Genomic DNA, 41244 nt, shown 5'->3' with positions numbered 1-41244 from the left:
GCCACTTTCAAAACGTTTCAGTTTGGTCAAGCTCAAGGCGGGAGAAAATTTCAACCACAGGAATACATTTAGTATTTCGAGGATTGAAATTTGAGCCCAACGCAGAGATCGGCCAAAATGGGGCGTTTTGAAACTGGCTCATTAGAATAGCTTTACCACTTAAGCAACTGTACAGTTTTTCCCAACCACCTCTGTGGGCAGGGTGGATCGCTTACAATCAAATAAAAACCAACTTTTTTTCCTCATTCTGGGCCTTAACAAGTTTAAGTGTTTGTTCGGACAATCTGATTTTTCTGGCACGGGGGAATTTTTCGGGCATAAGCTTTGGCCTTAAATAGAATGCTTCCGGATCATTAAAAACCATACTACTCAGGGGAACCGGAAACATCTCGCTTTCCATGAATACAGGATTCGGCCTGAAATATGCCTCAGGTTTTTCAGGATCTATCTCAAATGTACGGGGGGGTCTGTGGAAATCATAGTGATTTGCTGATATATGGTCATTTTTAAGGTCCCATGCAAGATGGATTAACATGGAATACCCCCATTTACCTTTATCTTTAAGCTCCATACGGTTTCTTGCTTCTAAAATGGCCACAAGATTATTATTGAGATCATACCGCTCTCTTCTCAATTCCCGATGGGCATACATATCGACCCAAAGGATCAATCTGCTGTGCTCGGGTGCAAAGAAATCACAGTTTGCAGTTGCCTCTATAACATAACATTGTACGCCCCCGTTTTCCGTGTAAGCCGGATAATCATTTCCCATGATTTTAAGACTTCCTGTGTCTTTTTTTATTGCCTGTCCATCCCAATTCCGGATATTGATATCCTTGCGGGCATTCGGGAATCTTACAATATCGTTATTATATAAGATATCAGTACCCAAAAACTTCCATGTATAATACCATGGGATCATCATCGTATCCCCAAAGGTAAAGTCTCTTTCAAAGTACTGATCGCAATACCTTGACTCTCCTTCCGTAACCAGTTTTTTTACTCCGGGATAATAACGCCACTTATCCGAATACTTCTCATGTGTCTTTCCACACCTGTAAACATTTTGCAGGAACTTGGTATATCGGTACAGCGCAGGCTTATGATATCTATCAAGTACCCACATATAAACTTTATTTTCCGGCCAGCTATACAGATAATCTTCAAGTGTATCAGGAGAAAGAGCAGACCAGACCTCTCTTTGACCGGTATAAAAATTCAATCCGCCCCTGTTGTTGATCATCATCCCGCCCATAGGCCCTTCATGTGTCCACCACGGAAAATGCTGACCGACGGTCATCATATAAGCAATTTCCGTGGCCGTGTATGGAGGCGCCAACTTCGCCGCTACATATGCGTATTGACTATGCCTTGGCGTCTTCTCCCATGGAGTTAAATCCATGTTGAATGTTTCTATGTCTTTTTTGGAAAGCTGGCACACGTCTTTCCAGGTGGCATTTCCATTAGCTTCCGGGCAAAGCTCTTCCACATCCCACAAAGACAAGCCAAATGCCGGAAGTGCTTTAAAGAAAACTGATGGAGCTATACCACAGGCGATTGCTGTCCTGATGCTTTTCTTTATGAACTTTCTTCTTGTAATTGATTGTCCACAGGCTTTTTCTTTCATAAGACTGTCTCCTCAGAAAATATTTCTTTTCGTGTTGTCTGATTGGAGCACTAAAATACATAATTCATTTCAAATCTGGCGTTGTCCCACTTGTTAAACTGGCCATATATGTCATTTTGACCGCCATGGTAATCTGTGTAAAGAATTTTAGCCTCCAGATTATCCGAAAACTTCCATGTTATGACGAACTGGTTCTTCATCCCCTGCCAACCATTAAGAGGTCCCCCTGTATAGATAAAAAGGAAATAGGAAGTAATCAAGCGGTCCTCAAGTGACCGCCAGAATTTATTAACAAAGAACACATGGCCCAAAGACCACCTGTTGACACCAAGACTTTCACGCCATCCTGAATAGTAACTCATCATCGGCTGGTAAAAACACCATACCCTTCCCGGTAAAAAAATATCGAATTTCATTGCACCGCTTATTAAATCCGTATTGGTCAAGCCTTTACCTTCTTTGAGGATTCCGTTATAAGGATCCCACTTGTTAAAATCCGTGAAATACTGGTCTGTCTTAAAAACGACCTCAGCCCGATAAGTAAAAGGTATCCGCTGAAAAAATGGAACCCCTTTTATTACATATCCAACATCAATGGCTGAACCTACAAAATGCGCCCTGGTATATTCAGGATCATAAAATGCCTGACCGAGATTATCCTGCCTGATGAAATTTGTTGCGTTGGGAGAAAAGCCGTACATATAGCCCAAACTCCATGTGGCCTGCCCCACCTTGGTATCTAATCTGGCAGCCCACTGATGATTTTTAAACGCCATGCCAGGCTCATCGGCAGAACCCCGATAGCGAGGATCTCTTTCCGGATCAGATCTCAAGGGTGACCACCAGGGAGAACCCGGAAAAGGATTCTTTGTCGGCTCGTAATCCGGTATCCACAGAAACTGTATGCTGCTTTCCCGGAAGCTGTATGTGATATTTGTCATCCAGAGCGGTATTCTCAGTTTGTTATATTGTGAAGCTCTGGTTTCCAGAGAGTCCTTACCATCAAGGTTATTGATGAAGTCCATCCACCTGCCTTCCATTTTTCCCCAGACTACCTGCTGCTTGCCGATTTTCACATATAAGTTGTCCGATTCGATATCCAGGTGAAGCTCTCTCACAATCTCATCACCGGTATGAGAAATATAGGAATCCTTATTGACTTTATCCGCGTAAAGACTCGAATTTTGCCAGTCATATACTGCATCGTACTGGAACCGGAGCTTATTCACTAATTCCACTCCGGGTGAAAACTGATAACGGGGTTCCAATTCCGCCATCCACTGAATCTCCTGAAATCGCCAGTCCTTAGTTACAGTTCCCACCTGTCTGTCACTGTGAACATTGATTGCGGTCCAATTGGAGAAAAAACCGTTTATTTTAAAACGCGGGATTTCGTTGAGCGGTTTTAAGGCATTACCGGCCGGATTAAAATTAGCAATCCAGCGGTCAAAAGCGTTGTAATAATCCTGACCGGTTTGTGCATATACATTGAATGATAAATATAGAACTAAAAAAAACGAAAAAGGAAAAACAATTAATCTTGCACTGGTTGCTTTCATAATAGCCTTTAGTTTTAGATAGTGATCTAAGTGTATAACTTTGAAGTTTGAACCTCAAATGAAATGGGGACAGTTCACGTTTGTTTAAGAAATATCTCCTAAAGCAGTGCGTTGGGATGCAGGAAACATCTTCTTTTACATAGTTTTAATAATTTATACAAAAAGCACCTCATAATTAGCCTTTTCCAAAGGAAGAATTATGGAAACAAGGGTGGAGGGGAAAGCTCTATATAGGTTGCCTCGCGCAAGTTTTTGAGAATTGACCATAGTTGCTTTCTCTCAAGTTTTGATAGCTTGCCCAGAATTTTTGCAAGAACCTCATTTTTCTGTATGCGGCGTAGTTCTTCCCCTTTCTTTGTTATCTTCACATGTACTACTCTTTTCTCTTTTGCGCTCCTGATACGTTTGACCAGACCGCTATCTTCCATCCTGTCCAGCAATTGGTGGATACTACCCGGATCACGAAGAAGTTGCCTCGCGATCTGAATGGGTGCCAGCGGATGATTTGCTTCATCCAGAACATATAAAACAGCGGATTGGATCATTGAAATCCCAACCGGCTTCAATTCTCTTTCCCTGGCTTTTTTCATGCCTTCCATAACCTGTGTCATCAATATAAAAAATTCATATTCTTCATAAAGCGTTATTTCGTCTTGATCCACAGATCCTGAACCGGAGGTAGCATTGCTTTTCATTTTGGCATCTTCAGTGTCGGACATGCCATCCTCCATTGATTTGATCGAGTTAATGTTATTAATAATTATTAAACTAATTGTGATCACAATTGCTATAAAGCAATATATTTAATAATCTCTTAAGTCAACAATATTTATTTATTCATAAAATTGTTGCCAAACTTGAGTTAACTTGCAGCAAGTTTTTTCAAAAATGAAACCATTTCCCATGAAAAGCCTGCCTTACGGCATGGAAGTATTGAGTTGTTTGTAAATATCGGATCTGACGTTAGATCATAACGTGAACATTGGACTGCTTTTTCCCAGAGTGCGGTATGAGGTATAGGAGTATAATAAACAGGAATCGGTGTGATTTTGCTTTCAGCAACCTTTTGCATCGATTCAATTACATTTTTTTCATCCTGATCCGGAAGCCCTGCCATAAGGTAAGCTCCGATCTGATTTTTTGAAAATCCAGCTTCTCTTAAAAATATAAGATTCTGTTTAAACTCATACTCCGAAACCTTATTGTCAAATCTGTCTTTATCAAAAAGAGTTGTCTCAAGTCCAAGCCTTATTGTTTCAAAACCTGCTTTAAACATCAGCTTTGCAGTATTTTCCGATAGCTCTCTTATATGAAGGGCGTTTGGGGTGTGGAAGCGCACTTTTATATCTGATTCTATTATTTCCTCTAGCAAAGGAATCGCATGATTATTAGCATCTAAAAGAAATGCATCATCGTAGAGTGCAAAATCAATTACTTCATATTTTTCGTGCCAGTAAATTATTTCCTCTATTAAAGATTCGGTGCTTCTTAGCATTCGTTTTTTGTTAAGATAACCGGATGCACAGTATGCACATGAAAAAGGACATCCTTTTGAGGAAAGAATTGGAATAAAAGAGATTTTATTTTCAAGATCAAAGGCAGGGTAAGGATAAGAATCAAGCTCTTCCGGATCAAATTTTATACTGCTTGAAAATCCGGTATATTCTTTAACAAGTTCAAGAACAACTTTTTCTCCTTCTCCTGCAATTACTTTATCGGCACCTGAATATTTTAAAGCATGATCATGGCATAAAGATGCATATATGCCTCCTAAAATAACCGGGACGGAAGGGAAAATTTTTCTTATAATGTCTATTGTTTCAAAAACTCCGGGGTACCAGTATGTCATATGAGAAGTAATAAAAACAATATCCGGTTGTTTTAAGGCAAGCAGATCTTTTTTAAACCATTCAGGTAGTATTCCATATCGTGAATAGTTTCTTGGAATATCATCAAGTCCTTTTGGCTTGGAAATATGAGTTTTAAGATAAGAGCCTCTTCCGTCTTGTTTTGAGGAAATAGTTTTATTTAAATCAGGGTGAAATCTGTTCAGGCAGTCAATATATGAAATATTACACCCATGGGTTCTTAATATTGATGCAAGATATAAAAGCCCTAATGGTTTGGCCCAATAATCATAGGCGGCAAAATCGTGTATCCACGGATTTATAAGTAAAATATTGGGGGAATCTGAAACCACAGGGGAAAATTTAGTCAACTTTCATTTTCTGCTGAAAAGTACTGCATGGATGTTTTTTTAAGTTCTTTGCGGCTAAACAACACTGTATAGTTTTTCACACCTGTTGCTTCCGACATTTTACGAATTGTTTTCAGGCAGGATTCTTCGGTTTTAGCATGAACCATGGTATACAGATTATATGGCCATTCCTTATTAGGATTTCGCCGGTAACAATGTGATACCTGTCTGAATGAAGCAAGTTTTTTCCCGACTTGTTCAACAATATCTTCATCAACTTCCCAAGCTGCCATAGCATTTGCTTCAAAGCCTGAATTCTGATGACAAAGAGTTGCTCCGAAACGCCTTATAACCCCTTTTTCTAAAAGCCGATTCAGGGTACTTAATAAAATTTCTTCAGTAATATTTAGCTGTTTTGCTATTTTGGCATATGGCCGTTTTAAAACAGGCATATCACCTTGTATTGAAGCAATAATTTTTTTCTCAAGTTCCGTAAGCATTTTTTATATTAGAAAAAGTTGTATATATATTGTTTGGTATCTATGCATTAGCTTGAATTATTATTCTTTTGATTGGCCATAGTGTTCAAGTAAATTTCCGCTTGAACTAAAAGATATTGTGTTTGGACCGTATAAGATTCCGGCTAATAAAATTTTTCCGTGAAGATTATATTTAATTTGTTTCTTTCTGTATTTTTCTGGGCCGGGTAAAAACGCTTTTATTATCGCCGATATCAGATCAAAAGAGTTCGAGTTAATTTCTAAAGGAACTATTGCTGTTTCGTGAGCCGGAATGGAAATTATTTCATCCGAGACTGCTGAAGCGATATGCTGATCCGCTATTTCAACATCACATTCGATATGTTTTATATTAAACGGTATAAAGTTTGGATTATACACCTCAATTTTAACTCCAAAAACAGCTTCGAAATTTTTTATTTTCTTAACCTGAATACTGTTTATATGAACCTCAGGCTGTTTTAAAAGCTTCCCGCAACCAAAAAGAGTGAGCATTAATAAGAATAAACATAATATTCTAAAGGTCGGTGATTTTAAATATTTTAACATTGTATTTTATAGTTCACAATCAAATAAATATCCCAAATAATACCAGTATTATTATATGTTTTAACAATATAAGTTCTTGTATTATGTTATTGTGTAATGGTCAATATTTTTTATAAATAGAAGATCAAATCATATATTCTCCAATAAATCCGAAATCTCAAATTTTTGTCAGAAACTATCAATAATGTCTATTATCGATATGGGTATTAATCGATATTATCTATTTGACATATAGATAATCAACAATGTAGTCATCATAACCGTTTATCACTTGTATATGCTTAATTCTCCTGAGGATCGGGAAGTATTATTTCAGCACCTGTTCTTTAATATTCCACCCTGATTCAACTTGTTTATAATTTTCAATTTGCTGAGGGTTTTCCATCTGCAAAACGCCATGACTTTTAATTATACAAAATTCAATTACGGATTAAAATATGTTTGCCGGAATAGACATAGGTTCCATCACTGCAAAATGTGTAATTTTGGATGAATCCACGATTTGTTCATATGCTGTTATCCCTACGGATTCAAATCCGAAACTTGCCGGAATAACCGTATATGAAAAAGCACTTGATACGATTGGATGCAGTAGTAAAGAAATCAAGCGAATTGTGGGTACCGGATACGGTCGCGTATCCCTTGATTTCTTTGATCAGACAATAACGGAATTAAGCTGCCAGGCTAAAGGTGTTCGATATTTAAATCCTGCTGTTGAAGGTATCATTGATATAGGTGGCCAGGACAGCAAGGCTATTAAACTTAAACGTGATGGAACAATTTATGATTTTACCATGAACGACCGTTGTGCAGCAGGTACCGGACGCTTTTTAGATGCTATGACAAGAGCTCTTAAAACAGATACGGAATCTTTCAGCAATTATTGTCAGGCTTCCAGAAAGCCATGTTCAATCAACAGCACTTGCGTTGTGTTTGCCGAATCGGAGGTAATTTCTCTTCTTGCTGCAGGAGAAACCAAAGAAGATATAGCGGCAGGGCTTAATGAAAGTATAGCAAGACGTATTGGTACTCTGGCTAAACGTATTGGCCTTGGGTGTAATATTGTATTTGTGGGTGGTGTTGCTAAAAATAACGGTTTGAGATCGTCTTTGGAAAAGTATTTAAAAATTAAATTTACTGCAATTTCAGAAGATCCACAGATTACGGGAGCTCTGGGCGCATCAATAATTGCAAAAGAAGGATTTTCGGGAAGCGATAATAAAATGAGTATAAAAGCACCAAAAATATAAGAAGTGAAGGGAGGTCATTTTTTGAATGATATTTAAATTTTTAAAATTATTAGGACTGGGCTTTTTAGCTTTATGCCTGTTCATGCCTCAGAACGTAAGGGCACAGGAGGATGAAAATTGCCCTGACTGTCCTAAAAAAGAAGATTCTATTGAGGATGAACGTGTTAAGCTGGGAGATGTTTTTGTCCACGCTTTTGGCGGGGGTGCTGTAACATATACTCCTACCAGTACTTTAGTGGATGTGGATAAATATGTAAAAGCAGGCAAAGTAGAAAGAATAGAAGACATACTTATGAACATTGCCGGAATTGATGTGTTGAAAAGTTCCGGAGCTCCTGATGCACAGGCTGTTGTTATGATGAGAGGATTTGATGACAGCCGTTTTATTGTGGCAATGGACGGAAGACCACTAACAGGTTCAACCGGAAAGCAAAACACAACAATAGATTGGTCTGCTTTACCTTTAAGTGATATCGAAAAGATAGAGATTATCAGAGGTGGTGCATCAGCCGCTTATGAAAGTGCAGAAGGCGGTGTCATAAATATCATTACAAAAAAAGGAAGAAAAAGAGACTCTCCGGTTCCGAGACTGACATATACGCAGGATTATTCGGCAAATTCTGATTACACCAATGCAATTTCACATAGTGAAAGAGTCAACGTAGACGGGGGTGTGGGAGGTCTTACCTATTATTTAAATTACGGACACCGCGACGATGAAGCGTATTTGAATAATAATGATTTCTCCGGTGAAGACTATTCGGCCAGGTTTAATTATCAATTCCCCTTTCAAGGAATTTTGTTCTTAAGTTATAAAGGCTCATCCACGGAAACGGGGAACAATGTAGTAAACTGGCCCGGTGTTGCAGGATATGATCCGGATTATCCCAAAGTTCCCGAAGATGCGGATACGATAAGATATAGGGCGATATCCTATGATTATCCTGGTAAAAATTACAAGGAAAGATCCGTAAAGCACATGGATGTGGCTTTTGAACAGCCGATAAAGGATACAAAGTTAAAAATATACTACTACAATACTCAAAATTATGAGAAACTTTACTATTTTACATCTACAGGTGTTCCCACGACATATGGCGGTGATGAGATAACCGAAAGACATGTCGGAGGGGGCATCAAATGGTCTTTGTATCCTTTTAAAAATAATTCACTCACACTCGGGTATAATTTTAAAAGAACTGAAGCCAAGGAATTACATGATATTTTTAGAATCCATGCGGGATATTTTGAAGACTTGTGGAATATTTCCGATAAATGGATGATGAAAACCGGCCTGCGTGTTTCAAAGGCAAGACAGCAAACTTATCCTTTTAAGCTTTCCGATGAAGCGGCTTCTTCAAGGCATTTATACAATGACTGGTTCATCTTACCAAAATTTGCCTTAACATATAATTTCAATCCGGAAACCAATGTATATGTATCCGTTGCCAAGGACTATGACACTCCGGGGTGCTGAGATGGCTCTGCTATGTCTGCCGGCGGCAAACAAAAAAAACTTGAATATGAAACAACATGGCAATATGAAACCGGAATTTATCATCGTTTTACAGAAGGTATCGATAACAGATTTGTAGTTTATTATACTGATATCACAGATTACGTTACAATAAACAGAGCTGATGTAATTCATAACAGCACATGGAGTGGATGGAATATCGATACCGTAAGGTTCTGGGGAATTGAATATGAATTTAACATAAATTATAAAAAAATGACTGCTTTTGGAAACTATACATATGTTGATAACGAAGTTAAAGAAGATGATCCCACAAAATTGGTAGACTTTTTAGTGGAATTACCACCCAAGCATAAGATTAATCTTAGTTTAAGATATCATCTTAGCGGTTCTGTACAACTTTCCTGGGATCAGCGTTACGTTGGCAAGAGATACAGTGAAGCAGGATATACTCTTAGTGAATATACAACATCGGATATCGGTGTGCAGTATTCATTTTATAAGAACAAAGCAAAGCTAAACGCTTATATTAATAATTTGTTCGGGGAAAACTACGAGCAAACATACGGTTATCCCATGAAACGCCAAATTTATGGTTTAACATTTAAATATACATTCTTTTAATTTTTTATGAAAAAACGAACCGTTAGTATTTTGAAATTAACATTTATCTATATTGTAAGCATCGGTTTTGTATTGATTCTGCTGCCGTATTCAAATGGTATTCTTCATGCGAAAGAGGAAGTCATCAAATTTGACACGAACAAGGACGGGAAAATTGATCAGTTAGTCTATCTGGATGCAGGTGGAAAAGTATTTAAGGTAGAAAATGACGGCAATGCCGATGGAATAATGGACAGGTTCCAGTATTATGAAAATGGCAAACCAGTGCGTGTTGAAAGGGATCTTGATTTTAATCAAAAGATCGACTGCCGGGATTTTATCAAAGATGGTAAAAGAGTCAGGCAGGAAAAGGACAGCACAGGCAATGGCAATGCCGATCAGATTATATACTTTGACAAGAAAGAAAATCCTTTAAAGATTGAAAAGGATTCAACAGGCGACGCTTATTTCGATACTATTATCTATTTTGATAAGGGAGTAATTGCAAGTTCAACAAAAGATACCAAAGCAGATGGAAAAATAAATGTCTGGGAAACATATCAAAACGGAAAGCGTTTTGAAAGAAAAGAAGATATGGACAGTGATCGGCTGGTTGAAAAAGTTATATTGTTTGATGGTGAAGGTCTTGTAAAAGAAATCAGGATGGATTCGGACAAAAGCGGTAATATGGATACTTTCCGGTTTTTTGAAAAAGGAGATATCGTTTTACAGAAAAAGGACATGGATTATGACGGCTGGTTTGAAACCGTAATTATTTTTAAAAACGGAAAAATATATGAAGAACAAAAAGATTCAAACAATGACAAGGTATTTGATATAACACTCAAGTTTAAAAACGAAAAGCCTTTTTACCAGGAAAAAGACACTGATTTTGATAAAACAGCGGACTTCTTCTGTGATTTCGATTCAAACGGACTTCCGGCAGTAATCAGGGAAGACAGCAGATATACAGGAAAAATAGATCGAACAAGATATTTTGAAAAGGGCGAGATAAGTAAAATGGAATATGATTCACAAGGAGATGGATTCATAGATCAGATTACCTTTTTTAAAGACAGTAAACCGAGTTTGCAGACACTTGATGAAAATAAAGACTCAAAGCCTGATATAAAGATTTTTTTCAACAAAAAGGGAGAAAAACAAAAGGTTGAAAGTGATACGGATTATAACGGCAAACCTGATACATGGCAGTACTACGAAAATGAAAAAATCGTAAGACTGGAAAAAGATGAAAATGAAAACGGGGCGGTTGATCATAAACTGTATTTTGACAAAAACGAAAACAGAATAAAACTGCTTACGGATCAGGATCACAATGGCAGATTCGAAACCACCCAATGGTTTAACCGTAAAAGTTGGGATGTGGTTATAGAAACGGATATCGATGGAGATAAAAACACCGATACCCGTCATTTTTACAAGGATGGTATTTTAAGAGTAAAAGAAATCGATGAAAACGCCGACGGGAAACCGGATCTTGTTGAATATTACGACAAAGACAAAAAGCTTGTAAAGAGTAAGGAAGATGTCGGGTACACCGGTATCTTAAATACTATCTGGTATTATGACGGCAAACAGCAGGCAGTTCGCGCCGAAAAGGATGTTGACGGAGACGGCAGGATTGATACCTGGTTTTACTATGACAAGGATCGTGTAACAAGAGTTGAGGAAGATTCAAACCATGACGGCAAACCGGACATCTGGGAAGAATATGATGAATCCGAAGCAATAGTAAAAAAATCAAAGGATCTGGATTATGACGGAATTGCGGATGTTATTGAAGACAAAAGTAATTGTGAGAATAAGTCAGATAAATAAAAAATATAATAAATAACGGGGGTGTATCGATATGCTCGAATTCTTTTCGAAGGGCGGTATATGCATGTGGCCGATTCTTCTGTGTTCGGTTATATCATTGGCTATTTTTATAGAACGTCTTATACGGATTGGCAAGATGCGTAAGCGCGGACAGGGGCTTGAGTATAAGGTGGCTGAGAAACTGAAAAACAGGGATGATCAAGATGCTTTTGCAATTGCAGGTCAGAGCAATTCACCTATTGGACGGGTGTTGGTAAAAGCCCTGGAAGTAAAAGACCAGGACAGGGAAACCATTGAGACCGTTATTGTCCATGCGACCGACGAAGAGGTTCAGGGTCTTTCGCGATATCTTCAGGCTCTTGCGACAATGGGAAACATAGTACCTATGATGGGGCTTTTAGGTACGGTTATGGGTATGATCAAGGCATTTATGGTTATCCAGGAAATGGGAGGCAAGGTCAATTCTTCAGTTCTTGCAGGAGGTATCTGGGAGGCTATGCTGACAACAGCATTCGGTCTTGCGGTAGCTCTTCCCATTGTTGTTGCTCACAGCTATCTGCTGTCAATGGTAAACGGCTATGAGTCCAGAATTCAGCAGGGAAGTGTTTTGTTTTTAAAAACCATATCATCTCTTAGAAACAAAGCTTAAAAGGATTGCTTTATGATTAAAAGCCGTAAAAAGAGGGCAATTTATGAAGTGCAGATGCCGCTTACCTCGCTTATTGATATTATTTTCATGCTGCTTATTTATTTTCTTTTAACCACAAATTTCATGGTGGATGAAGGAATAAAGATCAAGCTTCCCCAGGCAAAAGCATCAAAGCCCCAGGTGGAGGAATCCATCACAATATTTGTTGATAAAGACGGCAGAACATATCTTAACGAACAGGAAGTCGCGATAGGCGAACTTTTCAAGAAGGTTAAGGAAATGGTCGGAAACGATAAGGATAAACTGGTAGTGGTCAGATCCGACAGGGGAGTAATACTTAACAAGGTGGTCAAGGTCATGGATGTTGCCAAAGCTGCCGGAGCCGGCAGGCTTTGCCTTGCTACGGAAAAGGATTTGTAATTGTAATGGAAACTACATGGGAAACAAATATTATTGGTGACCGTTACGAAAGAAAAGGAAATACAAACTGGCTGCTAAGAGGACTGATTGGAATTTCTCTTGGAATCCATATAATAGCGGCTTTACATGTTTCAGGGCTATATAAGTCAAGCATGATATCATTTATAGAGTTAACTATGGAAGATATTTCAAAGTCTGTTTCAAGAGAGATTCCAAGACCCCGTCACAAACCGAAACCTGTTTCCGTCCCGAAAGAAATTCAAAAGCTCAAAATACAAACAAGGATTATGCCCAGCTTCAAACCTATCAAAATAGACAACATAAATAATAACTATTCAAGCAAAATGACCGAACAGATCAGTGCTTCCGGAATTTTAAAAGGCTCTGCTTTGGATCTTGCCGCCCTTGATCCGGGAGTATCAGACGGATTAAAGGATGTAATAACGAAAAAAGATTATTTTGATCTTGTTCAGCTCAGGATAGAAAGTAAAAAAGAATATCCTAGAATTGCAAAGATGAATCGGATAGAGGGCCGGTCAACAGTGGAATTTGTTGTCGGACTTGACGGCAGTATATCCGGACTATCGATTGTAGGAACATCAAGAGACAGAACTTTAGACAATGCCGTTATTGAAGCCGTAAAAAAAGCATCACCTTTTCCAAGACCTCCTTTAAGACTTTTCAGAGGACCCATTCCGATTGAAATTACAGTAGTGTTTGAAATAACATAACAGGAGACCTGATGAAGGAATTCAAGGTTAATGATACTATTCAGGAAGTAAGAACAAATCTGGCCTTAGAGCTTGAAATGGCGAAAGATGAGGGAAGAAAAGTTATAGGTTCAATGTGTTCTTATTTTCCAAAGGAACTTGTATGGGCAGCCGATGCCATATCGGTTGGACTTTGCGGAACTACTGAAGAGCCGATTGCAGCAGCAGAAGAAGTGCTGCCTGCTGACTTATGCCCTATGGTTAAAGCAACTTACGGTCGTGCTGTTTCAAACACCTGTCCAATATTTCCGCTTACCGATTGTATTGTGGGTGAAACAACATGCGATGGCAGAAAAAAAATGTATGAACTGCTTGCATGGGAAAAGCCCATGCACATTATGGAACTCCCTCAGATGTCTGAAGAAAATGAAGCTCTTGTCCACTGGATAGCGGAGGTTAAAAAGCTTAAAGTATTTATTGAAAAGCAACTTGGGGTAAAAATAACAGACGAAAAATTGAAACAGGCCATCAAAGATGTAAATGAAGAACGCAGGCTTTTAGTTGAAATTCATAAATGCCGTAAGTCACATCCAGTGCCGGTTATGGGTGTTGACCTTGTTGGATTAACCACCAAATTCGCCTATACGGTTGATCGCAAACCTTATAGAGAAAAACTTGGTAATCTTCTCGAAGGGCTAAAAACAAAAATACATAATAATGAATATGCCTGTTCTGCGGATAGGCCAAGAATCCTCTGGACTGGTTTGGGAAACAGCCTGGGATGCGATAAGGTGCTTAAACTGGTGGAGGAATGCGGAGGGGTTGTCGTCTGTCAGGAAGGTTGTGGCGGAATTACACGCATGGAAGATATGGTTGATGAAAACAAAGATCCTATTGAAGCGATTGCCCAAAGATATCTAAGAGTAACTTGTTCCTGTATGACGCCGAATAATACAAGGTTTAAAGATATCGACAGGCTTATAACGGAATATAATATACAAGGTGTTATAGATCTTACATGGCAGTTTTGCCATACTTTTAATATCGAATCTTACAGGGTAAAAGAAGTTGTTAAAGGAAAACACGGCCTTCCTTTTCTGCATATTGTAACGGATTTTTCGCAGTCCGATATCGGACAGCTCAGAGTACGCATTGAAGGTTTTCTGGAGCAGATTTCAATGGGAAATCAGCATGTGTCTCATTGAGGCGGAAGAACTTACAAAAGTATATTCGGATGGAAAAAGCAAGAATGTAATTGCAATCGAAGACTTTAATCTTAAAGTTGAAGAACGTGAATTTACCAGCATAGTCGGTCCTAGCGGATGCGGAAAATCAACTTTTCTGTTATTAGTTGCAGGGTTGGAAAAAACTACGGCAGGTAAGTTATATATCAAAGGCCAACCGGTAAACGGCCCTGATCCACAAAGATCCATTGTCTTTCAGGAATATCTTCTTTTCCCATGGAAAACCGTCAGAGGTAATGTTGAGTTCGGTCTGGAACTTAAAAGAATACCGAAAAACAAACGCCGGGAAATTGCTTCGGTCTATATTGAACTCGTAGGCCTGGAGGGTTTTGAAGACCGCTATCCTCACGAGTTGAGCGGAGGCATGAAACAGCGGGTAGCAATTGCAAGGGCGCTTGTAAATAAGCCCAAGGTGATTTTGCTTGACGAACCATTTGGATCATTGGATGCACTTACCCGTGAAGGCCTTCAGACAGAGCTTTTGCGAATATGGCATGAGGCAAAATGCACAGTACTTTTTGTAACCCATAGCATAAGCGAGGCGGTTTATTTGTCTGATAAAGTTGCAATTATGACCAAGCGGCCAGGAAAGATTAAAGAATTGATTAAAATTGATCTTCCCAGACCACGCACCAGGGATATGTTTGTTTCGCCTGAGTTTAGAGAATATGAAAGATATCTTAAAGAACTTGTATGGGAAGAATTTCAAGAAGGCAACGATGAGGTTTAAATACAGAAAAATCATCTCTCCCATATGTGTGCTTGCAATATGGGAAATCATCGGCCGTTTTATCTGGGTGGATCCTTTCTTTTTCCCGCCTCCGTCCGCAATGCTTAAGGAATTGTATGCAATGATAATTACCGGTGAGGTATTTCCGCACATTGCTATCAGTATTGCCCGTGCATTTAGCGGATACATTCTCGCAGCAATTGCAGGTCTGACTATAGGACTTCTTGTAGCATGGTCAACAGTTGTCGAAGATATTATCGATCCGCTTATAGAATTGATCAGACCGATTTCCACCTTTGCGTTGGTGCCTGTTATGTTTATCTGGTTCGGTATAGGAAACGGCTCTAAAGTGGCGATTATTTTTAAAGCATGTTTTTTTCCTATAGTCTTAAATACAATTGCAGGAATCAAAGGTGTAGATAAAAAACTCATTCAGGCTGCGCGTTCACTTGGTGCAAATGGTTTTCAGTTATGGATTAAAGTACTTATACCGGCAGCCCTTCCCATGATTGTTACCGGTATGAGGATTTCGACCGCCATGTCAATGCTCGCAATTGTAGGAGTGGAAATGCTTGCTGCCGATTCCGGAATAGGCTTTCTAGTTATAGATGCACAACGAACATTTGCCACAGCGAGAATGTTTGCAGGAATTATCGTTATTTCATCTATAGGGTTTAGTATGGACCGCATTGCCCGAATTATCCAGAACAGGGTACTGACATGGCATACCGAAACCTCTTTATCCGGGGGAATGGCATAAAAAAATAGAGTTTATAAGGAATCAGAATGTATTTTAAAAAAATTACAATTATGATCATATCCGTTACTGCAATTGTATTACTCAATTCATATCCCTGCCTTGCCAAAGACTTTCCGCTGGGCGGCATGAAGGTCACTTACGGAAGAAGTATAGACGATCTTCCGCTTTACGTGGGAATTGAAGAGGGGTTTTGGGAAAAAGAAGGACTCAAAGTCGAGCTTGTAAGACTTGTAGGTGAACAAAACATTATCGCTTCAGCGCTTCATGGCGACATAAATGCCGGTCATATTGCACCTGCATCATTTTTTTATGCCGCATACAGAAAAATTCCCATAAAGATCGTTGCATGGCTCGGCAGGGCGCATAATGGCACAAGATGCGGTCTTCATGCGGATGCAACAAACGTTGAAATACAAAAAATTACTGATCTACAAGGTAAAAGGATTGCAACCAGCGGAGACGTAAGCGCTAAGATGATTCTTCGCGAAACCTTGATAAAAGCCGGGTTAAGCTTTGATGATATTCATGAAATCAAAGGAATTAAGCTCGATGAGGCCATGAAGCATGAAGCTGCCTTAAGGTCAAAAGGCGTTGATGTAATAATCGCCTGAGATCCGACAGCGACCATGCTGGAGATGCATGGTGCGAGTCGGCTGCTTTTTTCATTCAATGATGCAATCCCAGGATATGTATTTTCAGGATTGTTTTTTACGGATGAGTATCTTCGTGAAAACCCGGAAAAAGCAAAAGCCTTTTTACGGGGCCTTGTCAGGTCATTTGATTATATAAAAAACAATGAAAAAGAAGCAAGACGCTGGATACCGAAATATTGCGGAGTTGAAATGAAAGTGGCCATGCGCTCTGCCCTGAGGCATTTTGAAGACGGAAGGGAACCTATTAAACAGTTATACAAACAGCAGGACATCATGATTGAAAACGGCCATCTTCCGGGAAGAATTCCCATAGAAGATTTTATCGATTACAGTTATCTGCCAGATAAAAATTGATTTTAAAATTGGGAGAAGAAATAAATTTATTACGGAGGTCAAGACTATGAAAAAAAGAATCTTCATAGGTGAAGAAACAGCTAAGGGATATACAAGGAGGGAGTTTCTTAAATATTTGGAGCTTGCAGGAATCAGTGTAACAATAGGCGGTGCAGGCTTTTTCGCAGGATGCAGTAATAAAGTTGATTCTCTTGCCGGGGCTAAGGAATTCATCACAAGATGCGGTCTTTGCGGATCTGATTGCGGCATGAAGACATATATCAAAAATGATCGGATTGTTGCAGTTGTACCAAACAAGGATGATCCCAACAGCAAAGGGTTTATGTGCGATATGGGGCTTGCAAATGTTGAACAAACATATTCTCCGGATAGAATTCTTAATCCAGGAAAGCGGGTCGGCGATAAATGGGTGGATATTTCGTGGGATGAAGCATTAAATATTATTTCGGAAAAACTGTCAAAACTTAAAATTGATTATGGCCCCCAATCAACAGTCTGCCATTATGGAGTTACCGAGGTAAGAGCACCTTTTTACAGGCAGTTATTCAGGCGGTTTTCGAATGTTTACGGAACTCCAAATTTTACCGGCTGTGGAAGCCAGTGCGCAGTTTCAACTATGATGGCAAAAAAATACAGCATAGGTTCTGTTCACCCTGATTATGAAAATACTAAATGCATGGTTCAATGGGGAAGCAATCCGTCATCTTCAAGCCTTCTTGAATGGTTTAGTAAAGTACTGCCTGCCAGGGAAAGAGGTGCAAAACTTATCTGCATTGATCCAAGAGCAAATCCCATGACTCAAATGGCAGATATTCATCTTAAGCCGCGTCCCGGAACAGACGGGGTGCTTGCTCTGGCAATGACAAATATAATTTTAGGAAATAATCTTTATCACACGGATATTGCAGAAAAATACGGTGTCGGGTTTTCTGAATATGAAGAGCTTGTTAAAAAATATAAACCTGAGCTGGCAGAAACTATAACGGGGATTCCGGCAAAGGATATTATAAATGCAACAATGATGTATGCCGAAAATTCGCCTGCGTGTATTGAAACAGGCAATGCATTGGAACTTCATATAAACGGAGTGCAGACAATCAGGTCTGTTATGTTGATACAAGCTTTATGCGGAAATGTGAATGTAAAGGGAGGTATGATTTCTTCCGGAGAAAAAGTCAGGCTTACAGATATGGAATTAGATGATTATAAGCCATTCACATCCAAAGGATATTCTGCCGACCGGTATCCCGTTTTGTGGCAGTCAAGAAAAATGGTAACCGCAAATCTTCTTCCGGATACCGTTTTGACGGGTAAACCATATCCTGTTAAGGCGCTTATGGTTATTGGAGGTAATCCGATTGTAACAGGCCCCAACTCTTCACATCAGAGAAAAGCCTATAAGAAAATGGATTTGGTAGTTGTATATGATCTATTTATGACAGAGACTGCGAAAATGGCCGATATATTTCTGCCTGCAACATCATGTCTTGAAAGAGACAATATCAAGATAAGGGATAGGATTTATATCAGTCCAAAGGTTATACCCGAACAGGGAAATGCCTGGCCGGAGTGGAAGCTCTGGTTTGAGCTTGCAAAGAAGATGGGCTATGAAAAAGAATTTCCATGGGCGACCCTGGATGAAGCAATAGATGAACACCTTTCTCCCATCAATATTACCGCTGCGGATCTGAGGGAAAATTTTAATGGTATTGATCATCCTTTAAAGTCGGGGAACATGAAAGAACTGGAGGAAAAAATAAAGACTCCATCCGGGAAAATTGAATTTCATTCACAAACATTGGCAGATGCCGGATATAACCCGTTGCCGGACTATGTTGAACCGTACGAAGGACCTGCCGACAAAAAACTGCTTGCAAAATATCCGCTTCTCATGACCTCCGGCATACGGATACCATACTATATTCATTCCCAGTTTAGAAATCTTGCTTCGCTTAAAGCAAAATCACCAGGTCCTGTGATTGAGATGAATCCGGCCGATGCTTCATCTCTTGGAATATCCGAAGGAAATAATGTATCAATAAGCTCTCTTAGAGGCAGCATCCAGGCAAAGGCACAACTTAATAAAAGCCTGAAATCCGGAATAGTAGCCATGTCTCATGGATGGTCAAAAAGTAATGTAAACGAATTGACAGACGATTCGGCTCAATCTCTGGACCCGATAAGCTCTTTTCCGGGGTATAGAGGATTTTTGTGTAAAGTTGAAAAAGTATAGATTGAAACATCACAAGGCAGATGAATTTAAAATAACAAGAAGGACCTTTTTGAAAAATACCGGTATGTTGGCTACCACAGTATCTTTTCCGATATTAAGAAGTAAAGAAGATGTCTTAAGGCCGCCTGGTGCCGCATCTGATTTTCTTTCAAAATGTATCAGATGCGGCAAATGTGTCGAAGCATGTCCTTATGACAGTATTCGTTTATTAGGGGCCGATTCCGGTCTTAATATTTATACACCATATATAGATCCTGTAAAAACCCCCTGTTATTTATGCCGGACAACAGGGACAGACGGAAAATCAAAGCCTCTTGGAAAATACTTGCGCTGTGGAAAAGCATGCCCGACAGGAGCACTAAAACCAATACTCAACGATATAGAAGTTTTATCAAAGCTTCCAAAAGAAATGAAAATCGGGACAGCAAATCTTAACAGGAAGCTTTGTGTGGCATGGCAGTTTAGTTTTTGCGGAGAATGTTATTTCAATTGCCCGCTTAAAGACAGAGCACTTCTTTCAAGGCCGCCTGATGAAGAAGTATCAAGAAGCGGCATATCGCCTTATGTTAATCAAAAAGCCTGTATCGGATGTGGCCGGTGTGTTTTTGTCTGTCCGGTAAGAAAATTCAATGCAAAATTTATAAACGAAACTAATGTGCCGGATTATTTTCAGCTAAGATACGGTGCTCTTGTGGAAAGAATTATTGCACAAAATAGAGATAATGCACAATTGCCGGCAATTAGAGTATTAAAAAACAAGTCGGACAGATGAAGAGAAGTGAGAAGAAAAATCTTAAAATACTTCCATTAAGACGTATATCTCAGATAAGTATAATTCTCCTTATCATTGCCGTGCCCTTATACTCACAAAATCCGTATAACGGGTCACCCTCATTAATTGTAAAGGGTCAATTGCCGCCCCCTGCCATTTCGAAAGTATCCGGTGATACATGGAGTTTTTCAATAGGAAATTTTAGCATTATTCATCCTACAGCTTTTTTTGATTTTGTGTTTTCAGCAAAATCCGTTTCTTCTTCCATGCTCATCGCTGTTTTAATTCCTTTATTAATTACATTACTTTTTGGCAGGGTGTTTTGTTCATGGCTTTGCCCGATCGGTTTTATACTGGAACTTACAACAAAAATTAATGCGTTTTTGAAAAAAAAAGGTCTTACAAGAGAGATACGCATAAAAAACTTTCGTTTTGTAATTCTTGCTACATCTTTGATTACAGCTTTTTTGTTTGGATTTCCCGTAATATCAATCTTTGATCCTTCCCATCTTCTTGGCAGGGAATTTTCCATGATATTTACCCATCAGGAAGTAAGTGTTGCCGGTCTTATATTTTTGCTTGCTATACTTGTATTTGAAATTTTATTTGTATCCCGCGCCTGGTGCAGGTATTTTTGTCCGTCCGGGGCATGTCTGTCTCTAATTGGAGTTAATCGAATTTATAAAATCAGAACAGATCAAAAAGAATGTGTAAGTTGCAACCTATGCAGATCGGTGTGTCCTTATAATCTGGAGCCGGACAAGATAGTAAACTACACAACTTTGCAGAGTGCAGTTTGTGATAACTGCGGTTTGTGCAGGGATTCATGCCCGAAAGGAGCAATATCTTATAACCTTTGTTTTGATAAATAGTTTTCAAATGTGATGCAAGCCCTTTTTAGATATTGCGTTTACTTGCTAAGTCCAAATTTCGGTTCTAAATTTATCAATCTTATTTATTGACTGTATAAAAAAGCTTGATTGATTATATTTAGTTTTTTTTGTACGCTGCAATGATAAAAATTAAGAACAATACAGCAGAGGGAGTTTTTACAAAGGCGTATTTTAAAAGGAGGAATCATGTTAATTATTACAGAAGCAGCTAAAAAGGAACTAAAAGCTTTTTTCAAAGATAAAGGAATGGAAATACAACCTGTCAGGATATTTCTTAACCAGAGCGGATGTTGCGGCCCGCGGATGGCAATGGGGCTTGACGAAAAAAAAGATAGTGATAAACTTTTTAAAGTTGACGGAATCCAGTACGTAATTGATAGAGAACTACTGAAAAAGGCTCAGCCTATCAATGTGGATTATGGATTAACCGGGTTTATTGTTTCATCCAATCTTAAATTTGATAGCGGATGCTCAAGTTGCGATTCCGGGGGCGGTTCGTGCTGCTAAACAGAATTGATTGATAACAAGTGACATGTAAGGAGGAGCTATGAAATTAAAATCATTATTAGTTTTATTTTTCATCCTGTTTTTTACTATGTTCGTTTTAGCAAAAGCCGAAGAAATACAAGCTGTTACCAATGCTTCTTTAGCGCCTTCTGCCGTTTTGGAAGATAATGGTTTCAGATTTGATCGTGTGCTTGAAAGCGCTGTGGTTACACATGATTTTATTATAAAAAACACGGGCAATGCTCCTTTATCTATAAACAAAGTAAAAACAAGCTGCGGATGTACGACTGTGGATTATACCAGGCAGATACTTCCGGGCGCCGAAGGGAAGATCTCAATAAGAGTTAATACAGCAGGGTATGCGGGCAGAAATTTCAAAAAAAGTATAATAGTATATACAGATGATCCGAAACACCAAATAATAAATCTGTTTATTAAAGGAGAAGTTGAAGCATTTGCCCTTATTGCACCGAAGATTGTATTTTTAAGTGGTAATTCAGACAGAACGATTCAATCCCGGATTACTATTACACCCTTGGAAAAATACCCGTTTAATATCGTAGAATCTTATGCGGTCAATCTTGATAAAAAAATTGTATTTGCACTGAACAAAAAGGAAGACAAATATTTTTTAACAGTAAAGAACATTGAAGAAAAGACTGGAAAATACCAGGGTAGTATTTATCTTAAGACCGATAATAAGTTGAGAGATGAAATTGTTATTAATGTAATAGGTATAATAAGATAAAACGGTGCAGAATTCAACATATGTGAGGCCATCGTATGGTGAAAATGATGACAGGAGATCCTCTCCTTAATGTTTAAGACAGATGGTCTCAAAGTCCATATGCTGCTTTAAGATCATGGTACCGCCGCCTTCCGATACAATCTTTTCTACAGCGGCAGTGTTACGGATTCTGGCCCCTGCAATGTGGGTTACCGGTGTATCAGCGAAAATCTTCGGGTGCATGAACGATGAAGGTCCCAGAATTATTGCGGCACGCGGATTTCCGAGACCTGACAGGAGCTCATCTATAGTGCCTGTAATTATGGATGTGGCCGTTATTATGGCAACACTGCATGCGGCAAGTGCGGCTCGACCTTTCTCAGGAGATATTGTATCAATCCTGTTGCTATCCAGTTCTAAAATATCAAGGCGGCAACCGGTCCGGCGAATTACAGGCACAAGGGGGCCGAAAAACCCCACCATGACCACATGGTCAGATGCCTGGATATTGGCAAGTTCCAGAATGTCAACCGAAGTGGTTTCAGGATGCGGGAGTCCTGCTGCAAGGGCGTTGGCCGTTGCAAGGCCAAGTGTTCTGGAAAGAGGATTATGCGAGTTTGCAAGCATCTCAAGAAGTTCTACGGCTGTTCTTCCGGCAAGAGTTCCAGCCTTTGCCTCGTGAGTACAACCTCCTGAATTGCTTCTGGCTGTCCAAGCAATCCCAATATTTCCATTATCAAGCCTTACACTTGTATATCCCAGCCCAATACGTGCATCGGCAACAATAAGACCTTGTGAAACGGGTTTCAGGTAATCAATTATCTTTTCTTGAATTGTTTTATGCATGAAATATTCCTTGTGATATGTAAAGCAGTTGCGATTATTTCACCATGTCTATTTGATATATATGCGGATAGAGAAGTTTAACAACACATTTTTGAATTACAATGGCGGAAGACAATTCAATATCCTTTCAGCATCCTGATCAGTTATTGTTTTATCGTATATTTCGGAGTAAAATGTTTTCATTTCTTTTATCATATTCCAATCTTTGAATAAATCAGGATGAAATATTTTTGCCATGTAAATCATGAGAAGTACACCTTCGTTGCTTGCGTGATCCCATGTATAAACTCCTCTGGGAATGCGATAAACTCTTCCGTTCTTAACGGCTTTCATGTTTGCCCAGTCCGGATCATTCTTTACTATATCCGGAGAATCAACATAGCCGCTTAGAAGAATAATATCAGGATTCCACGACAATATCTGCTGCATGGTAGCATTTGCATGGTTGTCAGTTAATGCCTGCGGCAAATAATTACCACCGGAAACTTCAGTATTCCAGTGCATTACACTGCCCATTCCCTGGCTTTTTAACATGTCATTGCGCAGACCGCCGTAATAAACCGCAGGCCGGTGTTTCTTGTCTGTTTTTGATGTTACTGCAAGAATCAGTTTAACTTTTTCATCAAAATATTTATTATATCTATCTGCTTTTGCTTTCGCATCCGGTCCCAGAAGATCGCCGAACAAGCTTACCTGCCTTTTAAAATTTTCCATATATTCATCAATGTTCATGGGCCTTGTTTCGGCGGAAAATGCACATACCGTCTTTAAACCTGCTGCACTATACTGGTCTCCTTTGGTCATCCCCGGCGTATAGAGTACAAGATCAATGTTCATAGCCAACATTTGTTCCGGACTAACGCTCTTATTGTTTTGAGCGTTCTTTATTTCCGGAAAAAGTTTGTAAGCCCATAAAGATTGTTCCGCCATCAGGCTTATAGAACTTCCCTTACCGAGTGTCATAATCTTTTCCGGAGAAACACAATGCATGCATGCGATTCTTCTTGGGCTTACAGGCACTTCAACCCTGTTGTCGCACATATCGGTTATTATCTTATAATCTTGTGCATAAACCGTGGCATAAAATACCAGTGATATTAAAACCGATAGAAATACAATAATTTTCTTTCTCATTTTCCACCTTCCATTTATTATTTTAATTACGGATAAATTATCTGATTCATATCATTTTTTGATACATCCACGCCAAGAAACAGCCTGAAAAACTGTTGACTTTCCTTTATCATATCCGGCTTGTAATGATCCGGATAAAGAAGATTCGCAAGCCATTTGGCTCCTAAAAACCGCATGAAAGAAGGCGGCCGGTCAAACCAGTTAAACGGCTCACGAGGAATTAGATAGACTCTTTTATCTTTTATCGCCTTAATGCTTTTCCATCGTGGATCAGAAAAGACGCTCCGGTAAAAGGCAGGTTCAATTGCAAGTATGACTTCAGGATTGTAAAGCATTACCTGTTCCATACTGACTTTTTCCATTCCATAGAGGCTTCGCATTAAACAGCGATGGACGTTTCTCCCGCCGACAAGATTGATAAGTTCGGCGTGCAATGACGAGTCGCATTCGGTACTAAGCCCATCAATACCTTCTGCATAGTAAACGGAAACTCTTTGCTTCTGTGGTATGGACCGGGATAGGATCGATATCTCCGCTAGTGTTGAACGTGCGTAAGCTGCCAGTTTCTTTGCGCGTGTTTCGCGACCAAGGACTTTGCCAAGATAAAGCATAGCCTCCGGATAGTCGGAAAGGCTGTTAAGTGTGACATAAATCACCGGTATAGGTATTGTCCTCATGGTATCATCAACGATGCTGCTCATTGCGGCATTATGTTTGAATATCACAATAATATCCGGTTTTGTTTTAAGAATCATTTCGATGTTTGGTGTGTTTGCCTGACCGAACCATCCGCCAAGGACAGGCAGTTCCTGCATGATTTTGTTCAGATACTTTTTCTGTATCTTCTGTACCGGAAAATTGATACCTGTCAACATTTCAGGATCAATGGCATACAATAGGTTGGTTACCGGCGGTGAAGTGCTGTAAACCTTTTGCGGGCGGTCGGGAATTAAAAATATTCTTCCAAACATATCCGTAATTTGTTGAGCATTTGCGGAAGCAACACAGCTCAAATCAAGAAGCAGCCATGTTAAAACCATAATCAGGATTCTAAGCTTTGTATCATCGTATTTGAGCTTTTTGCGTATCATATTTTCTCTTCTTGCCGGTAGCGCCTGCATATCGAACGGGGGGCACAGAACCTGAGAGAACCGTTAACTCTCATCACATCTATTTTTGCGTTGTAAAGATGAAAGAGGTTTTCGCTGTTGACGATATCGTTGCATTTTCCATCGGCGACAATACCGCCGCTTTTTATCATGATAGCCCTGTCGGCCACCCATAGAGCGTGTTCCGGTGAATGAGTCGATTTAACAAAAGTATAACCGGAACCGGAGAGATTGATGATCTGCTCCAGGAGACGCAACTGGTTTCCATAATCAAGACCGCTTGCAGGCTCATCCATTATTATAGTTTTCGCTCCCTGGGCAATAGCGCGGGCAATGATTGCAAGCTGCCTCTCTCCCCCTGAAAGTTCGGTATATGGGCGCATGGCAAGATGCGATATTGAAAGTCTTTCCATAGCGTCCTTGGCGATTTTAATATCCTCATTTGAATAACGGTAAAAAAAAGTTTTATGAGGTATCCTTCCCATAAGAACAATATCAGTAACTGAGTATGGAAAAGAACTTCTGTGGGTTTGCGGAACATAAGCGATTTTTCTGGCGATTGTTTTTGAGCTGAGACGGGTAATATCTGTTCCGTTAATAAATACACTGCCCCGTGCAGGGTGCAATAAACCAAGGATGATCTTGATCAGAGTACTTTTTCCGCACCCGTTAGGCCCCAGCAATGTTACAATCTCTCCGGCTCTGATATGAAAGTTGATATCTTCAAGAACCGGTTTTCCGTTGTATCCGAAAAAAACACCTTTGACGGCTATATGTGAATTCAATTCCATCCACGTCTCGCTTTTTTCAGGATTACGGCAAAAAAAGGTATACCTATAAGTGATGTGCTGATGCCTATCGGAATTTCCACATTAAAGAGCATCCGAGAAACATCATCTACAATGATAAGATAGATAGCTCCGACAAAAGCACTTGCCGGAACAAGCACCTTGTTATCCGGGCCAACGAGCATGCGCGTAATATGCGGAATTATAAGACCGACCCAGCCTATCATTCCGGCCAGAACCACCGTAAGAGCGCTCATCAGCGTTGCAAAAAATATAAGCAGCATTCGTATCCGTTCAACCGGAATGCCGAGAGCCCGTGCTTCTTCATCACCCATGCTAAGCGCATTAAGATACCCTGAAAGAAAGGTAACAAGAATGATGGCGACAACCTGGGGAATTCCTGCTGCAAGCAGTATCTTTCTGTCCACAAGAGACAATCCTCCCATGAGCCATTGAACAATCGCAGGCAGCTGATTGTACGGGTCAGCTATGTATTTGACAATCGATAAAAGTGAAGTAAAAAATGCACCGCTGATAACACCTCCCAATACAAGAAGCAAAACGGTATTTCCTCTATGCATTTTAGCAATGCCCACAGATATGAGAACGGCAATGAAACCGAAAAGAAAGGTTAGAGACTGTACTGCAAACCAACTTTTGGAGAAAACCATGCCAAGCGCAGCTCCGAATGATGCCCCAGCGAGCACGCCGAGAAGGGAAGGGGAGACGAGGGGATTTACAAACATGGCCTGAAAGGATGTGCCAGATACCGAAAGGGACGCGCCGATAAGTACTGCTGCCAGAATGCGGGGCAAACGTATATCGAGTAGAAGATTTTTCAGCAAGCTGCATTGTTCGGCGTCTATGCTGCCGATACCGAATATCTTGAAAAGAAAAAATCCTGTAATATCAGTTAATGCAAGCGGATATTTGCCGAGAGCCATTGAAAAAACAGCCGTCATAACAAGAATGAGCGTCAGCACAGGAAAAAGCAGGGAGCGCTTCATGGATAAATGACCTGTCTCATCTCATCATCTGATAAGTCCACACCAAGAAACAACCGGTAAAAATCTTTAGCTTCTTTAACTATATCTGTTTTGTATTCTGCTGGATAAAGAATATTTGCCAGCCACTTAAGACCCATGATACGCATAAATGACGGCGGACGGTCAAACCAGTTAAATGGGTGTCTGGGAATAAGATAGACGTGTCCTTGCCTTACAGCCTTGACATTTTGCCATACCGGATCAATAGAATACATTAAATACGAGCCGTAAGGTGAAGGTGCATACACTTTCCGGATAGAATCGGGTAAATTTACTGTACATCCTGCCATATCAGTAATCATCAGTGCTCTAGCAGTGTCAGTTATACAAAAATTCAGCACAAAAAATGCGCCGATGGCTGCAATAAGTTGAATGTTCTTTTGATTAAACATTATGTTAGCTCCACTATCTGTGTTATTTCCACATAAATTTCCCATGGTTTTTTTGTTTTATTGAAATTTGCTGCGGGTATATTCTATGTGTCTTTTCTATATTCAATCCGAGAACCTAAAATGCCAAAGTAAGTTGTGTCCCGATGGTACGTCCACGATCCGGGTAATAGCCTGTCACATAACGTGTTGAATAATGTTTATCTCCCAGATTGCGTCCGTACAGAGTAATAGTCACCAACCTATCGCTGATTTTGAAATCGCGTTTGATGTTTGCATCAACACGAGTATATCCTCCCAGGCCTCCGTATGAAGCTGTTCCCATAGGACTGCTGGAGGTTGACCATTCGTCGACCTTTTTAACGGATAAGTTGAACTTATAAGAATTCCAGCAATGGTTAAGCATGAGAGAATAAAGATTTTCAGGATTCGATACGCCATTTTCATCTGTGGTCACACCACCGGATGTGCTTTCATTATCCAGTATTCGTGTCCAGCTCAGTTTATAAATGGTATTTTTCATAATTTTTCCTTGAACCATTATTTCAAATCCTCTCCTGAGTTCGTCCGCCTCGGAATAGTAGTAATAAGTTCCACTATCGAGTTCATAAGTGGAATTAGTGGCCGATTTTGCGTTTTTTATATCGATATCAAACCAAGTCAGCGTTGCTCTTAGCCAGGATGTAAAATCAGCCGCCAAACCGATTTCAATCCGTTTTTGCTTTTCTCCATGCAACTCTTCTCCGTTTTCTGTCCGTACATCAAAATCACCCGAAGTTCCCTGATCGCCGTAATAGTAGCGAGTATCAAGCGCATAGATATCTGTTAACTGCCAATGAGCGCCCAAGGCATAAATATTAGCAGGAGCCATATCAACATCATTGTTAGCCTCGTTAGTGGCCTGGCTTTCATTTCTTGCAGCACTTGAGTTATCTATATGCTTGACATCACGACGATAACCCAAATTAAATACCAGATTGTCATTTAGCAATTTCTGTTCCACGGATGCCGACCAACCTATAACGGTAGTATCGTACTTGTTATAGCCTTTACTGAGGTTAGGACCATATCCTTTACTGTTTGACATTTGCCCACCTAATTGAAGCAGGGTGTTATAAAAGCAGGAATTATGGCGAAGGCCGATGCCTGAGGTTTCTTCCTCATATTCTTTTATTGTTACTGCTGAAGAAGAAAAACTCTCATTGCGTTCAGTTTGGTCATATTGAACTTTAAACAGGTTCAGAAGAGTTGTATTGTTATTATCCCACCGGATGCCCATATCTCCTGAATAAATGGTTGTTTCCAGAGGGTCGTAATACCATTTGACATCCGATAGGGTACCGTCTGCTGCCACACCCCGCTGCATTTCAAAATATCCCGAATCACGATATACCATCATATTAAGGTTGAATTTACCGGCCTTGATTCCGGTATTAAGCATACCGCCGGACCCTTCTCGTCCATCAAACCAGCTATCCTGACTTGGACGATCTGTTTTTGACAGCATTCCGCCAAGATAACCTTCGATTTGTGATGACTCATCATACAGACTTCCAACGTAAACACTCTCCTGAGTTTCTATAGGATGCCCTCCTTTGGCTTTTTCAATAGAACCGCTCAGAATTGCCTGCGTTTTTCCGGGCTGTTTGGTGCGAATGATTATAAAACCCGTATTTAATCCGGACCCTGAGTTGGAAGCACCGATACCTATCGATGGTCCCAAAGTCAGTGAGGTTGAACCTCGTACAATCTGCATCTGCTCAATTGCCGCCACAGGAAATTTATAAAGAATTCTGTTAACTGACGATGGTAATACTGCTCCGTCAATAATATAGGTAAAGCTGCCACCGCCTCGCAGAGAAATAAAAAAAGGGCTTTTACGTCCTTGATAGGTAAGGTTTATGCCGGTTGCTTTATCAAGCAGATCATAAACATCACTGGGTTTCAGATTTTGGATTTCTTTTTCGGTAAACACTTCAGTCCCGAACCGGGCACTTGTCTCAACACGGTAGGGATTTGTAATGCTATCGGGATCAAGATCCTTCCTTGGCATATCGGCAACAACGGTTATAGAGTCTAATCGGTGTGTTTTTTTTTGTATGTTCTCAGATTGATTGGCTGCTTCAATGCTTTCTGGCTCAATACTCTCACGCTGATGAACAGATCCACCAACAGCAGTAATCGGTTCAGATTGGTTTTTTGATACTTGACCGTTTTCGGATTCATCGGCCATTGCCGCTTTATGTATTAAAAAGATAAAAATAACCGGGACCAGACTTATGCTTAATAATTTCATTCCATAGTACTTCATGCAATTCTTCCTTTATAATCACTAATACTTCCGCTTTCTATAAGAAATGTGAATAGCAATTAATCCTTGTTCCACCAGATGAGCGCCCATTTTATATCTTTTCCGTAATCCAGACTCCACCAGCCGGCTTTGCATACAATGTGTTTGTCCAGGTGCTTGTTGAGTTTTATTTCTTCTTCAAGACGCAAATTGCCAAGCATCCATTTCACGGATTCCACCAGCTGCTTGCTTGTTTTGTAGCTTTTTGTTTTTTCGGTTATAAAATCTATATTGGCTCTGATTCCCATCTGATATAAGAGATTATAGTTGTATATGTAGTCAGGGCCTGTATTCAGTTTTCTATCGATTGCTGCAAATACACGCCGGTCATATGGCCCGTCATCTACAATGGTAGATATATAGACACGCTTTCTTGCTACACCGTTCAGTTTAATTACTGCTGAAACAAGATCGTCTACGACAAGTGAACGGGATGCAATCGCAACATCATGAATTCCTATTCCGGCTTCATTCCAGTTAGATTCCCAGCTTGCTTTAATGGTACTGACATTTGAGATATTTAGTTTATCACATTGTGCCCGAACAATTTTGAGCATCGAACCTGAGAAATCGATGGCTGTAACTTTGCTGACAAGTTTTGCAAAAGGTATGGCAAGGGTTCCTGATCCGCAACCCATATCAAAAACGGTCCAGCTCTTTTTCGGATTTACGATTTTTACGAATGCTTCTGCATATTCTGTTTTTGACGAATTTTCGGCAAAAGAAGGCGCCCGCTTATCCCATGAGGCGGAGTTGCGGGCAGGAGACGAGCGAACTGATTTTTTCCCCTTCCATACTTCATTCCAGTCTATCGTTTTAATATCTATCATGCACATTTCTTAAATAGTATGGGCTGCGAAGTCCTGAAAAACCAAATTATAGTTTTTCCCTTCAATTTGAGTAAGAGAGCAGTGGTGAATAGTAACTGCTATTGCTTGCACATGGCTTACAAAGAATATTGCCATCCTCAACAACTTCCCTCATATCCATGATTCGTTCTCCGCAACAGGAACAAGTAACTATGGTAAGAGGCCTGCCCGGCATATCTTCAGGTTTCAGATTTACTGAAACTTCCATAATGTTAAAGAGTTCGTCGGCGGGCATCATTGCATATTCTACCGTATAGGGATTTTGTTCTATCTCTTCGCGGGTCTGAACTCTGTCGCCGTCTTTATTCTTTACGTTAACCCTCACGGCTTTATCCGTTTTCAGATTTATAAAGGTAGCGGCCATCTTTCCGTAGTCAAGTATTTTCATGGTACGTTTACCCGGATGGCACCCGGTTGTTGCCAGAATGGCATCGGTCGCGCATCTGTCCGTTTCAACAAAAACGATGAGGTACTTACTGTCTTTACCCTTAGGATCGTCAATGCCGATAGCTTTAAGTCCAAGAATGGCCATTCTCGTACCAAGAGTAACCCCGGCACAGAGATCTCCGTGGAAAGCCTTTGCTTCCTCGAGGCATTTTGCTAAATCCAGATTGTCTGTAGTCATATACATATCTCCTTATGTAATTCTCGCAATTGTAATTTGCACCTGAGCTTTCCCATAGAGGCCCCGTATCACATCGGCTGTTTCATCCACAATCATGCAACACTAAAAAGTGTAGCGAATATTTGCAAAATAGCTTCTGCCCGGCATTGGATAACCTTCCGACAGTTCATAGTTTCTGTCGAAGATGTTCAGCACACCTGCTTCAATCTTTATGCCCTTTATGATTTCGTAAATAGTGCGGAAATTAGTAATAGCGAATGCTCCTGTTGTAGCATCACCATCGCTAGAGCTGTAACGATCCGAATTGTATTCAATGTCGGCGAGCAGGCTCAGTTGCGTGACTGGCATGTACCGCGCATAGGCAAAAAACTTGTGCTTCGGGATATCGGTTATCTTCTCGTTGTTTGTCCTGTTGTCGTTGTAAATATAGGAATAATTGAAGCCGGCCTCAAGTTTATCCATAATCGGGGCCGCAATTTCAAGTTCAGCTCCCCAGCGATTTACGTCGCCGATGTTCTGATTCTGCTTAAGTGTATCGCCGGGGTTATCCGGATCGGGAACTTCTACCGAAAGGATCATATCTCTTACATCGGAATAGAAAAGAGCGGTCTTGACGGCAATTTTTTTTATAAAGATATCATGGTAACCAATCTCATAGTTTGTAGATTTTTCGGGTTTGAGTCCCGGATTGGGCAGGGCCGTTCCCATTCTGTAAGAGTATTTGTCCTTTATTGTCGGCAACCTGCTCTTGTCTGCTATAGTTGCATATATTTTGGCCGAATCAGTAAGGTTGAAAAAAAGACCGATTTGGGGATTGGTGGCATGTGCCCTGTCTTTGGGGTAGTAGCCGAATGTTCCTGTTGACGAGTCGTAACTGTCTTCCGCCCTAATGGTGTTGATACTATCATAGCTGATGCCAAGGATGGAATAGAGCTTGTCTGTAATCTGCACCGTATCTTCAAGTCCAAGAGACATAATTTCATCTTTAAAATTCTGATAGGGATCAGGAAGATTATGTTCCTTGTGGAAATCCTCCTTGTAATGAAAAGCCGCTTTAATCTCGTTTATCGGGATCAGCGTTGTCCCGGTCTCCAAAGAAAAACCTCGTGTGTGGTCGTCGTAATCGCTGATAAACGACGATTTCTTGTTTTGTGTGGTATATGTGTCATCATCATATGACAAGAGGGAATTTTTATACTTGTCGTAGTAGAAGCGGGTTTTTAAATATATATCCTTTCCGAAAGGTGTCTTTGTCGTCAAATACCAGCTTTTTTTGTCCCAATATGGCCATTTCCAATACCTGGGTTTAGTGCCGGAATCATTTCCTGCATAAACAGGATTACCTTTTACTCCATGCTGCTCAATGTAACTCAGGGCATACTCATGGCCTTCTGCCGGAGTAAAACCCAGTTTCAGGTTGTATTTGCCGTCATGATAATAGGAATTATCCCGCTTGTTGCCGTTTTCAGTATTATACAATACTTTATCCGGATCAAATTTGTCGGAAAGTACAAAATAATCACTGTTGACATAGGATGCCCCGCCCTGAAAATAAAATATCTTCTGATTGGTGCCGAGGTTAATATATCCATTATATGTACCGCCAGTGGCATAACCAATGCCTGCATCCCCTTCAAAAGTTTTCTGCGGTTTTTTCGACACCATATTTATGGCGCCACCTTCCGTGTTTGGTCCGTAAAGAACAGATGAAAAACCTTTTGAAACAACAATCTCCGATACATCATAGGTTGTAAATCTACTAAAATCGGGGTAACCGTCATAGGGTACATAGATAGGGATACCGTCTAAAAAAAGCGGAACCCGCCTTATGTCAAACCCTCTCACGTATATTGTCTGTTCGTTTCTTGCACCTGTTTGGGATAAAGTAACACCAGGCAGCAATGTAACGGCCTGTGCCACATTGTTCCTGTCAAAATCGCGTAGTTCATTGTTGTAGAGCTTTTCTTCAGTGATATTATTACTGACATCCGAGCTGCCCACTACCACAATCTCGCCAAGGATAAAGACATCCGTTAATTGGGGATTCTCTTCCGCCTTAAGGTCTGTTGCCATAAAGACCATGAATGCCATAAATAAAACAAAAATATTTTTCAATAATAAACGCATAAGATTTTCACCCCTATTTTAAAAATTTAATTTAATTTCCTTGTTAAATTAAGGACGGTTGAAGTACTTTTTGATGATGCCGGTGCAGTTTGATTCTCACTACACTGCCAGCGCCAATCGGCTGAAGGCTTTGAAAAAGAACGATTAATATTTTTGGGAGAAAATTCCATGCCGTAAAAACGTTGATAGAAAGTCCGGGCTTCGGCAATAACATCATATTTACAGCGCCCCGGATGCAGGATTTTGGCTATGTTTAATAATCCGAGAATCCAGCGGGGACTTCCGAAATCCCATCCTGAAGCCGGATGAACAAAGATTTGCTTTTGCTTAACAACATTTACTTTAAGGCCCAGTTCCAGACATTCATCCAGAAAATCATCAACCGAGTTTGATAAAAAGGCTGAAATAAAAATTATATCCGGATTCAGTTCGTTTAACTGCTCGACACTTAAGCTGCGGCCAGGTCTTCCTCCCGGAGGTAACTGCTTGTTTAAACTAATGCCTCCGGCCCACTCCACAAGCTGATTTTCCATGCGACCGCCGTTAATATAAAACAGCGGCTTTGCCATGGCATAATAAACCCCCGGCCTGTGCGACAGTCCATACAAAGACTCAGAAACTTTTTGCAGTCTATCTTCAAGAAAGCGCGCAAGTTCCTCGCTCTGACTCCTGAAACCCGTTACCCAGCCAAAATAACGAACGCTGTCAATATAGGTTAGAGGGTGCTGAACATTATGGTGCAGCATTAGCAGACCACCCGGAATCAACAGGTGTTCCCATGCCCGCACAATGTCATATTGGTTGTGGACACCCATGGCAATAAGCATGGCTTCAACCATTTCCAGAGCCCGCGTAAAAGGGTAACCACCCTGGAAAGCATCCTCCTGGTGAGTTTGCTCAGCCACTGACCCGGTTATATTAAGCGAACCGTAACAAGAGCCACACTTGGTATCTGTGAACTCTGTTGGTTTGTTGACGTGCAATTTAGCGCCCATTGGGCCATAAAACTCTCTGTTGATGGCCATTCGGCCGCAGTCCGGGCATATCGTGTTCAGATATTTCGTTCCCGGAGTGTTGAACAGATATACATAATTCAGCCGCTTGCGAAGTTGACAACAAAAATCTTCAGCCTGGCGGACGCTCGGCTCCTGCGATATATCGGAGTCTTCAAAAGAAATAAACCTCATCAATTGCAATGGGATTCGGGGTGAAATACCGGCAATGAGATCCGCCAGAGAACGCAATTCCGACTCTTTACCACGACTGAATATCACTGACAGTTCAACATGGATACCGGCGTCAACCAGTAAACTAAGATTTCTGAACACAGGTCCCATACCGGATTTGGCGCCGCAAAAATGGTAGGATTCGTCGAAAAATCCTTTCAGTCCAATGTTGATAAAATCAAGCACAGGCAACAGGCTTTTCAATGACTGAAGCGTAAAATATGCATTGGAGGAACAACCGACTTTAAGGCCGTTTGCTTTGGCAAGAGCTGCTACCCTTAGAAAGGTCGGAAAAGAAGCTAAAGGATCATTCATCAGAAAAGCTATACCCATACACCCTGAAGATTTCGCTTTTTTTACAATCTGTTCAGGAGTTAAATGCAACAAAGCTTTACTGTTATTTGGCATTTCCCGCACAATGACCGTGGAAATACATCCAGAGCAATCAAAATTACAGCCTGTGGAGCTTATCTGTAAAAACTTGTTACCCGGAAAATAATGCAGCATAGGCATGGTTTCGATAGATATGGGACAAACCGTCAGGTAACGGTCGGGAAGTATTTCCGTAATTTGCCTGCCCTGAAGTTCGTATAAACCGCAAACGCCGGATTTCCCCTTACCCAGCAGACAACCCTGCTCACAAATATTGCAGATCAGAGATTGCTTCAGCTCTCCTTGCGTATGATTATCCATAGGCCTTTCTCCTCGCAGTGCACTATTTCATAGTTGGAAATAGCTGCATCCTTTAAGGCCCGCTCGAATTTCCGGGGCGCATCCGGCCCGAGATTACGCTTAGCCATATTTTGCCATTCAGCTCTGCCTTTATGGTTGTCCTGCCACCGGTTGATTATTTCTTCTTTCATACCGGCCGATCCAAAACCACCGCCGATATATGTTATACCGCCCGGAGCGAGCACCCGGTATATCTCCCTGAATGCCTGGACAAGATCGTCCCAAAAAAAGATGGACCCGCGGCTGACTGCAAGGTTTACGGAATTATCCGGCATTGGAATTTTTTCGACATTGGCCAAAATGGTTTCCCCGCGCCCCTGAAGCCCGTTTACTGAGATATTACGCTTTACGATTTCTATCATGTCGCTGGATTGGTCTAAAAAGTAAATTGCCAAATTGCTTGCCCGAGCCAGCTCAATACCCAGGTAGCCTCCACCGCAACCGATATCCAGGCAGCATCCCTCGGCAATGCCTGTGTAAACAAGAATTTGAGCGGCAATAACCGGATAGACGGGCTTAAAAATTTTTCGGGCTATTTCATCGAATTCCACGGCATTGATCTTCACTATCCCTCCATTCATAAAACACAAATGATATGACGTGTATAATTGTCATATAAACTTTATAAAATGCATAAGCGCTATATAGAAAGATACATAACGTTTTGTCAACTGTTTTTTCCTAAATTATTTTCCTAAAAATATTTCGAAGATTTCCTTCTGCAAGAAATGGTCAATCTAAGATTGTAATGGCTTTTGATTGATTCCGGATTTGCTCACTAACTCAGGTGGAAGCAATGGGGGGATATGCTTGTTGTTGCAGTTCAAGTATTGCTGTGTGCTGCTACAGCTTTTGTCCAGGAAGATATGTTGTAAAAAGGAGTTTTCATAATTTTGTGTACCTGTTTCCGAAGACAAATAACTTGTTTTCCGATCTCATATTGCGTTTCTGGGCTATGTTTGCGTGCATAAATCTTTTCCATATATGTGAACTTTATAATCAATAAAAGCCAACTTTACATTCCGTCATACTTATGATGATATTTTTCATCTGGGTATAATAGTCCATTATTACTTTATGAGTTTCACGTCCTATACCGGACTTTTTATATCCACCGAATGGGGTATGCGCCGGTAGGATATTGTAAGCATTAATCCACATTCTACCGGCTTCCACGGCCCTGGCTATGCGGAGCGCACGATTAATATCCTGTGTCCAAACTGCACCGGCCAAGCCAAATTCACTGTCATTGGCCATAGCAATAACTTCTTCCTCAGTCTTGAATTTGATGACCACCGCCACAGGGCCGAAGATCTCTTCACGGGTAACTCTCATCATGTTGTTTACTCCCGTTAATAAAGTCGGTTTCATGAAGGCTCCCTTTTCAAGGCCATTCCCGGTTGCCCGCACACCGCCGCACGCCACCATGGCACCTTCCTCTTTTCCAATTTCGATATAATCAAGAATATGATTGACCTGGCCCTCGTTGATCTGAGAGCCCATGATTGTTCCTTTTTCCCAGGGAAGCCCGACCTTAATGTTGCTAAAAGCTTTTACCGCATCAGCGACAAATCTGTCGTGAATGTCTTCATGAACAAATACGCGTGAACCGGCGCAACATATTTGCCCCTGATTTAACAGAATGCCTATCTGAAGACCTTCCATGGCCTTTTCCCAACAGCAGTCCGGAAAATAAATGTTAGCGGATTTCCCGCCCAATTCAAGGGTCGAGGGGATAAGTTTTTCGGCGGCAGCACAGGCAACCTGGCAACCGATGTCGGTTGAACCTGTAAAGGCCAGTTTCCGGAAACCGGGATGTTCCAATATAAAATTACCTGCCCCTGATCCACTTCCGGTAATCACGTTTACAACTCCTGATGGTAAAACCGGATTCATAATTTTAGCAAGTTCCAACAAGCTGAGCGATGTTGCAGATGATGGTTTAATAACAACACAATTACCTGTAGCAATGGCGGGAGCTATCTTCCAGGCGGCCATTAGAAAAGGGAAATTCCAGAGAATTATCTGGCCTACAACACCAAGAGGCTCGTGCAGGATTATGCTCATAGTGGTATCGTCAATCATTACCGCCTGTCCTTCGTCCGCTCTGATGGCGCCTGCAAAGTAGCGAAAGTGATCCGAAGCAAGGGGTATATCGATGGCAGTTGTTTCACGTATCGGCTTTCCATTATCCATGGTCTCAATAAGGGCAAGCTTTTCAGCATTGGCATCAATAAGGTCGGCAATTTTCAGCAACAATGCCGAACGATCCTGAGCGCTGATTCTTTTCCAGTTATCCCAAGCTTTCCAGGCGGCGTGCACAGCTTTATCAACATCTTCCCTGCTTGCATCGGCACAGGTGGCAAGAAGTTCTCCGTTTGCAGGACAATAGGTATTGAAAATCTTACCGTTGGCGGCATCTACCCATTGGCCGTCAATGCATAGTTTATAGCTGTCACTCATAGGTTTTTCCATAATTTCTTCCTCTTTGTTATTGAAGATTTGAACCCATCTTCGGGTTCAAAATAACCGTTTTTTGTTCAATGAAGATATGTTGTAGAAATGCATTATTGCTTCAAGAACATTTCCGCCTAAAGCTCGTGCCTTTTCAATTATTGTGTAACAGCATTCTTTATTCCCTCTCGGAGCAATATCCCCTCCTTTTTCATTTACCATTACTTCGATTTCACGTATAAGACCACGAAGTATTCCGTATATACCGGAATGCACCGGAGTTTTGTCCACTTAGAGAAATCGACTTTTTTGATTTCATCTCCCAGTTTTTTTACATGCTTTACCGCACCGGTATGGGCCGCACTCAACACCCGTTCAACTGTATAGCCTTTTATGGTAATAATTTTTTCTCCCAAGCTGTCAGTCGATACATGAAACAACAATAGAGCTGATTCGTGTCAATGAGAACTTATATGAATATAATGACGTTTATAAAAGACTATTAAAATATATAAAATACATATGCGATATGTATGACTGTGCATAACCATATGTCAACAGTTTTTTGCAAAATTATTTTTTAAACTGCTGTGTGCCGCATCATACCTTGCGCTTGTACCCCATTCATTTATTCAAAGAGGACGAGGGATTCGGTAAAATATAGATCTCTTAAACGAAATGTATTTATGAGAAATAGTATGAAAACAACCCAATTGATTGACTAAAAAAAACTACTCGTTATATGATGAAATTAATTTTTAGAGATTATTGCTTTCCATCTGCAAATAAACTATGTTTTTTAAGGAGGTTTCTGTTTAATGTCAGATTGGGTTATTTCCATTAGAACAGTTTTGGGGTAGAGTGTGATGGGGGCGGAATGAAGCTGAGCTATAAATTATGGCTTGACAATGATGGAAAAGTCTTTGGGGAAGGACCATGTAACCTTTTGAGGAGCATTGAGAAAACCGGTTCACTCCATCAGGGCGCGAAGGAGATGGGTATCTCTTATCGAAAGGCATGGAATCTACTGCGCGATATCGAAAGTCGGCTCGGATTTGCGTTGATCGATCGAAGAGCAGGAGGGACTTCCGGTGGTGGGTCTAAGATCACCATCGCTGGTAGGACTTTGCTTGAGCGATACGAAACATTTTGCCAGGAGGCTGAGGAAAAGCTCCAAGAAGCATTTAATAAGCACTTTCCAGATTCCAAAAGCGGTAAAATAACGGCAAAATAATGCAGGGTAAAGAAAAAGGGGTTAACAATGACTTGGCTAACCCCTTTGATTTGTTTGGCTCCCCAGCACGGACTCGAACCGCGGACAAAGTAGTTAACAGCCACTTGCTCTACCTGTCAAGCCATTCTATTCTTAATGGTCGTGACATAGGAGAAACTGGCTTTGCCCAATCGGATTTATACTGGAAATTACAACAAAAATTAATGCGGTTTTGAGAATAAAAGGTTTTACCCGTAAAACATATATAATAAATTTTCGTTATATAATTCTTGCAGTGTAGGTAACCTAATTAAAGGCAAGTGTCAGCGGACAGATTTTTATTTGGAATTCCCGTAATTTCAATCTTTGATCCTGCCCATCTTCTCGGCAGGGAGCTTTCCATGATATTTACCCATCAGGAAGTAAGTGTTGCCGGTCTTATATTTTTGCTTGCTATACTTGTATTTGAAATTTTATTTGTATCCAGCGCCTGGTGCAGGTTTTTTTGCCCTTCCGGAGCATGTCTTTCTCTTTTGGGAATGAAACGAATCTGTAAAATAAGAGTAAATAAAAACGAATGTATAAATTGCCAAAAATGCAGATCGTTTTGTCCCTATGGGCTGGAACCGGATCAGATGGAAAATTATAAAACTTTGCAGAGGGCGGTTTGCGATAACTACGGCTTATGCCGTGATGCTTGCACAACCGGAGCCATATCTTATGAATTAAATATCAATAAAACTACTTGAGGACAGACTCTACAGGTTTCAGTTGTCTTGCCAACCGATTACGTTTATGACGTGAAATATCGCCAGATACGCATCATGGTTTCATAGGGCATCTCGAAAATAATTGTTAATATTCCTCTATGCTCACTTCTTTTAGTACCACCTATCTTAAAATCTGAGTAAAACTTGTTCCCACATGAAGGACAAGCCATTAGAACCCCGCCGATGTTATTAGGGAATCTTAACTGTTGGCCACATCTTGGGCATTGTTTTTCTGTAGAATCAGTCATTGTTTTAGTTGCTACCCGCCATCCTTCTCACTAAGGGAAAAAAGGGGGCACAATCTCCTATTAGCTCTTATTGATTTTTCTCTTTATTTCATGAACCTTAGCCCTTAATTGCTTATCCTTTTTCAACTGATGTTTTACCCTATCCACTATGCTTCCTGCAGAGCTGTCTTTTGACCGGAATTTTTGGACACTGTTGAAATATTGTGACCACCGAAGGCGATAGAACACCGCGACCCTTGGGCACCCTATGTGCAAGTTTTGGTTAGGTGCTGTTTAACGTTTGCTCACGGCGGATTACTTTAATCATCTCATCGAGCTGATAAAGAAAACGTGATCGGTCACCCTTATTTAGCGGTGCAGGACCTCCTGCTATCTCACCAGCGCCACGAAGCTCTGACAACAGGTTACGAGTCACAACAGCATCACCGATGTTATCTTCCCTGAATGGCTTTCCGGTTGGGCCAATTACACTTGCACCTTCCTTCAGGCAGCGGCTTGCAAGCTGAATATCCGCGGTGACAACGATGTCATGAAGTTGCACGTGCTCGACAATCCAATCATCGGCCGCATCGAAACCGTCCGCTACAATTTCGAGAGAAATCCATCGCTCCTTCGGAACTCTCATCCATGAGTTGGCCACCAACGTGACATTAAGGCGATGTCGGCTTGCAATGCGGTACACTTCCTGTTTGACCGGGCACGCATCAGCATCTACAAAGATGTTCAGCAAACTAAAATCCTTTCCTCTCCGTGGTGCTTGCCTATCACACATAACAATAAATATTGTATACTGAGTGAAGCTAATAAAATTTTGCAAATTTAGCAAGCTTTATGCAGCTTCATTCCGTATACAATCGGGTTGGACGAAGCCGAAATACTTGGGGTCAAACATTGAATTCTGAACTTACGGCTTGATACTGTCGCCTATAGCCCTGATCAGACAATATCTTGTCATTCGTTGCTTTTACACTGCGACTAACCATAGAATAGGAAAGCCCAATCAGATTACCGATTTCCTGGTTTGACAATTGGCCGGTTTTCCATAGT

Annotated in this window: 42 protein-coding genes; 19 read left to right on the top strand and 23 right to left on the bottom strand. The window is 40.6% G+C overall.

Annotated elements, in window-relative coordinates; genetic code table 11:
- Positions 1–217: 217 nt before the first annotated feature.
- The 6 genes from KKC46_12705 to KKC46_12680 all read right to left on the bottom strand — a co-directional run bounded on the left by KKC46_12705 (position 218) and on the right by KKC46_12680 (position 6450).
- On the bottom strand, positions 218–1627 hold the full coding sequence (locus KKC46_12705; protein MBU1054665.1) for an outer membrane lipoprotein-sorting protein: 1410 nt from the start codon (positions 1625–1627) through the stop codon (positions 218–220).
- A 50-nt stretch (positions 1628–1677) separates the two neighbouring features.
- Positions 1678–3186 (bottom strand): hypothetical protein, encoded by a 1509-nt coding sequence (locus KKC46_12700; protein MBU1054664.1) that lies wholly within the window; start codon positions 3184–3186, stop codon positions 1678–1680.
- Positions 3187–3383: 197 nt separating this feature from the next.
- Positions 3384–3905, bottom strand: a complete 522-nt coding sequence (locus KKC46_12695) for a MarR family transcriptional regulator (protein ID MBU1054663.1) — start codon at positions 3903–3905, stop codon at positions 3384–3386.
- Positions 3906–4048: 143 nt separating this feature from the next.
- Positions 4049–5386 carry a B12-binding domain-containing radical SAM protein gene (locus KKC46_12690; GenBank protein ID MBU1054662.1) on the bottom strand — a complete coding sequence of 446 codons (1338 nt, stop codon included), beginning with the start codon at positions 5384–5386 and terminating at the stop codon, positions 4049–4051.
- A gap of 14 nt (positions 5387–5400) precedes the next feature.
- Positions 5401–5883 carry an Lrp/AsnC family transcriptional regulator gene (locus KKC46_12685; GenBank protein MBU1054661.1) on the bottom strand — a complete coding sequence of 161 codons (483 nt, stop codon included), beginning with the start codon at positions 5881–5883 and terminating at the stop codon, positions 5401–5403.
- A gap of 60 nt (positions 5884–5943) precedes the next feature.
- Positions 5944–6450 carry an LEA type 2 family protein gene (locus KKC46_12680; protein ID MBU1054660.1) on the bottom strand — a complete coding sequence of 169 codons (507 nt, stop codon included), beginning with the start codon at positions 6448–6450 and terminating at the stop codon, positions 5944–5946.
- Positions 6451–6887: 437 nt separating this feature from the next.
- Here KKC46_12680 and KKC46_12675 point away from each other — a divergent pair, with 437 nt between their 5' ends.
- The 17 genes from KKC46_12675 to KKC46_12595 all read left to right on the top strand — a co-directional run bounded on the left by KKC46_12675 (position 6888) and on the right by KKC46_12595 (position 22292).
- The gene (locus KKC46_12675; protein MBU1054659.1) at positions 6888–7700 is read left to right on the top strand and encodes a 2-hydroxyglutaryl-CoA dehydratase; all 813 of its coding nucleotides are present in this window, start codon (positions 6888–6890) and stop codon (positions 7698–7700) included.
- Between the two features lie 25 nt (positions 7701–7725).
- Positions 7726–9177 (top strand): TonB-dependent receptor, encoded by a 1452-nt coding sequence (locus KKC46_12670; GenBank protein MBU1054658.1) that lies wholly within the window; start codon positions 7726–7728, stop codon positions 9175–9177.
- Between the two features lie 12 nt (positions 9178–9189).
- Positions 9190–9801: a TonB-dependent receptor gene (locus KKC46_12665; GenBank protein MBU1054657.1), complete on the top strand. Its 612-nt coding sequence runs from the start codon at positions 9190–9192 to the stop codon at positions 9799–9801.
- A 30-nt stretch (positions 9802–9831) separates the two neighbouring features.
- Complete coding sequence (locus tag KKC46_12660) at positions 9832–11619, top strand: hypothetical protein (GenBank protein ID MBU1054656.1); 1788 nt, start codon at positions 9832–9834, stop codon at positions 11617–11619.
- Between the two features lie 31 nt (positions 11620–11650).
- Positions 11651–12268: a MotA/TolQ/ExbB proton channel family protein gene (locus tag KKC46_12655; GenBank protein MBU1054655.1), complete on the top strand. Its 618-nt coding sequence runs from the start codon at positions 11651–11653 to the stop codon at positions 12266–12268.
- A 12-nt stretch (positions 12269–12280) separates the two neighbouring features.
- On the top strand, positions 12281–12688 hold the full coding sequence (locus tag KKC46_12650) for a biopolymer transporter ExbD (protein ID MBU1054654.1): 408 nt from the start codon (positions 12281–12283) through the stop codon (positions 12686–12688).
- Positions 12689–12693: 5 nt separating this feature from the next.
- On the top strand, positions 12694–13419 hold the full coding sequence (locus tag KKC46_12645) for an energy transducer TonB (protein MBU1054653.1): 726 nt from the start codon (positions 12694–12696) through the stop codon (positions 13417–13419).
- Between the two features lie 11 nt (positions 13420–13430).
- A complete protein-coding gene (locus KKC46_12640; protein MBU1054652.1) occupies positions 13431–14603 on the top strand; it encodes a 2-hydroxyacyl-CoA dehydratase family protein in 1173 nt (390 codons plus the stop codon).
- Entirely contained in the window at positions 14590–15372 is a 783-nt protein-coding gene (locus KKC46_12635) for an ABC transporter ATP-binding protein (protein MBU1054651.1), read from the top strand. The genes KKC46_12640 and KKC46_12635 overlap by 14 nt, the downstream gene beginning before the upstream one ends.
- Positions 15362–16132, top strand: a complete 771-nt coding sequence (locus KKC46_12630; protein MBU1054650.1) for an ABC transporter permease — start codon at positions 15362–15364, stop codon at positions 16130–16132. Before KKC46_12635 ends, KKC46_12630 begins: the two co-directional genes overlap by 11 nt.
- A 26-nt stretch (positions 16133–16158) precedes the next feature.
- On the top strand, positions 16159–16743 hold the full coding sequence (locus KKC46_12625; protein MBU1054649.1) for an ABC transporter substrate-binding protein: 585 nt from the start codon (positions 16159–16161) through the stop codon (positions 16741–16743).
- Between the two features lie 15 nt (positions 16744–16758).
- Complete coding sequence (locus tag KKC46_12620) at positions 16759–17139, top strand: ABC transporter substrate-binding protein (GenBank protein ID MBU1054648.1); 381 nt, start codon at positions 16759–16761, stop codon at positions 17137–17139.
- A gap of 46 nt (positions 17140–17185) precedes the next feature.
- Positions 17186–19372, top strand: coding sequence for a molybdopterin-dependent oxidoreductase (locus KKC46_12615; GenBank protein ID MBU1054647.1), 2187 nt, complete (start codon positions 17186–17188; stop codon positions 19370–19372).
- A 49-nt stretch (positions 19373–19421) separates the two neighbouring features.
- Positions 19422–20144 carry a 4Fe-4S dicluster domain-containing protein gene (locus KKC46_12610; GenBank protein MBU1054646.1) on the top strand — a complete coding sequence of 241 codons (723 nt, stop codon included), beginning with the start codon at positions 19422–19424 and terminating at the stop codon, positions 20142–20144.
- Complete coding sequence (locus tag KKC46_12605; GenBank protein MBU1054645.1) at positions 20141–21016, top strand: 4Fe-4S binding protein; 876 nt, start codon at positions 20141–20143, stop codon at positions 21014–21016. The genes KKC46_12610 and KKC46_12605 overlap by 4 nt, the downstream gene beginning before the upstream one ends.
- 207 nt (positions 21017–21223) lie before the next feature.
- On the top strand, positions 21224–21544 hold the full coding sequence (locus KKC46_12600) for an IscA/HesB family protein (GenBank protein MBU1054644.1): 321 nt from the start codon (positions 21224–21226) through the stop codon (positions 21542–21544).
- A gap of 40 nt (positions 21545–21584) precedes the next feature.
- Complete coding sequence (locus KKC46_12595) at positions 21585–22292, top strand: DUF1573 domain-containing protein (protein ID MBU1054643.1); 708 nt, start codon at positions 21585–21587, stop codon at positions 22290–22292.
- 66 nt (positions 22293–22358) lie between these two features.
- Here KKC46_12595 and KKC46_12590 read toward each other — a convergent pair whose 3' ends face one another.
- The 14 genes from KKC46_12590 to KKC46_12525 all read right to left on the bottom strand — a co-directional run bounded on the left by KKC46_12590 (position 22359) and on the right by KKC46_12525 (position 38242).
- On the bottom strand, positions 22359–23117 hold the full coding sequence (locus KKC46_12590) for a DUF364 domain-containing protein (protein ID MBU1054642.1): 759 nt from the start codon (positions 23115–23117) through the stop codon (positions 22359–22361).
- Positions 23118–23213: 96 nt separating this feature from the next.
- Positions 23214–24251, bottom strand: a complete 1038-nt coding sequence (locus KKC46_12585; GenBank protein MBU1054641.1) for an ABC transporter substrate-binding protein — start codon at positions 24249–24251, stop codon at positions 23214–23216.
- A gap of 26 nt (positions 24252–24277) precedes the next feature.
- Positions 24278–25342 (bottom strand): ABC transporter substrate-binding protein, encoded by a 1065-nt coding sequence (locus tag KKC46_12580; protein ID MBU1054640.1) that lies wholly within the window; start codon positions 25340–25342, stop codon positions 24278–24280.
- On the bottom strand, positions 25339–26151 hold the full coding sequence (locus KKC46_12575; protein MBU1054639.1) for an ABC transporter ATP-binding protein: 813 nt from the start codon (positions 26149–26151) through the stop codon (positions 25339–25341). The genes KKC46_12580 and KKC46_12575 overlap by 4 nt, the downstream gene beginning before the upstream one ends.
- On the bottom strand, positions 26142–27155 hold the full coding sequence (locus tag KKC46_12570; GenBank protein MBU1054638.1) for an iron ABC transporter permease: 1014 nt from the start codon (positions 27153–27155) through the stop codon (positions 26142–26144). The genes KKC46_12575 and KKC46_12570 overlap by 10 nt, the downstream gene beginning before the upstream one ends.
- The gene (locus KKC46_12565; GenBank protein ID MBU1054637.1) at positions 27152–27631 is read right to left on the bottom strand and encodes a hypothetical protein; all 480 of its coding nucleotides are present in this window, start codon (positions 27629–27631) and stop codon (positions 27152–27154) included. Before KKC46_12565 ends, KKC46_12570 begins: the two co-directional genes overlap by 4 nt.
- Positions 27632–27701: 70 nt before the next feature.
- Complete coding sequence (locus KKC46_12560) at positions 27702–29816, bottom strand: TonB-dependent receptor plug domain-containing protein (protein MBU1054636.1); 2115 nt, start codon at positions 29814–29816, stop codon at positions 27702–27704.
- A gap of 137 nt (positions 29817–29953) precedes the next feature.
- Positions 29954–30763 (bottom strand): methyltransferase domain-containing protein, encoded by an 810-nt coding sequence (locus KKC46_12555; protein ID MBU1054635.1) that lies wholly within the window; start codon positions 30761–30763, stop codon positions 29954–29956.
- A gap of 61 nt (positions 30764–30824) precedes the next feature.
- Positions 30825–31427 carry a TraR/DksA C4-type zinc finger protein gene (locus KKC46_12550; protein MBU1054634.1) on the bottom strand — a complete coding sequence of 201 codons (603 nt, stop codon included), beginning with the start codon at positions 31425–31427 and terminating at the stop codon, positions 30825–30827.
- A 102-nt stretch (positions 31428–31529) separates the two neighbouring features.
- The gene (locus KKC46_12545; protein ID MBU1054633.1) at positions 31530–33554 is read right to left on the bottom strand and encodes a TonB-dependent receptor; all 2025 of its coding nucleotides are present in this window, start codon (positions 33552–33554) and stop codon (positions 31530–31532) included.
- A gap of 26 nt (positions 33555–33580) precedes the next feature.
- The gene (locus KKC46_12540; protein ID MBU1054632.1) at positions 33581–35473 is read right to left on the bottom strand and encodes a radical SAM protein; all 1893 of its coding nucleotides are present in this window, start codon (positions 35471–35473) and stop codon (positions 33581–33583) included.
- On the bottom strand, positions 35446–36078 hold the full coding sequence (locus tag KKC46_12535; protein MBU1054631.1) for a class I SAM-dependent methyltransferase: 633 nt from the start codon (positions 36076–36078) through the stop codon (positions 35446–35448). The genes KKC46_12540 and KKC46_12535 overlap by 28 nt, the downstream gene beginning before the upstream one ends.
- Positions 36079–36511: 433 nt before the next feature.
- Positions 36512–37987, bottom strand: coding sequence for an aldehyde dehydrogenase family protein (locus tag KKC46_12530; protein MBU1054630.1), 1476 nt, complete (start codon positions 37985–37987; stop codon positions 36512–36514).
- Between the two features lie 45 nt (positions 37988–38032).
- The gene (locus KKC46_12525; protein ID MBU1054629.1) at positions 38033–38242 is read right to left on the bottom strand and encodes a hypothetical protein; all 210 of its coding nucleotides are present in this window, start codon (positions 38240–38242) and stop codon (positions 38033–38035) included.
- 601 nt (positions 38243–38843) lie between these two features.
- Between KKC46_12525 and KKC46_12520 the strand changes: the two genes are divergently transcribed.
- Both KKC46_12520 and KKC46_12515 read left to right on the top strand, forming a co-directional pair.
- Positions 38844–39200 (top strand): LysR family transcriptional regulator, encoded by a 357-nt coding sequence (locus KKC46_12520; protein MBU1054628.1) that lies wholly within the window; start codon positions 38844–38846, stop codon positions 39198–39200.
- Between the two features lie 299 nt (positions 39201–39499).
- The gene (locus KKC46_12515) at positions 39500–39928 is read left to right on the top strand and encodes a hypothetical protein (protein ID MBU1054627.1); all 429 of its coding nucleotides are present in this window, start codon (positions 39500–39502) and stop codon (positions 39926–39928) included.
- Positions 39929–39972: 44 nt separating this feature from the next.
- Here the strand turns inward: KKC46_12515 and KKC46_12510 are convergent, their stop codons facing one another.
- From KKC46_12510 to KKC46_12500, 3 genes are all read right to left on the bottom strand, one after another.
- On the bottom strand, positions 39973–40197 hold the full coding sequence (locus tag KKC46_12510; protein MBU1054626.1) for a hypothetical protein: 225 nt from the start codon (positions 40195–40197) through the stop codon (positions 39973–39975).
- Between the two features lie 262 nt (positions 40198–40459).
- Positions 40460–40969, bottom strand: coding sequence for a YaiI/YqxD family protein (locus KKC46_12505; protein MBU1054625.1), 510 nt, complete (start codon positions 40967–40969; stop codon positions 40460–40462).
- Between the two features lie 112 nt (positions 40970–41081).
- A partial coding sequence (locus tag KKC46_12500; GenBank protein ID MBU1054624.1) for an Lrp/AsnC family transcriptional regulator occupies positions 41082–41244 on the bottom strand: 163 nt, incomplete at its 5' end.

This window comes from Pseudomonadota bacterium, assembly GCA_018817425.1.
Lineage (GTDB): Bacteria > Desulfobacterota > Desulfobacteria > Desulfobacterales > RPRI01 > RPRI01.
This window is presented reverse-complemented; position numbering and strand designations above follow the sequence as displayed.

What these genes read in the sequence shown, in the direction of transcription:
- KKC46_12705 (MBU1054665.1), bottom strand. Translation starts at nt 1,627, where the DNA reads ATGAAAGAAAAAGCCTGTGGACAATCAATTACAAGAAGAAAGTTCATA.
- KKC46_12700 (MBU1054664.1), bottom strand. Translation starts at nt 3,186, where the DNA reads ATGAAAGCAACCAGTGCAAGATTAATTGTTTTTCCTTTTTCGTTTTTT.
- KKC46_12695 (MBU1054663.1), bottom strand. Translation starts at nt 3,905, where the DNA reads ATGTCCGACACTGAAGATGCCAAAATGAAAAGCAATGCTACCTCCGGT.
- KKC46_12685 (MBU1054661.1), bottom strand. Translation starts at nt 5,883, where the DNA reads ATGCTTACGGAACTTGAGAAAAAAATTATTGCTTCAATACAAGGTGAT.
- KKC46_12680 (MBU1054660.1), bottom strand. Translation starts at nt 6,450, where the DNA reads ATGTTAAAATATTTAAAATCACCGACCTTTAGAATATTATGTTTATTC.
- KKC46_12675 (MBU1054659.1), top strand. Translation starts at nt 6,888, where the DNA reads ATGTTTGCCGGAATAGACATAGGTTCCATCACTGCAAAATGTGTAATT.
- KKC46_12670 (MBU1054658.1), top strand. Translation starts at nt 7,726, where the DNA reads ATGATATTTAAATTTTTAAAATTATTAGGACTGGGCTTTTTAGCTTTA.
- KKC46_12665 (MBU1054657.1), top strand. Translation starts at nt 9,190, where the DNA reads ATGTCTGCCGGCGGCAAACAAAAAAAACTTGAATATGAAACAACATGG.
- KKC46_12655 (MBU1054655.1), top strand. Translation starts at nt 11,651, where the DNA reads ATGCTCGAATTCTTTTCGAAGGGCGGTATATGCATGTGGCCGATTCTT.
- KKC46_12650 (MBU1054654.1), top strand. Translation starts at nt 12,281, where the DNA reads ATGATTAAAAGCCGTAAAAAGAGGGCAATTTATGAAGTGCAGATGCCG.
- KKC46_12645 (MBU1054653.1), top strand. Translation starts at nt 12,694, where the DNA reads ATGGAAACTACATGGGAAACAAATATTATTGGTGACCGTTACGAAAGA.
- KKC46_12640 (MBU1054652.1), top strand. Translation starts at nt 13,431, where the DNA reads ATGAAGGAATTCAAGGTTAATGATACTATTCAGGAAGTAAGAACAAAT.
- KKC46_12635 (MBU1054651.1), top strand. Translation starts at nt 14,590, where the DNA reads ATGTGTCTCATTGAGGCGGAAGAACTTACAAAAGTATATTCGGATGGA.
- KKC46_12630 (MBU1054650.1), top strand. Translation starts at nt 15,362, where the DNA reads ATGAGGTTTAAATACAGAAAAATCATCTCTCCCATATGTGTGCTTGCA.
- KKC46_12625 (MBU1054649.1), top strand. Translation starts at nt 16,159, where the DNA reads ATGTATTTTAAAAAAATTACAATTATGATCATATCCGTTACTGCAATT.
- KKC46_12620 (MBU1054648.1), top strand. Translation starts at nt 16,759, where the DNA reads ATGCTGGAGATGCATGGTGCGAGTCGGCTGCTTTTTTCATTCAATGAT.
- KKC46_12615 (MBU1054647.1), top strand. Translation starts at nt 17,186, where the DNA reads ATGAAAAAAAGAATCTTCATAGGTGAAGAAACAGCTAAGGGATATACA.
- KKC46_12605 (MBU1054645.1), top strand. Translation starts at nt 20,141, where the DNA reads ATGAAGAGAAGTGAGAAGAAAAATCTTAAAATACTTCCATTAAGACGT.
- KKC46_12600 (MBU1054644.1), top strand. Translation starts at nt 21,224, where the DNA reads ATGTTAATTATTACAGAAGCAGCTAAAAAGGAACTAAAAGCTTTTTTC.
- KKC46_12595 (MBU1054643.1), top strand. Translation starts at nt 21,585, where the DNA reads ATGAAATTAAAATCATTATTAGTTTTATTTTTCATCCTGTTTTTTACT.
- KKC46_12590 (MBU1054642.1), bottom strand. Translation starts at nt 23,117, where the DNA reads ATGCATAAAACAATTCAAGAAAAGATAATTGATTACCTGAAACCCGTT.
- KKC46_12585 (MBU1054641.1), bottom strand. Translation starts at nt 24,251, where the DNA reads ATGAGAAAGAAAATTATTGTATTTCTATCGGTTTTAATATCACTGGTA.
- KKC46_12580 (MBU1054640.1), bottom strand. Translation starts at nt 25,342, where the DNA reads ATGATACGCAAAAAGCTCAAATACGATGATACAAAGCTTAGAATCCTG.
- KKC46_12575 (MBU1054639.1), bottom strand. Translation starts at nt 26,151, where the DNA reads ATGGAATTGAATTCACATATAGCCGTCAAAGGTGTTTTTTTCGGATAC.
- KKC46_12570 (MBU1054638.1), bottom strand. Translation starts at nt 27,155, where the DNA reads ATGAAGCGCTCCCTGCTTTTTCCTGTGCTGACGCTCATTCTTGTTATG.
- KKC46_12565 (MBU1054637.1), bottom strand. Translation starts at nt 27,631, where the DNA reads ATGGGAAATTTATGTGGAAATAACACAGATAGTGGAGCTAACATAATG.
- KKC46_12560 (MBU1054636.1), bottom strand. Translation starts at nt 29,816, where the DNA reads ATGGCCGATGAATCCGAAAACGGTCAAGTATCAAAAAACCAATCTGAA.
- KKC46_12555 (MBU1054635.1), bottom strand. Translation starts at nt 30,763, where the DNA reads ATGATAGATATTAAAACGATAGACTGGAATGAAGTATGGAAGGGGAAA.
- KKC46_12550 (MBU1054634.1), bottom strand. Translation starts at nt 31,427, where the DNA reads ATGACTACAGACAATCTGGATTTAGCAAAATGCCTCGAGGAAGCAAAG.
- KKC46_12545 (MBU1054633.1), bottom strand. Translation starts at nt 33,554, where the DNA reads ATGCGTTTATTATTGAAAAATATTTTTGTTTTATTTATGGCATTCATG.
- KKC46_12540 (MBU1054632.1), bottom strand. Translation starts at nt 35,473, where the DNA reads ATGGATAATCATACGCAAGGAGAGCTGAAGCAATCTCTGATCTGCAAT.
- KKC46_12530 (MBU1054630.1), bottom strand. Translation starts at nt 37,987, where the DNA reads ATGGAAAAACCTATGAGTGACAGCTATAAACTATGCATTGACGGCCAA.
- KKC46_12520 (MBU1054628.1), top strand. Translation starts at nt 38,844, where the DNA reads ATGAAGCTGAGCTATAAATTATGGCTTGACAATGATGGAAAAGTCTTT.
- KKC46_12510 (MBU1054626.1), bottom strand. Translation starts at nt 40,197, where the DNA reads ATGACTGATTCTACAGAAAAACAATGCCCAAGATGTGGCCAACAGTTA.
- KKC46_12505 (MBU1054625.1), bottom strand. Translation starts at nt 40,969, where the DNA reads ATGTGTGATAGGCAAGCACCACGGAGAGGAAAGGATTTTAGTTTGCTG.